Origin of the sequence: Ensifer adhaerens, assembly GCF_002940685.1 — a bacterium.
Classification (GTDB): domain Bacteria; phylum Pseudomonadota; class Alphaproteobacteria; order Rhizobiales; family Rhizobiaceae; genus Ensifer; species Ensifer adhaerens_E.
On the sequence record NZ_PNFP01000025.1, the window covers coordinates 1 to 56,527 of the forward strand.

Annotated in this window: 54 protein-coding genes (1 of these 54 cut by a window edge); 17 read left to right on the plus strand and 37 right to left on the minus strand. The window is 60.7% G+C overall.

Annotation, left to right across the window (positions count from 1 at the left end; all coding sequences use genetic code 11):
- Positions 1 to 114 precede the first annotated feature (114 nt).
- From C1A35_RS32440 to repC, 4 genes are all read left to right on the plus strand, one after another.
- A complete protein-coding gene (locus tag C1A35_RS32440) occupies positions 115 to 1,692 on the plus strand; it encodes a chromosome partitioning protein ParB (protein WP_158665223.1) in 1,578 nt (525 codons plus the stop codon).
- A gap of 527 nt (positions 1,693 to 2,219) precedes the next feature.
- Positions 2,220 to 3,437: a plasmid partitioning protein RepA gene (repA, locus tag C1A35_RS32445; protein WP_104668357.1), complete on the plus strand. Its 1,218-nt coding sequence runs from the start codon at positions 2,220 to 2,222 to the stop codon at positions 3,435 to 3,437.
- Positions 3,434 to 4,426 (plus strand): plasmid partitioning protein RepB, encoded by a 993-nt coding sequence (gene repB, locus C1A35_RS32450; RefSeq protein WP_104668421.1) that lies wholly within the window; start codon positions 3,434 to 3,436, stop codon positions 4,424 to 4,426. The genes repA and repB overlap by 4 nt, the downstream gene beginning before the upstream one ends.
- A 198-nt stretch (positions 4,427 to 4,624) precedes the next feature.
- Complete coding sequence (repC, locus tag C1A35_RS32455; protein WP_104668358.1) at positions 4,625 to 5,833, plus strand: plasmid replication protein RepC; 1,209 nt, start codon at positions 4,625 to 4,627, stop codon at positions 5,831 to 5,833.
- 86 nt (positions 5,834 to 5,919) lie between these two features.
- On the opposite strand, the gene C1A35_RS32460 is transcribed toward repC, so the two are convergent.
- From C1A35_RS32460 to C1A35_RS32475, 4 genes are all read right to left on the minus strand, one after another.
- A complete protein-coding gene (locus tag C1A35_RS32460; protein WP_104668359.1) occupies positions 5,920 to 6,339 on the minus strand; it encodes a DUF5615 family PIN-like protein in 420 nt (139 codons plus the stop codon).
- Positions 6,336 to 6,989, minus strand: coding sequence for a DUF433 domain-containing protein (locus C1A35_RS32465; RefSeq protein WP_104668422.1), 654 nt, complete (start codon positions 6,987 to 6,989; stop codon positions 6,336 to 6,338). Before C1A35_RS32465 ends, C1A35_RS32460 begins: the two co-directional genes overlap by 4 nt.
- 136 nt (positions 6,990 to 7,125) lie before the next feature.
- Positions 7,126 to 8,289 (minus strand): hypothetical protein, encoded by a 1,164-nt coding sequence (locus C1A35_RS32470; RefSeq protein ID WP_104668360.1) that lies wholly within the window; start codon positions 8,287 to 8,289, stop codon positions 7,126 to 7,128.
- 2 nt (positions 8,290 to 8,291) lie between these two features.
- A complete protein-coding gene (locus tag C1A35_RS32475; protein WP_104668361.1) occupies positions 8,292 to 10,562 on the minus strand; it encodes an argonaute/piwi family protein in 2,271 nt (756 codons plus the stop codon).
- Positions 10,563 to 10,673: 111 nt separating this feature from the next.
- Here C1A35_RS32475 and C1A35_RS32480 point away from each other — a divergent pair, with 111 nt between their 5' ends.
- Together C1A35_RS32480 and C1A35_RS32485 are read left to right on the plus strand one after the other, a co-directional pair.
- A complete protein-coding gene (locus C1A35_RS32480; protein WP_104668362.1) occupies positions 10,674 to 11,303 on the plus strand; it encodes a hypothetical protein in 630 nt (209 codons plus the stop codon).
- A 56-nt stretch (positions 11,304 to 11,359) separates the two neighbouring features.
- Positions 11,360 to 12,514 carry a hypothetical protein gene (locus C1A35_RS32485; protein WP_104668423.1) on the plus strand — a complete coding sequence of 385 codons (1,155 nt, stop codon included), beginning with the start codon at positions 11,360 to 11,362 and terminating at the stop codon, positions 12,512 to 12,514.
- 165 nt (positions 12,515 to 12,679) lie between these two features.
- Here the strand turns inward: C1A35_RS32485 and C1A35_RS32490 are convergent, their stop codons facing one another.
- Together C1A35_RS32490 and C1A35_RS32495 are read right to left on the minus strand one after the other, a co-directional pair.
- Positions 12,680 to 14,092, minus strand: a complete 1,413-nt coding sequence (locus tag C1A35_RS32490; protein ID WP_104668363.1) for a hypothetical protein — start codon at positions 14,090 to 14,092, stop codon at positions 12,680 to 12,682.
- 104 nt (positions 14,093 to 14,196) lie between these two features.
- The gene (locus C1A35_RS32495; RefSeq protein WP_104668364.1) at positions 14,197 to 14,448 is read right to left on the minus strand and encodes an Arc family DNA-binding protein; all 252 of its coding nucleotides are present in this window, start codon (positions 14,446 to 14,448) and stop codon (positions 14,197 to 14,199) included.
- Between the two features lie 301 nt (positions 14,449 to 14,749).
- Here C1A35_RS32495 and C1A35_RS32500 point away from each other — a divergent pair, with 301 nt between their 5' ends.
- On the plus strand, positions 14,750 to 15,640 hold the full coding sequence (locus tag C1A35_RS32500) for a LysR family transcriptional regulator (RefSeq protein ID WP_104668365.1): 891 nt from the start codon (positions 14,750 to 14,752) through the stop codon (positions 15,638 to 15,640).
- Between the two features lie 7 nt (positions 15,641 to 15,647).
- On the opposite strand, the gene C1A35_RS32505 is transcribed toward C1A35_RS32500, so the two are convergent.
- Positions 15,648 to 16,682, minus strand: a complete 1,035-nt coding sequence (locus C1A35_RS32505; protein WP_104668366.1) for an EamA family transporter — start codon at positions 16,680 to 16,682, stop codon at positions 15,648 to 15,650.
- A 480-nt stretch (positions 16,683 to 17,162) separates the two neighbouring features.
- Between C1A35_RS32505 and C1A35_RS32510 the strand changes: the two genes are divergently transcribed.
- On the plus strand, positions 17,163 to 18,104 hold the full coding sequence (locus C1A35_RS32510; protein ID WP_104668367.1) for an ArdC family protein: 942 nt from the start codon (positions 17,163 to 17,165) through the stop codon (positions 18,102 to 18,104).
- A gap of 110 nt (positions 18,105 to 18,214) precedes the next feature.
- Here C1A35_RS32510 and C1A35_RS32515 read toward each other — a convergent pair whose 3' ends face one another.
- The 4 genes from C1A35_RS32515 to C1A35_RS32530 all read right to left on the minus strand — a co-directional run bounded on the left by C1A35_RS32515 (position 18,215) and on the right by C1A35_RS32530 (position 21,091).
- Complete coding sequence (locus C1A35_RS32515; protein ID WP_104668368.1) at positions 18,215 to 18,472, minus strand: WGR domain-containing protein; 258 nt, start codon at positions 18,470 to 18,472, stop codon at positions 18,215 to 18,217.
- A gap of 152 nt (positions 18,473 to 18,624) precedes the next feature.
- Positions 18,625 to 19,125, minus strand: coding sequence for a ProQ/FINO family protein (locus C1A35_RS32520; RefSeq protein ID WP_234823097.1), 501 nt, complete (start codon positions 19,123 to 19,125; stop codon positions 18,625 to 18,627).
- A 101-nt stretch (positions 19,126 to 19,226) separates the two neighbouring features.
- A complete protein-coding gene (locus tag C1A35_RS32525) occupies positions 19,227 to 20,804 on the minus strand; it encodes a type IV secretory system conjugative DNA transfer family protein (RefSeq protein WP_104668369.1) in 1,578 nt (525 codons plus the stop codon).
- On the minus strand, positions 20,801 to 21,091 hold the full coding sequence (locus C1A35_RS32530) for a mobilization protein (protein WP_104668370.1): 291 nt from the start codon (positions 21,089 to 21,091) through the stop codon (positions 20,801 to 20,803). Before C1A35_RS32530 ends, C1A35_RS32525 begins: the two co-directional genes overlap by 4 nt.
- A gap of 226 nt (positions 21,092 to 21,317) precedes the next feature.
- Here C1A35_RS32530 and traA point away from each other — a divergent pair, with 226 nt between their 5' ends.
- Entirely contained in the window at positions 21,318 to 24,614 is a 3,297-nt protein-coding gene (gene traA, locus C1A35_RS32535) for a Ti-type conjugative transfer relaxase TraA (RefSeq protein WP_104668371.1), read from the plus strand.
- 183 nt (positions 24,615 to 24,797) lie between these two features.
- Here the strand turns inward: traA and C1A35_RS32540 are convergent, their stop codons facing one another.
- From C1A35_RS32540 to C1A35_RS36155, 3 genes are read right to left on the minus strand one after another with little or no spacing between them, the layout of a single operon-like run.
- The gene (locus C1A35_RS32540; protein WP_158665224.1) at positions 24,798 to 25,832 is read right to left on the minus strand and encodes a hypothetical protein; all 1,035 of its coding nucleotides are present in this window, start codon (positions 25,830 to 25,832) and stop codon (positions 24,798 to 24,800) included.
- Between the two features lie 17 nt (positions 25,833 to 25,849).
- Entirely contained in the window at positions 25,850 to 26,143 is a 294-nt protein-coding gene (locus C1A35_RS32545) for a hypothetical protein (protein WP_104668373.1), read from the minus strand.
- Entirely contained in the window at positions 26,118 to 26,321 is a 204-nt protein-coding gene (locus C1A35_RS36155) for a hypothetical protein (protein WP_158665225.1), read from the minus strand. Before C1A35_RS36155 ends, C1A35_RS32545 begins: the two co-directional genes overlap by 26 nt.
- A 147-nt stretch (positions 26,322 to 26,468) precedes the next feature.
- Here C1A35_RS36155 and C1A35_RS32550 point away from each other — a divergent pair, with 147 nt between their 5' ends.
- The 3 genes from C1A35_RS32550 to copM all read left to right on the plus strand — a co-directional run bounded on the left by C1A35_RS32550 (position 26,469) and on the right by copM (position 28,840).
- Positions 26,469 to 27,173 (plus strand): ceramidase domain-containing protein, encoded by a 705-nt coding sequence (locus C1A35_RS32550; RefSeq protein WP_104668374.1) that lies wholly within the window; start codon positions 26,469 to 26,471, stop codon positions 27,171 to 27,173.
- 92 nt (positions 27,174 to 27,265) lie between these two features.
- Positions 27,266 to 27,625 (plus strand): hypothetical protein, encoded by a 360-nt coding sequence (locus tag C1A35_RS32555; RefSeq protein ID WP_104668375.1) that lies wholly within the window; start codon positions 27,266 to 27,268, stop codon positions 27,623 to 27,625.
- Positions 27,626 to 28,423: 798 nt separating this feature from the next.
- Positions 28,424 to 28,840, plus strand: a complete 417-nt coding sequence (gene copM / locus C1A35_RS32565; protein ID WP_104668377.1) for a CopM family metallochaperone — start codon at positions 28,424 to 28,426, stop codon at positions 28,838 to 28,840.
- A gap of 69 nt (positions 28,841 to 28,909) precedes the next feature.
- Here the strand turns inward: copM and C1A35_RS32570 are convergent, their stop codons facing one another.
- The 4 genes from C1A35_RS32570 to C1A35_RS32585 all read right to left on the minus strand — a co-directional run bounded on the left by C1A35_RS32570 (position 28,910) and on the right by C1A35_RS32585 (position 33,419).
- On the minus strand, positions 28,910 to 29,131 hold the full coding sequence (locus C1A35_RS32570) for a DUF2933 domain-containing protein (protein WP_104668378.1): 222 nt from the start codon (positions 29,129 to 29,131) through the stop codon (positions 28,910 to 28,912).
- Positions 29,128 to 31,218, minus strand: coding sequence for a heavy metal translocating P-type ATPase (locus C1A35_RS32575; protein ID WP_199773090.1), 2,091 nt, complete (start codon positions 31,216 to 31,218; stop codon positions 29,128 to 29,130). Before C1A35_RS32575 ends, C1A35_RS32570 begins: the two co-directional genes overlap by 4 nt.
- A 210-nt stretch (positions 31,219 to 31,428) precedes the next feature.
- A complete protein-coding gene (locus tag C1A35_RS32580) occupies positions 31,429 to 32,883 on the minus strand; it encodes a multicopper oxidase family protein (protein ID WP_104668425.1) in 1,455 nt (484 codons plus the stop codon).
- A gap of 98 nt (positions 32,884 to 32,981) precedes the next feature.
- Entirely contained in the window at positions 32,982 to 33,419 is a 438-nt protein-coding gene (locus C1A35_RS32585) for a hypothetical protein (RefSeq protein WP_158665226.1), read from the minus strand.
- A gap of 104 nt (positions 33,420 to 33,523) precedes the next feature.
- Between C1A35_RS32585 and C1A35_RS32590 the strand changes: the two genes are divergently transcribed.
- Positions 33,524 to 33,931 carry a hypothetical protein gene (locus C1A35_RS32590; protein WP_104668381.1) on the plus strand — a complete coding sequence of 136 codons (408 nt, stop codon included), beginning with the start codon at positions 33,524 to 33,526 and terminating at the stop codon, positions 33,929 to 33,931.
- A gap of 107 nt (positions 33,932 to 34,038) precedes the next feature.
- Positions 34,039 to 34,467 (plus strand): cytochrome c, encoded by a 429-nt coding sequence (locus C1A35_RS32595; RefSeq protein WP_337442009.1) that lies wholly within the window; start codon positions 34,039 to 34,041, stop codon positions 34,465 to 34,467.
- 208 nt (positions 34,468 to 34,675) lie between these two features.
- Here C1A35_RS32595 and C1A35_RS32600 read toward each other — a convergent pair whose 3' ends face one another.
- The 19 genes from C1A35_RS32600 to C1A35_RS32690 form a co-directional block, all read right to left on the minus strand.
- The gene (locus tag C1A35_RS32600; RefSeq protein ID WP_104668382.1) at positions 34,676 to 35,479 is read right to left on the minus strand and encodes a sulfite exporter TauE/SafE family protein; all 804 of its coding nucleotides are present in this window, start codon (positions 35,477 to 35,479) and stop codon (positions 34,676 to 34,678) included.
- Between the two features lie 257 nt (positions 35,480 to 35,736).
- Complete coding sequence (locus tag C1A35_RS32605; RefSeq protein WP_104668383.1) at positions 35,737 to 36,177, minus strand: DUF411 domain-containing protein; 441 nt, start codon at positions 36,175 to 36,177, stop codon at positions 35,737 to 35,739.
- 30 nt (positions 36,178 to 36,207) lie between these two features.
- Positions 36,208 to 37,662 (minus strand): multicopper oxidase family protein, encoded by a 1,455-nt coding sequence (locus C1A35_RS32610; protein ID WP_104668384.1) that lies wholly within the window; start codon positions 37,660 to 37,662, stop codon positions 36,208 to 36,210.
- Between the two features lie 100 nt (positions 37,663 to 37,762).
- Positions 37,763 to 38,242 carry a hypothetical protein gene (locus C1A35_RS32615; RefSeq protein ID WP_234823098.1) on the minus strand — a complete coding sequence of 160 codons (480 nt, stop codon included), beginning with the start codon at positions 38,240 to 38,242 and terminating at the stop codon, positions 37,763 to 37,765.
- Positions 38,239 to 41,412, minus strand: coding sequence for an efflux RND transporter permease subunit (locus C1A35_RS32620; protein WP_104668385.1), 3,174 nt, complete (start codon positions 41,410 to 41,412; stop codon positions 38,239 to 38,241). The genes C1A35_RS32615 and C1A35_RS32620 overlap by 4 nt, the downstream gene beginning before the upstream one ends.
- The gene (locus C1A35_RS32625; protein ID WP_104668386.1) at positions 41,409 to 42,839 is read right to left on the minus strand and encodes an efflux RND transporter periplasmic adaptor subunit; all 1,431 of its coding nucleotides are present in this window, start codon (positions 42,837 to 42,839) and stop codon (positions 41,409 to 41,411) included. Before C1A35_RS32625 ends, C1A35_RS32620 begins: the two co-directional genes overlap by 4 nt.
- The gene (locus tag C1A35_RS32630) at positions 42,836 to 43,237 is read right to left on the minus strand and encodes a FixH family protein (RefSeq protein WP_104668387.1); all 402 of its coding nucleotides are present in this window, start codon (positions 43,235 to 43,237) and stop codon (positions 42,836 to 42,838) included. The genes C1A35_RS32625 and C1A35_RS32630 overlap by 4 nt, the downstream gene beginning before the upstream one ends.
- 111 nt (positions 43,238 to 43,348) lie before the next feature.
- A complete protein-coding gene (locus C1A35_RS32635) occupies positions 43,349 to 43,711 on the minus strand; it encodes a hypothetical protein (protein ID WP_234823099.1) in 363 nt (120 codons plus the stop codon).
- A 249-nt stretch (positions 43,712 to 43,960) separates the two neighbouring features.
- The gene (locus C1A35_RS32640; protein ID WP_104668389.1) at positions 43,961 to 45,178 is read right to left on the minus strand and encodes an FtsX-like permease family protein; all 1,218 of its coding nucleotides are present in this window, start codon (positions 45,176 to 45,178) and stop codon (positions 43,961 to 43,963) included.
- Positions 45,175 to 45,846 carry an ABC transporter ATP-binding protein gene (locus C1A35_RS32645; RefSeq protein WP_104668390.1) on the minus strand — a complete coding sequence of 224 codons (672 nt, stop codon included), beginning with the start codon at positions 45,844 to 45,846 and terminating at the stop codon, positions 45,175 to 45,177. Before C1A35_RS32645 ends, C1A35_RS32640 begins: the two co-directional genes overlap by 4 nt.
- Before the next feature lie 6 nt (positions 45,847 to 45,852).
- Positions 45,853 to 46,284 carry a hypothetical protein gene (locus tag C1A35_RS32650; protein WP_199773088.1) on the minus strand — a complete coding sequence of 144 codons (432 nt, stop codon included), beginning with the start codon at positions 46,282 to 46,284 and terminating at the stop codon, positions 45,853 to 45,855.
- A 67-nt stretch (positions 46,285 to 46,351) separates the two neighbouring features.
- Entirely contained in the window at positions 46,352 to 47,878 is a 1,527-nt protein-coding gene (locus tag C1A35_RS32655) for an alkaline phosphatase (RefSeq protein ID WP_104668392.1), read from the minus strand.
- Positions 47,879 to 47,970: 92 nt separating this feature from the next.
- Positions 47,971 to 48,474 carry a copper chaperone PCu(A)C gene (locus C1A35_RS32660; RefSeq protein WP_104668393.1) on the minus strand — a complete coding sequence of 168 codons (504 nt, stop codon included), beginning with the start codon at positions 48,472 to 48,474 and terminating at the stop codon, positions 47,971 to 47,973.
- Positions 48,475 to 48,586: 112 nt separating this feature from the next.
- Complete coding sequence (locus C1A35_RS32665; RefSeq protein ID WP_104668394.1) at positions 48,587 to 49,711, minus strand: ArsO family NAD(P)H-dependent flavin-containing monooxygenase; 1,125 nt, start codon at positions 49,709 to 49,711, stop codon at positions 48,587 to 48,589.
- Positions 49,708 to 50,463 carry an arsenical resistance protein ArsH gene (gene arsH, locus C1A35_RS32670; RefSeq protein ID WP_104668395.1) on the minus strand — a complete coding sequence of 252 codons (756 nt, stop codon included), beginning with the start codon at positions 50,461 to 50,463 and terminating at the stop codon, positions 49,708 to 49,710. Before arsH ends, C1A35_RS32665 begins: the two co-directional genes overlap by 4 nt.
- A 9-nt stretch (positions 50,464 to 50,472) precedes the next feature.
- Positions 50,473 to 51,552, minus strand: a complete 1,080-nt coding sequence (arsB, locus tag C1A35_RS32675; RefSeq protein WP_104668396.1) for an ACR3 family arsenite efflux transporter — start codon at positions 51,550 to 51,552, stop codon at positions 50,473 to 50,475.
- Between the two features lie 78 nt (positions 51,553 to 51,630).
- Positions 51,631 to 52,062 carry an arsenate reductase (glutaredoxin) gene (gene arsC, locus C1A35_RS32680; protein WP_104668397.1) on the minus strand — a complete coding sequence of 144 codons (432 nt, stop codon included), beginning with the start codon at positions 52,060 to 52,062 and terminating at the stop codon, positions 51,631 to 51,633.
- Positions 52,059 to 52,586 (minus strand): arsenate reductase ArsC, encoded by a 528-nt coding sequence (locus tag C1A35_RS32685; protein WP_104668398.1) that lies wholly within the window; start codon positions 52,584 to 52,586, stop codon positions 52,059 to 52,061. Before C1A35_RS32685 ends, arsC begins: the two co-directional genes overlap by 4 nt.
- Positions 52,583 to 52,936, minus strand: a complete 354-nt coding sequence (locus tag C1A35_RS32690; RefSeq protein WP_104668399.1) for an ArsR/SmtB family transcription factor — start codon at positions 52,934 to 52,936, stop codon at positions 52,583 to 52,585. The genes C1A35_RS32685 and C1A35_RS32690 overlap by 4 nt, the downstream gene beginning before the upstream one ends.
- Before the next feature lie 116 nt (positions 52,937 to 53,052).
- Between C1A35_RS32690 and C1A35_RS32695 the strand changes: the two genes are divergently transcribed.
- The 3 genes in view from C1A35_RS32695 to aioR are tightly spaced (each overlapping or abutting the next) and all read left to right on the plus strand, a layout consistent with a single transcriptional unit that may run on beyond the window.
- Positions 53,053 to 53,967 (plus strand): substrate-binding domain-containing protein, encoded by a 915-nt coding sequence (locus tag C1A35_RS32695; RefSeq protein WP_104668400.1) that lies wholly within the window; start codon positions 53,053 to 53,055, stop codon positions 53,965 to 53,967.
- Complete coding sequence (locus tag C1A35_RS32700; protein ID WP_104668401.1) at positions 53,964 to 55,430, plus strand: sensor histidine kinase; 1,467 nt, start codon at positions 53,964 to 53,966, stop codon at positions 55,428 to 55,430. Before C1A35_RS32695 ends, C1A35_RS32700 begins: the two co-directional genes overlap by 4 nt.
- A protein-coding gene (aioR, locus tag C1A35_RS32705) for an arsenic response regulator transcription factor AioR (protein ID WP_104668402.1) crosses the window boundary here: on the plus strand, positions 55,420 to 56,527 show its 5' portion. It continues 221 nt past the right edge of the window; the window shows 1,108 of its 1,329 coding nt (coding positions 1-1,108); it begins with the start codon at positions 55,420 to 55,422; its stop codon lies beyond the right edge, outside the window. The genes C1A35_RS32700 and aioR overlap by 11 nt, the downstream gene beginning before the upstream one ends.

Consider the following 56,527-nt stretch of genomic DNA (forward strand, 5'->3'; position numbering starts at 1 on the left):
GAAACACCGGTCAGAGCTGAAAAGCCCCCACGATCAGTATCTTCCAGCTAAAAGGACACTTGACGCATAACCTAAGACATGCATCCGGTTGACCAGTATGAGGCGTTCCGGATCATGGCTGACGACGGCAAGCCTCTTGCCGATATCGCTGCCCGCTACGGCACCACCGAGACAACGGTCCGCAAACGCCTTGCCCTTGCCCGCGTGTCCCCTGCCCTTCTGGAACTCTACCGCAACGAGGAAATGACCTACGATCAGCTCACGGCCTTCACTCTCAGTGACGATCATCGGCGACAGGAAGAGGTGTGGAACGCCCTGCCCTCCTGGAACCGAACCGGACACGCGGTCAGGAATGCGCTGCGCGAGGAAGCCATTCCCGCGACGGACAAGCGGATCCGTTTCATCGGTGGCCTTGACGCCTATAAAGCTATGGGAGGCGATGTCAGGCGCGATCTCTTCGATGAGCGCAGCCAAGGCCATGCACTGGACGTAGCGCTGGTCGAAAAGCTCGTCGCGGAGAAGATGGAAGCCCTTGCCGCCATCGTTCGCGCCGACGGTTGGGCATGGGTGGAGATCAAGTCCGAGATGGATTGGCACGGCATGCGCGGCTATGGGCGGGTCTATCCGGTCGAGGTCGAGCGTTCCGATGCCGCGACCAAAGAACTGGAGACGCTCCGCCAAGAGCAGGAGGACATTGAAAGCCTGATCGAAAACGACGGTGGTGACGAAGGCACGGAGGCACGCCTTGCTGAAATCGCCTCCCGCATCGACGCGATCGATCGCGAAGTTTACGCCCCTGCCGATCTTGAACGTGCGGGAGTTCTGATTACGCTCGATTACACGGGCGAGCCCGCTTTCCATCGCGGTTACCTCAAGCCGGAGCCAGCTCCGGTGCCTCTCAATGGCAAAGCAGAACCGGACAATCAGGATGGCGGTGAGCCCGGGACAGTCGTGGACGGGCCGACAGCGCCTGTTCTGACGCACTCCGTGACGCTTGTTGAAGACCTGACCGCGCAGCGCACCGCCGCTCTTCGATTGGAGATCGCCAACAACCACCGCGTGGCGCTCGCAAGCGTCGTGCATTCACTGCTGTTGCAGACGCTGTTGCCGCATTCGCGCTATCACTCGTGCCTCGATATCGTTCTGACGACGAAGAACCTGCCTGCGCTCATGAGGGCCCCTGAGAACAATCTGGCCCTTGCGGGGATCGAGGAGCTTCGGGAGCGGTATGGCTATGAGGTGCCGGGTAACCCAGCCGATATGTTCGAATGGTGCCTTGATCGCAGGGAAGACGAACTCCTCGCCCTCCTGGCCTATGCCGCCGCCCAGTCAATTGATGCCGTCAAGGACAAGTACGATCATCGCAAGCACGAGCGCGTCCACTCGGAAGCGCTTGCCGTCGCTGCCGGCCTCGACATCGGCGCCTATTTCGAGCCGACGGCCGAGAGCTACTTCAACCACATCACGCGCGACGGCATTGAGGCCGCAGTCAGCGAGGCCAAGGGTACCGACGCCGCGAGAGGGATCGCCCGCATGAAGAAGGGCGAGGCAGCGGCCTATGCCGAGGCGCAGGTCAAGGGCACCGGGTGGCTGCCATCACCGATCCGTCCGGCCTCCGTGGTGGTTCAGGTCAATGTTCCCGAGGCGGATGCAATCGGCGTGGACAACGTGCTCTGCGAGGCTGCCGAGTAGCTTCCGTTTGTCTCCGGATGGCCGCGCAGTCATGCGCGGCCGATGGTCATTTTTTCGCGGCGGGGAGGGCGGCCGCCCGGATCGACCGGGCGGCCGCCCTGGGAAAGGGTGAAGCCCTCTCCCGCTCTCCCGAAGCGATGTTTCCCTCGTCAGACAACGCACCCATCCCCCTCGAATGCGATAGATGTTCTTCGCTCAAGGACGATGGAATGCCGCAGCATCGGCTTTGCTTTTCCACTGCGCGAACGGTCGGATCCGGTCCCTGAGACATGCGATCGACCGCGACTCAAGCTATGGTGAGTCGGCAGGAGTGCAATCGATTCTCCCGATCACGGACAGGAACGGCGGATTTAGCTGAGTAAGTCAGGCAATTATTGTCAGCTGACAACCAAGTTAAGCCATTGAAAAAAAGTAATAAATTAGGATGGCCACAACCGTTAATTTCGGTTAACCAAAAACTCCTTGACCCGAACGCGCGTTTGAAGATCATTTGCGGAAACTTCAATGAATTACTGGAATTTGCGTGAATGGCGACGAAAGCTGCGATTGTTGAAAGCAAAGAGAAGCGCGCGCGTTTTTCAATCGACGAGACGATAGCGGACGACTCAGGCCTGCTGAGCGGTCAGCTGCAGGTTCTGTTCGAAAAGCTCTTCTCTCCAAATGCCAAGAAAACGCTCCGCCGCTTCAGCAGCACCGAAGCGGCAAGGCTCTTAGGCGTCACGGACAGCTACGTTCGCCACATCGCCTCGCAGGAAGAGGCTGTGACCTCCGAAAAAACGGCGGGGGGCAGGCGGACCTTTTCCCTGGATGAAGTCAACACCATCCGACAGCTGCTCGGGCGAACGAAACCCTCCTATCTGCCCGGTCGCCGCGAAGGCGACCACCTTCAGGTGATCGCTGTCACCAACTTCAAGGGCGGTTCGGGCAAGACGACCACAGCGACGCATCTGGCGCAGTACCTCGCCTTGCGCGGTTACCGCGTGCTTGCGGCCGACCTCGATCCCCAGGCTTCCATGTCCGCCATGCTCGGCTTCCAGCCGGAGTTCGACGTCGGTGAGAACGAGACGCTCTATGGCGCCATCCGCTATGACGCCGAGCGACGCCCGGTGACCGACGTGGTGCGCCAGACCTACTTTGCCGGCCTCGACCTGATCCCGGGTAACCTGGAACTGCACGAGTTCGAGCACGATACGCCACGGGCGCTCGCATCAAGGGAGGCCGCGGACACCGACATGTTCTTTATGCGCGTCGGAAACGCCTTGATGGACCTGCAGGACCGTTATGATGTCGTGGTGATCGACTGCCCGCCCACACTCGGCTTCCTGACGCTTTCGGCCCTTTGCGCGGCGACTTCGGTCCTGATTACCGTTCACCCGCAGATGCTCGACGTCGCGTCGATGAACCAGTTCCTTTCGATGACCTCTGATCTCTTGAGCGTCGTGAAAGGGGCTGGAGGTAATCTGGATTACGACTGGATGCGTTACCTGGTAACCCGGCATGAACCCAATGACGGCCCACAGGCCCAGATCGTCGCGTTTCTCAGAAGCCTGTTCGGAGAACGCGTGTTGACATCGATGATGGTGAAATCGACTGCCGTCTCCGATGCGGGCCTTTCCAAGCAGACGATCTACGAGGCCGGACGGGAAACGATGAACCGGCAGACCTACGACAGGGCCGTTGAGGCGATGGACAGCGTCAATTCCGAAGTGGACGCGCTTATTCGAGCATCATGGGGTCGGGCATGAAGGGCAGGGACATCCTCAAGGGCATGGTGAACTCCGCCGAGCACGCCAAGGCTGAAGCACCACATACGGTCGTGCCTCACAAGCCGGCTGGCGCCGTTCGCGCCATGAACCTGTCGCTCGGGCGTCTGAACGAGGAGGCTGCAGCCGCGCGTGAGCTACGGGATGCGATCGCAGCCGGCGACAAGGTCATCGAGCTCGATCCGGCGCTCATCGAAGTCGCCTTCATTCGCGATCGCATACCACTTGAAGCCGATCCGCAGTTCGACGAACTGAAGGCTTCGATTTCAGCAAACGGTCAGCAGGTGCCGATCCTCGTTCGGCCGCATCCCGACAAGCCGAACCAGTATCAGGCAGCCTATGGTCACCGACGCCTGCGCGCATCGGCAGACCTTGCCCGCCCTGTTAAAGCCATCGTCCGCAACCTGACGGACGAACAGGTCATTCTCGCCCAGGGACAAGAGAACGGACCCCGTGTCGATCTCAGCTTCATCGAGCGCGCGCTCTTTGCGCGGCGCATGGAAGAACACGGGTTTGATCGGGAAACTATTTCTAAGGCCCTGTCCGTCGACAAGCCCGAGACGTCCCGTTTGCTGCAGGTTGCCGAAAGTGTCAGCACCGAGATCATCCTTGCGATCGGGCCGGCGCCCAAGATCGGGCGGCCGCGCTGGCTCGCCTTTGCCGACCGGCTGAAAGACGGCGCGTCAGCCAAACGGGCTCAAAAGGAGATCCAGGTTGCCGACTTCCAGGGTGACGAGACCAACAAACGGTTCGACCGCCTCTGGAAGGCGATGACGTCGACGGAAAAGAAATCCAGGGCCGTCGAATCGATACGGACAAAAAGGGGCATTGCGCTCGCCTCGATCGAGCGCAATGTCCGTGGTTCGAAGATTACGGTGACATCGCCAGAGTTCGCAGAATTCCTGTCCTCGCGCATGCCTCAATTCGTGGCGATGTTCGAAGAGGAAAAGCGAGGAAAAACAGAAGAGTAATTGGATTGTCAGCTGACAATCCGAAGAAATCGGAGATCTAGAACCGCAAAAGAAAAAGGCCCCCAAACGTTTCCGTCGTGGAAGCCTCTCTCATATCTGTAGCAAGATCGAGAATCGCATTTCCACGAATCCCCGTCAAGAGTCTTGGCACCGTTTTTGGTGAGCGGATTTCTTTTGCCTTCGAAGAGGTGAAGGAAAATGCAGAGTGGAAGTGTGACGACGCCCTTCGGGCGGCGGTCGATTTCGCTTGCCCTTGTGAGAGGGCAGATGCGGACGGCCGAAATCAGCGCCGGCAAGACCGTCGACAAGTGGAAGGTGTTCCGCGATGCCTGCGAGGCGAGGGCGGTCCTTGGCGTCCAGGATCGGGCGCTCGCCGTGCTCGACGCGCTGTTGACTTTCTATCCGGAAAGCGAGCTTTCCGAAGAACGTGGCCTTGTCGTCTTCCCGTCGAACGACCAGCTGTCTGTTCGCGCCCATGGCATTGCCGGCACGACCTTGCGCCGGCACCTGGCGGCTCTGGTCGAGGCCGGGTTGATCCAGCGAAAGGACAGCGCCAATGGCAAGCGCTATGCGCGCAAGGGCAGTGCGGGCACGATCGAGGAAGCTTTTGGCTTCAGCCTGGCGCCGTTGCTTGCGCGCGCCGAGGAACTTGCGCACCTGGCGCAAAAGGTTGCTGCCGAGCGCAGGCGCTTCCGCGCAATGAAGGAAACCCTGTCGATCTGCCGGCGCGACGTCCGCAAGCTGCTCACCGCTGCAATGGAAGAGGGGGCTGCCGGCGATTGGGGACGCATCGAGGATATGTTCCTCGAGCTGACCGGCCGCATTCCCCGCACGCCGACGGCTGTGGATATAGAGCCGATCCTCGACGAAATGCAAATGTTGCGCGACGAGATCATCAACCAGCTGGAAATTCAGGAAAATTCCGAAAATGTGGATAGCAATGCTGTCCAAAACGGATGCCACATACAGAATTCAAATACCGAATCCATCAATGAACTTGAACTTAGCTCTCGAAAAGAGCAGGGGGCGAAGCCGAGCCCGGACATCCGGCCGATGCGAGAGCCGACAAAGGCGTTTCCGTTGGGCATGGTGCTGCAGGCCTGCCCGGAGATCCGCGACTACGGACCAAACGGCGCGATCGAGAGCTGGCGTGACCTGCTGTCGGCCGCCGTTGTGGTTCGATCGATGCTCGGTGTCAGTCCGAGCGCCTATGAGGAGGCTTGCGGGATCCTTGGGGCGGAGAATGCGGCTGCCGTCATGGGATACATTCTTGAAAGGGCAGGGCACATCAATTCGGCCGGCGGCTATCTGCGTGATTTGACACGAAGGGCCGAGCGCGGTGAGTTTTCGCTCGGGCCGATGCTGATGGCGCTGATGCGGCAGTCACCTGGCCTCAAGGCGTCCTGAGGATGCGCTGGGGAAGAGCGAAAGGAGCAAAAGCGGCGGCCCGTGCAGTCGAAATGATCGGTCGAGGGATGCTGGCCCCCAACCGTTCATATCTCCGCTGGCATGAAGTAGCGGCGCACGTGGATGGTATCGTCATCTTCTGCCGTGACTTCCAGGACCTGGTTGATCAGGTCTCCGTCGGATCCGATCTCGGTGAGTGCCTCGTCGAACAGTTCGAGCTGCATGTCGAGATCCATCCCGGGCGGGCCATTGAGACATACCAGGCCGGCATGGATCGCGACTGCTGCGTACTGACCCTTGGACCCTGGTGCTTCCTTTGGGCCGCGAAAATCGACAGAGTTCTTGGTAACAAATGTCCAGTCACCGTCCACGATTATCGGCGTGAGCTCCCAGTCCTTTCGACCGGACAAACCTCTCCAGTGGAGGTGACTGCTTTCTTCGTAGCCGCATCGTTTCGCGAGTCCGGCAAGCTCCGGGCTCAGGCACTCATCGATCAGGAACTTCATCCTGCCTTCCTGCGGCGGGCAACCCGTCGGTCCGTGACAATACGGGCGCCTTCGGGCATCTCACCCATTGAGCGTGGACGACCGCGGGCGGGGTTTGCTTCAGCGTAAATCGAAGCAAGCCGGACCTCGCGTTCGCCAAGACCAGGGTAGGCGGCCAGGATGCGTTCCTGGGGAACGCCCGCTGCCACAGAAGCGGCGACGTCGTAGACAGGAATGCGCGTTCCTCGAATAACCGGAGTTCCGCTCAGCACGTCGTCTGACACCGTGACCATCCCTCGCGCAGCGTCAAGCTCGTCAACGCGCTCAGCTACACTGCGCACGAACGGGCCGAGATCGATGGTGAGAAATTCATCGCGAACGGTCCAATCCTGACCGAGCAGCACAGACCAGTCTCGAACAGGATTGCGACGAAGCCTCTTAACGGCTTCGTCGATCGTGTTCATCCGCTCCTCTGCCGTCAGTCGCTTGGCGCTATCGAAATAGAATGCAATCATCCAGCACGCGACCGCACTTACGTGCCGCCCATTGTCGAGCGAAACGAACGAATCCGGGATGATATGCTCGTCTATAACGCGGTTAACTTCTCGAAGGCTGACACGTGAGACCATAGCGGCCTCGCTCGCCTTCAGCATTTCTGCGACAGCAGTCATGTCGGCCTCCATTTAAATGTTCCGATCTGTCGGAATATATAATCGCCGGCCGCGAATTTCAAATTGTTTCGAATTTCTGCAAGATGTGGCGTATTCTGCCCCACCGTCGTAACTGGCCACGTGAACGGGTAGTTGGTTAACTTCGTCGACCCATCCGGCCAGGCCGGGACACCACCACCGCGGCTTCTACTCCTTTGAGCTTCTCGAGGCCGGACTGCAGTTCGTGATGCTGTTCTGGATGCGCAGAATCGTCCCACACGAAAGCCACGATCCTGTCGAACGCCTTTGACGTGCTGAGATAGAGAGAAGCGTCCGCCGCGACCTCATCGATGACTTTGGCAAAATCGGCTTGCGCACCGCCGCGCATGTATTTCACTTCGATCAGGGTTCTGATCGAAGGAACCGCCAGGTCAACTCTGGGCCTTTTATGTCCAATCGAAGGGAGGTTCTCCTCGTCTTCTAGATCCGGAAAGATCGGTGCGAGGATTGTCCAAAGTAGCGCCTGCACATGATACTCGTTCTCAACGTGCCACACTGCGATTTTCGACCGAGGGGTACGAGGTTTGGTTTCGAACGCCCAGTGTTTCATAGCCCGAGGAATGCCGCGCAGAGCCAGCAATAGGTCATCAAATCCAGGGCTAGCAATCCGCACGTGCGACGTTCTTGCCACCACACCGTCGAACGATGCAAGACGGACAGAAAATCGGTCCAGTCCGAGATTCTGTGACGATGGAACCTGCGAGGAAAGCTGCCATGCGCCCGCTGCCAAAGCATCAGTCGGGTCTCCGATGCCGCGAAGTGACAGGGCGAATGCCAGATCGGCCGGGTCCTGAAGCATTGGCCCAGCTCCAAGTAGTTGTTTTGCCGCCGAGACGAGTCCCAACGTCCAAGGGTTGTCGGCGACTTCCAATGCCGATCGGGACAGCAGATCGATCAACCAGGTCTGATCGGGAACGTGCCTGACTACGAGCGCTATTCCCAGCAAAGCAATTCCATCGATCTCCACGCGCAACGGCCGACCAGCGCTGAAAAACCTACGTCCGGAAAACCGCTGAATCTCGCTTAGCAGCACATTGTCCTGAGCGTCTGTCAGGAGGCCGCACGCCTTGCCATAGCCAAGCGCTGCGATTTGTTCAGGGAGCAAGTTATTCTCATAGGCACCGGAGGCGGCCGAAACCTCCCGCGACAAGCCGTCGATATCGCCAAGGACCCACGCGCCAAACGCGCGCAAGTGGATTGCCGCGTCATTTGCGGCGATGGCACGTACAAGCTCCTGACGTATCGTGCTCAGATCGATCATCGTTAGAGGAACCAAGGCTTATGACCAATCGCTCCGAAGATCACGGCGTCCGGATCCCAGCCTTTCACCGAAGCCAGACCTGCAAGCCGCTCGGCGATGAGATCGGAATAGCGAATTGTTATGGGGAATGGCTCGGGTGAGAGCATCCGCCAGGAATGGGCGGAGAATGCAAACGCCTGGCGGGAGAGATAGGTCATGTCCTTGAATGTCGACCGTTGATGGAGCTTAATGAGGGCGGGCCGCGGCATCCCGTCAGTCACCTGCTTCAGTTCGGAGGCTCCCGCGAAAACAACCAGGGACTCGTAGTCACTGAGACGGATATGAAGCTGTCGCGCCGGGCCAAGGACACCTTTCTTCCCGCCTCTCGCCGCGATGCCCTTCTGCGCGTGATCGAACACCAGAAATGGATGGTCCGGGGCAATATGCAGGTACGCCGCCTTGACATCGCCCAGGCCCAGCTCGCCCGTCAGAGCGTCGATCGCCTCGACCTCCGACTCCTTGAAAGGTTTGAACGAGTGGAAAACGAGCCGAACCTTGTCTGTGCTCCTCCAGTTATCCTCGGTCCGGACGGCCTCGATAGTTCGCTTCAGCGTTTTGCGCAGTTCCTCGGGATAATGGTCGTACGGAACCGCAGCGGTTCGGTCGCTGAGCAGATAACTTCCATCGCTGGAAAACACCGTTGTAATCCCGACATGGCGCATCTGCGGGCCAAGCCGGCTTTCAGAACTGGTGCTCGAACCCAAGCCGATGACAAGCTCGTGGGCGACCGTCTGACTAGACGCTAGCAGCCATGGCGTGCCCCCGAGCTTCGCGTATGTCGCTAGGCTGAGATGGTTCATCGGAAACACGAGCTCGTTGTCCGAGAACGACATCGTCTCCAAACGTACGCTCTGAACGGGAACGTCTCGCCTGAGGAAGATAGACTTAGTGGTGTAGTAAGGGTTCGAGCTGTCGGCGAGCGACTTGAATTCTTCCTCGATCTGGACGATCGCAAGATCCCACTCGAACGCTCCGTCGCGGGCCTTGTCCAGCGCCTCGCGACTGGCGATTGCGTAGGCTTCGTCCGATGTGCCGTCGGCGAGGAAATAGTGGACCGTCGGCTTGTTGAGGCGGAAGCGCTTGATGAAGCCGTCCCCATAGCGCGCGAAGTTCTTTCCCTGCTGAATGACCTTCGGCATTCCATTCAGGAATTTCGCCACGAACTCGTCAACGCGCCCTTCGAGGCGCGCCTGACACACAACGGCGATGTTCAGTCCCTTCGGACTGAAGACCTGCTCGTCATAGGGGCCATGATCCTTCAGTCCCCGCTCCGCCCAGTCGTCCTTTCGGCTGCCGCTCGGATCGAACAGCAGGAAAGGCTTCTCGATCATCTCTCGAGGAGGAAACAGGCGTCCATTGGTGTTCAACAACGCATCTATGGCAAAGTGGGCGCCGGGAACGGCGGCAGGCTTCTTCTCTCTCAGGTACTTTACGATGCTGTCGATGTGCTCCAGTTTGCCCGGACCGGAGGCAAGGTTCTGCGAAGCCCGCTGAGATCTCTCAAGAACGCGTTCCGCGTCGCGCCCAAGGACCTTGCGCACGCATTCCTCGAAGTTTTCCTTGCGCGGTTCCAGGTAGGCCAGTTTCGCAGCCACTTTTTCATAACCCGACTCGGAATCCTCCAGCACGAGCTCTTCGCCATCAATACTGCGGACCCGGCCGACAAGCTTTCGCTTGGGCATGATCCGGTCATCGGTCAGAGGCAGTTCAACCTGGACGTATCTGCCGATGATGTGGACTCCGACATCGAGAAGGACATCGCAAGTCGCGGAGATGAAGGACTTTGCCCGGACATCGCACACGATTCCATAGATCCTTCTGCGGTCGACGGTAATATGTCGGGTATGGATCTCGGTGACGGACAGCCGCTGGAGCCAGTCCGGCAAATCGGCGTGCTCGATCAGCGGAACGCGTGCCCCGAGGAACTGCAGGGGATTGTTCGACAGGATGGGCCGCTTGCCCAGAAGCTGGATAAGCGATTCCTGCAAGAGCATCGGCCAGAAGATCTGGTGCTGTCTCAGATCAATCGTTTCCTGGACATGTCCAAGCGGGGCTGCGCCCGGCACGATCGGAATGTCGACGATGCTGTCCGCTCCGTCGCGTCTGAAGAGATGAGTGTCCCTGAAATCGTCGCGCAGCTCAGCAAGGCGCTCCTTGTCGTAGTCCTGGCGACCGACAAGAATGCTACAGTTACCTTCCAAGGAAATCGGTGCGAAATTAATCGTCAAGTCCATTGAAGTCGCCAACAGAATCAGATTCGTATATTTTGAGTCTATAGTGGCGGGAAGTCTCCGCAACCGGAAGTACTGGATTCTTCAAAGTAAATCGGCGAGCGAAAGGCCTCCATGCACAGCTATTCTGCTGCGGTCGATGACATCGTCACGATTCAGACGGGTCTCAGCAAATTCTGGAAGAACGCACATGGCCGGGCTCCATACGAAGCCGCTGCAATGCTCACCTCGGCGAGGCTCGAGCTTATGCCATCGCTCGCAGCGGCGCTGCACAAGTGGACGCCAGAAACCACGATGACGGACGGAGAACTGATCCTTGCCTGGGCAAATCTGGGCAGCCTCATGGAGAGTTCGCTTCGCCTCTTCCTTGCCGTCTATCTCACGGACTTTCTTGCCGACCAAGAAACGGTCAAGAGCCTCGATGCCGTGCATAAGACGGGCAAGAAGAAGGGTGTCATTCATGATCCGACGGAAATCTCGCTCGAGAAAATGAAGCAGTACTTTGCTAGGAAGGATTTGCTGTCGCCGCTGGATCTTGCCGCGGTCGACTACATCCATGGCCGTAGAAACGCCATTCACTCTTTTAGCAAGAAGGATCTTGGGAGCGCCCAAACGTTTGTTCAACATGTCATTCGCTTCCGGCGTCTCATTGCGGTCATGGGCCTACGATTGCCCTATCCGGACGGTTTCGAGTTCGAAGGTCACAGGCTCGCGAGGAAAGTTCTAACGGAGCTTGCGACCTAGCATTGCTGCGTTTAGGGCAATCGGGACCAGAGTCTAACGTCCGGGGGCTGCAACAGGTGCGTGACATTGAAAATGCCATGAGCTGGACGCCTATCGCAGTTCTTCCGAGCGTAGACGTCCATACGACGAAACTGGTCGGGCCCCACATCGCTCTGATCGGGTCTGCTGACGAAAGATACCAAGCCTGTGTCTCAGAAACCCCGGACCTGGGTGCGTTCCTAGCCAGCTTCACCGGAAGCCACGGCGAAACTCTACGACCAAGCCTGATCGCGACAAGCAACCTTTATCGGGACAAGCCTTCATCAAGCGCAATAGCAAGCTTCAAAGATGTGGTCGTAGCATCCGTCAGCCTTAATGCGCGCGTGCAAGCAATTCTTTCCAACAATGTCCGTGGGCCATTCTATTCCGGCTCTTTCGACATCTATCCGTGGATGATCTCCAACCGTCAGGACAGGATCATTGCGCGTACCCCGGCGCTCTCCTCCCTTCACAGACTTCAAGGATTTCGTGGCTTGGCATCGCCAGCGCTCCCGATACATCGCATCGACGATCCCCAGGTTCACGTGGACCTGTTTGCCGGGCTGTACCGCCTTTGGCAGCGCCAACACATAAACGGCGAGGACGACTGGGAGCCGCGCGCGATCCTCCGGTCGCTGAATATGGCAACGGCAGCAATGCAGCTTCCGATCACAAGTGTTGCAGAGACGATCTACGATTGGGGTAGGTGCATTTCGCTGTGGGTGAGCGCCTTCGAAATCCTTGTGCATCCGGGCGGCAACGGCCGCGCCAACCAGGACAAGGTTCTGGAGATGCTTTGGGAGATCGAATGGCTTTATAGTGCTATGAGGGACGCCGTCCATTCGATCAACTTCGGCGGGAAAAGAGGCGTCGAGCAGCGGACGCTTCCGGAATATCTCTACAACCGCCTCTACAGGCTTCGGAACGACTATCTGCACGGAAACCCCGTGGAAAGTAGGGGCTTCCAAATGGACAACGGAACCTCGGTGCTCTCGTATCCTGCTGCGCTCTACCGAATGGCGCTCGCTTCGAAGGTTCCACCGCAGGATCCCATCACATATGAAGATGTTTTTTCGAAAAGGAGGTCGGTGGAAGAATACGGCCGCTATCATCGATCGGCGTTGTTCCAGAATGATTGTGAGTGTTGCTTGATGCGTGCCATTGATCCAGACGCGATGAAAGAGGAAGCGTAAAAGCCCCCTGGCTCGCACCTTAACCACGCGCGAATTGCCGTTTCGAGTAGAAACGCTTGTGACACGCGCCAATGGCGTCCAAGTCACCAGTGTGGAGCAAGCCTGTCGGTGGGTAGCTGAAGATGCGTCGCGTAAGATTTTCAGCGGCGCGAGGCGGGCGAGTATTTATCGGTCGTTGTGTCCTACAAGCCGCCGTTTAAGGGATGAGATTGATAATTGTGCATACCCTGACGAATAGTACCCGTCGCATTCCAGGAAGCTCATAAAGAGTCGCTCGAAGATCACTTGTGCTCTCAGTCGCTCCAGAGCCAGACGTTCGATATTTTCGACTAACCGGCCATGTACGATTGCGTTGCGTGCGGCGATCATATCGTTGAGCCCGTTGAGTAGGCCTCGATCCTCCTCGTTCCATTGATCGGAAAATCGGGCTGCCATTCTTTCTACACGTTCTTGGAGGGTCAACGCGGGCGACGAGGCGAACCCGCGCTTAAGGTGGCCTGCCAATTCCTCAGCAATATCGAGGTCGTCAACCGTGCTTTTGAGCGCGGATTTGATCGGTTTCCACATTTCACGACTGACACGGTCGCGGTCGAGACCAGAAGTCTTTTCGTAAACAGACACAAGCCGTTCAATTGCCTCGACACGGTCGGTCAACTGGGCATCCAGTACGGACGTGCCAAACGAGGCGGAGTAACCCCAAGCTGCCGCGTGGAGAAGGCCACTTTGATCCCGATAGGTCGCGAGCCTCGGGATAGCTTGGGCGAGAAAGTCGTCTACGCGTCCGAAGAAATCAATACTGTCGAAGTCGCGGGCTTCCCGTCGAGGCTCTACTTCTACGTGGTGCCGCGTGGTTGTTATTGTGTCCGGGGTGGATACGTGCTCTGTCAGTGGCGTCAAGTACTGTCGGAACCTGTACATCAGCAGAACACGAACGCTGAACCACACGTGCTCAGCTGCCGCGACAAAGGCCTCAGATGGCATATCTGTGATGGGTTGAACTTCAATGCCGGGAATCTCTATCAGTTCGACTTCCTGCGAAATCCTGGAATCTTTTCGCCGATATCCGCTGGCGAGCAATCGCAGCTTCAATCCCAGGGAAGGCATGTTTCTCCACTCCCCACGCACGGACAGCGAGTCGATCAGCCGCTTTGGATAGGCGTACCAGGTGGGCGGTCTTTGAAGAAACTCGTAGATGGCAGATAGTTTGCCATTAGACATTGCATGTCTTTCCACATGGCTGTGGATCGCGAGATCGGCGAATTTCTGAACTCCGTCGCGGGCAATTGAGGCGCCACCCGCTCTTCCACTCCGACTCACGACAGCCGTGCCGAACGTTCGGTGTTCTGGCTGAGTGCCTTCCCATTTCGGCCAATCGGGGTTGTCGTAGAACTCCCACTCCAAATGCCCCGTGCTAATTGGCAAGAAGCGCCGGTAGTCATCGTCACCGCCGATCAATGACATTCGATTCCAACTTAGGAAGTGCGGATCGCGTTCAAGGATTGCAGAAAACACGGAGTCGCCGCGGTCGGTGTGAAGCAGCTTGACGGAAACGGCGGTCTCGAAATCAGGTCTTCGCATCCCATTTAGCCCTTATTCAGAAGCCCCTGCTAGTTGAGAAGGTGTTCACGCTCTGCGCCACGTAGATAATCTTCCGTAGCCCGAAGACCCGTGGGCGCGGGCAGTTACTTGGTTCTTTTCGTGTCGTCTGAAACGTGGGCTACTACCGCATCGCGCACTCGACCCAGTCGGTCACGGATATCTTCGATCTCGCTAGCAAGTCCACCGTCGGTTTCAGGCTTAAGAGAGAAGGACCTCTCGAGACGCTCAACGATTTCCGCAGTGATTGACCGCGCATTGGCGCGAGCCGCCGTCTCGATCCGCTCCTTGAGCGCCTCGGGGATGCGAAGTCTGAAATGCGGATCTTGGCGCGCCATCTTACTTCACCACACTTTTCGCTTGTATGCATGACACACCGTGTGCTATCGGTCGAAATGACGCACGGTGTGTCATGCAGAAAGGAAACGAGCGTAGGCAGCCGGTATCTAGTGTTTTCAACGTCGGCCCCTCCACCAATCACTGCTGCGGTCGCAGCCCCAAGCTGTTCGCGTTAAACGCGAGCCGCACAAGTCGCTCTATACCCCGGCGGGCCTTGCGCACGCAAATTGATAAGCTGCTCGGCGGCTTCCTTTTCCACGACCTATCAATCGTTCACCTGCCAGATAGGATGTTGCTACAATGGAACTTCGCCAACTCTCGTTCTTCGTTGCCGTGGCTGAAGAGCTGCATTTCAATCGGGCGGCAGCGCGGATGTGCATCGCTCAGCCGGCGCTGAGTGCGCACATCCAGGCGCTGGAGAAAGAGCTGGGGGTTCGGCTGCTGGATAGATCGACCAGAAGAGTGGAACTGACGCGGGCAGGGGAGGCGTTCTACGATCGGGCGGTCCGGATCATCGGCGATGTCGGACTGTCGGCCGAGGTGGCGCGCTCGGTCGCTGGCAAGGCGGCGCGCACGATCAAGATTGGAACCGTCTATCCGGCGACAATAGGGGTGTTACCGGCGTTTCTCGCCCGCATCGGCCGGAAGTTTCCCGACGTGGCGCTGCATGTAACGAGCGGCTCGACCGGCGACATCATCCGCGGATTGGAGAACGGCCAGATCAACCTTGGGTTCATCCGCCCGGTCGAAAACATCGGCTCCTTGCGCTTCTTCTCGATCGCGCACGAGCGCTATCTACTGGCAGTCGAAAAGACGAGCCCGCTGGCGCTTCGAAGCGAGATCGACATCGAGGAACTGCGGGGAGAGAAGATCATCGCCTTTTCCAGACAGAACCTCTCCTATTCCGAGCGCTATTTCTCCGAGATGTTCGAGACCCATGGCCTGACCGGCAACATCGCCTACAGCTGTGACGACACCTTCTCGCTGGTGTCGCTGGTTTCCGCCGGTCTTGGCATCGGCTTCGCACCGGAATGGACGAAGGATCTGCCGAACCGCAACTTCGAGCTTAGGCCCGTGCGCGGTGTCGATCTCAAGATCGGGCTTGGGGTTGCCTGGAACAAGGAGGATCCGACCGCGTCGCGCGACGACATCATCGACATTGCCCGGTCGCTGGCGCGACCGGGCAGGTGAGGATCCCTCAGTCTCTCAGCCTTGACGTTTCCGGGCACCATGATTTGCGGTTGCGTACCTGCTCGCGCGTGAGCCCGAGATCATCAAGCTGGCGATCGTCAAGCATCGCCAAGCGTCTCTGGGGCCATGACTTGGTTCGTCCGGCGAGCACTGTCGTCGGATCGTCGACCTTTCGCCACATGATCCCAATGGTCGCACCGACGATCAGCGCCGCTCCGAACCATTGTAGAAGCGTGAGGCGCTCGTCCAAAATGACGAACGATCCCACTACCCCGAAGACCGGGATCAGGTTGAGGAAGCTTCCGGCAACGCTTGCGGGCATGGTCCATAGTGCGCGAAGGTAGAGCCAATAGGCGAGGGCGTAGTAGAGCAGCCCTGAGATGATGAGCGTGCCAAAATCCCAGAGCGAAACCGAGGCAATGTCCGGTAGATCAGCCGAACGCAGTTCGAGCGGCCAGATTGCGCAAACCCAAGCCAGGGCCACACTTTGCTGAACGGCAACTGTAAACAATGGATCAGCGATGAGGTTGCGAGCCACGATTGAGTAGATCGCACAGCACAGCACCCCCGCGAGGATCAAAGCGGAACCCAGATTCGCTCTTATGGGGGATGGACTATCGCTCACGAGGCCGCTCACCAACAAGACGCCGCACGTGGCAACGGCGACGAGACCCACAAGCCGGCGATCGATCCGCTCCGCGAGAAACGCCCAGGCAAGACCGAGGATGAGGATAGGCTCGAAGGCCCAGAGCAAGGTCGTGACGCTCGCACTGGTCTCGGCGAGACCAAGCATACTCAGCGTGTAGGCCAATCCCGGGTTCAGAAGTCCCAAAAGTCCAATGATCGCCACTATACGGGCAGGTGGAACGGGCGATCTGGAGACGATCGCGAGCGACCAAAGCGCAATGACGCTTGGGGCAAGTTGAAAGACGAGGACTGTGATCGGGGGAAACAACGTCAGGAGTGTCTTGCTGAGGATGGTTCCAAGCGCCCAGCATAGGCACGCCCCGACGACCGCCGCACGCGACGAAAGCGAGAGCATAGCAATCTCCAAAAAAAGGTTCGAACGAGGGTCTCGAGACGCCGTGGGCTAGGCGTCGTCGTCACACCGATCGTAAGAGGGCCTCTTTTGGGGACGTTTGCTCATATCAGTTTCGACTACCGAAATGGGTTATTCAGACGACGTCGGACGGGTCTCATCCGACGTTCCGATTTCTTATACCACACCACGCCGTGAACGGACACGTGGCTTCGCTGGCCCAGTGACCACGCAGGATGCACGGTTGCTTGAGCGGCTCTATAGCCGCGAGTTTTCCTGAAAAAGGGGAGGGGTCGGGGGGCGCTGCCCCCTTCGCCCCTTCAAACACCTGCCGCCCAGCTTCCTCCACTCCACTGACGTTGCGCTCCGTGCAGCCGGTTCCCCGCGCAGGCGCTTTAACCCCAAACCCCCGCTGGTCCGCCCGAGCTCGGAAGCGGGAGCGAAGGGCTCCCGCTTCGCGAGATCAAGGGAAAGGGCAAGGACATGGCCAAGGCGAACGGAACGGCTACTACCAGCAGCAGCAGCGATATCTATGAACGCATCACCCAGCGCATCGTCGAGCAGCTTGAAGCCGGTACGCGGCCGTGGATGCAGCCTTGGGGCGCCGGTGGCACGCCCGTCAGGCCCTTGCGTCACAACGGGATTGCCTATCGCGGCATCAACACGGTGTTGCTCTGGATGACCGCGGCCGAGCGCGGTTATAACTCGAGCTACTGGATGACGTTTCGGCAAGCACAGGAGCTTGGCGCCAATGTGCGCAAGGGCGAGAAATCCACGCTTGTCGTCTATGCCAATGCCATTGAGCGCAAAGAGACTGACGATGAAGGCGAAGAGATCGAGCGCCGCATCCCGTTCATGAAGGGCTATAGTGTTTTCAACGCCGACCAGATCGATGGGCTGCCGTCGCATTTCTACGCAACCCCGACCAAGGCCGCCGGCAGTGAAGACAAGCAGCGCATTGAGACTGCCGATCGTTTCTTTGCCAATCTCGGCGCCGACATTCGCCATGGTGGCAACCGGGCATTTTATCACCCCGCCGGCGACTTCATCCAAATGCCGTTCTTTGAGGCGTTCGTGTCGGCCGAAGCGCACGCAACGACACTCGGGCATGAGTGCATCCATTGGACAATGAAAGGCACCCGGCTTGACCGCAACCTTGGTCGCGAGAAGTGGGGCGATGAGGGTTATGCGAAGGAGGAACTCGTCGCCGAGCTCGGCAGCGTGTTCCTCGCGGCTGACCTCGGTCTCTCGATTGAACCGCGTGAGGATCATGCCGCCTATATCGCCTCCTGGCTGAAGGTTCTGAAGAACGACAAGCGCGCCGTTTTCCAGATGGCGGCCCACGCCGAGCGCGCGGTTGCTTACCTGCACGGATTGCAGCCGAACCAGGATGGTGTCGCGGCAAGCGACCAGGCCGTCGCGTAAAAATACTGCCATCTCCGTCACCTCCAGGAGGATCTCGCGCAGATCGTCCTGGAGGATTGTCGCCCGCGGTCGCCCCGCCGAGCGGGGCGACAAGATCAAGCGGCCTGCATCTATCTCGGCGGGCAGGCCCGCGGCCGATACCCACGCCTCAGCTTTCGCCGGGTAAGATTAAGGAACAGTCGGATAGCGTCGCCTTCTTGCGAGAATTGATGCGCAGCCGAGTGCCCGCGCGCGCCAATGCGTCCCCAACGTCGGGTGAGGCAGATTTCCCCAAACAGGTTGCTGTCGATCTCGATTGAGTAGAACCGCGCCATGTTGCGGGTCGCGTCTGTGCGTTCGACGTAGAGGCGATAGGGTTGAGTGATCATCGCGACAGAATCGCGCCTTCCGGCGAAGCCGTCCAACGACACTTATGAATCGATTGAGCGCCATCGATTCATGTTCGTGATGGATAGGCCCGGGCAGCAATGGCGCGACGTCGCTGGGCCACGCTTGTTGCGGAGGAGAGGGCGCCCTTTGTCTAGCGCTCCGTGTCCTTCCGCTTGAGACGGCCAGCGCGGATCACCGCCGCCTTTGATGTCGGGGAGGGGACCGGCGGTGGCGATTTTCGACTTCGCGATCCATCGCGTTCCTTGAACCCTTCGTACTTCTCCTGTGCATCCAGCCTGTCGGCGTCCGACACTGGGCCGACCGGGGCGCCATTGATGTCATGGCGAAGGGAGCCAGGGCGCGCGACGGCAATCTGATAGGCGCGCGAATGCACATAGGTTGCCATGACTTTACGCAAAGCGGTGACGCTGATGTCCGGTTTGAGCAGAGGGCGGATCTCGTTCCAGAGGCCGAGTGCAAAGGGGCGGATTGGGTCGCCAACCTCAGTTGGAAGGATTGCGATCGGCCGGATGAGAAGGGCATTGATCGCCGCGGTCTTGGCGACCTCGCGTTCCCGCGCCAGGACGTCCGTCGCGTTCTTGCGAAGAGATTTCGTTGCTGCTGATTTCTGACCCATTACCGCCCGGTCCATCAGATGCCGCTGGTCCGTATAGGTCTTCGAGAGCCAGCGCCATCACGCACGTCTCAGTGCATCTATCGCCGACGCTCAGAAACGCAAGCCCAGCGCGCATTCTACTTCGTTTGCGAGAACAACCCGGCAAACTCCTTGTCTTCGAAGTAGCGGATCTTGGAGACGATGGCCGGCGCTTGGCCCTGGCGCAGCAGGATCATCTTAGAGCTCTTAAGCCGCATGATCTCGTCGGCATTGATGAGGTCGCGCGCCGAGATATGTTCGGCGCGGGATGTGCCGCTATTGCTGAAGGAGCGGGTGGTATAGTTGACATCGGTCTTACCGATCGTTCGCGCAATCAATTCCGCGGTCTCAACGTCATTGACACCGAAGACCTGGAGCACGGCCGCGTTCGACAGGAAGGTGCCAGCACGGCGACCATAGGTGGCGCGTAGCTGGTGAATGTCCTGCAAGATCGGCCAGAGCTGCACGCCGTAGCCCGCCATCAAGCCCATCGCGCGTTCTATCGGCGCCAGATGACCGAGGGCGGCAAATTCGTCGAGCAGATAGAGGACCGGATTGGTCGGGGACGTGGCGTCACGCGCCATGTCGGTGAGGCTCTGGCTGATCAAGAGCCGAAGCCATCGCGCATAGGTCGATAGCCGGTCAGGCGGCAGAACTAGGAACACGGTGGTATTCTGCTGCTTCAGGTCTTTGAAGCGAAAATCCGAGCGGCTGAGAACACCGATCATGCGCGGGCTATCGAGGAAATGGGTATGGCGCTGCGCGGCCGAAAGCACGCCGGCGGCCTCACGATCGGATTTGCCGAGGTGACGATTGGCAGTGCGCGCGATCAGCCTGTTCGCCTCGTTCATCTCCTGCATGCGCGCCATCAGCGCCAGGAAGCGCTCCGGCGCCAAGGTCAGATACTCGCGCAATGTTCCTAGGTGTCGACGACCAGGAGACTCTGCAGCAACGATCTTCAAGATCAGGCCGGCAATCAGCGCTTTCGCCTCTTCATTCCAATGTGCTTCGCCACCGGTACCGGGTTCGTCATAGACGAGTGCATCTGCAAGCGTGCTTGCGTCCTCGGCGACATCGAGCCCGTCCGCTTCGATTACATCGAGCGGATTGTATGCCGATGATTTCTGACCGGTGACTTCGAAGGGATCGAGAACATGAACCGGCCCAAATCGCTCGCGCGCGGTGCTCGTGACTTTGGCATTTTCGCCTTTCGGGTCGATGCAAATGATCGAGCGATCTGCCGTCAGCAGATTCGGGATAATGGTCCCGATGCCTTTGCCGGTTCTCGTCGGTGCCATCGTCAAAAGATGCGACGGTCCGTCGTAGCGAAGGAGGCAGCTTGTCGCCGGGTCCCGGCCGATCAGTAGGCCATGACTTGCGGCGGAGAGCTTCTGCAGTTCCCTTTTTTGCGCCCAACGGGCAGAGCCGAACACGGAAGTGAGGGGCGCATCCGTCATAAACGGTGCGAACAAACCTCCGATACCGAACACGAGCGGCAGATACTTGGCGAAGCCTTCGACGAGGTGGCTGATCTGTCCATGCTCGAAGCCGAAGGCCAGATGAATGAGGAAGTTTGCGAGCAGCAACATTGCCGCAAACACCATGCCGAGGAAAGCGCCGACGACAGCCAGGGCGGGCGCCTTGATGATCGATCTGATGAAGCCGGTTGGCGTCATTCCGGGTTTCCGCCGCTGGTCATTTCGGCCTGATCCAGCACATCGTCAAACAGCGCTTTGTCGCCATCGCGCACCAGGAAACCTGGCAACTCCCGGCGCAACCACTCCCGCAGCCGACGGGTAAAATCCGGATCGTTGGAATGCTCCAGCCGGTGCAGCACCAATGCGCCAAGCAGGATCTTGCGCCGTGTGTCCTGGGCGCGTTCCTGTTTTCCGAGCCGAGCCTTGAGCGTCCTTTTGCGCTCCTCCAGCTCGGCGAGGCGCTGGGTGATCGACTTGCGTGCCATGCGGTACTCCTGATGCTTGTGACGGCGTGAGGGTGTCTGCTATTGCGCGTTGCGCGCTGAAGGTATCCGACGATGCGGAATGCACAACCCTGAATTGGCATGGGAACGGTGCATCTTGCATGATCCCGAACGCAGGGAGCGAAGCGAACGAAGTTTTAAGGGCGCACTTACGAGTTGCGATGAAACTCAGTGCTTGGTATGGTTGCGCTACTTTGGAGAGTGTCGCTTGGCCATCTACCATTGCAGCATGAAACCGATCGCTCGAAGCGGCGGCCGCAGTGCGGTTGCCGCCATCGCCTATCGCACCGCGACGAAGATGCTGAACGAGCGGGACGGCATCGTGCATGACTTCACGAAGAAGAAAGGCGTCGAGCATTCCGAGATCGTTCTACCTGACAGCGTCGATGCGGCGTGGGCGATAGATCGTTCGGCGCTCTGGAATGCAGTTGAGAAAGCCGAGAACCGAAAGGATGCGCGGGTCGCCCGCGAATTCGAGGTGGCGCTTCCGCATGAGATGAATGCGAGTGATCGCCTGGCGCTGACGCGCGACTTTGCGCGGGAACTTGCGAACCGCTATGGCGCGGCCGTCGACTTCTCCATGCACCAGCCACAGGGCGAAAGCGACGTCCGTAACTTCCACGCGCATGTGGTGATGACCACTCGGGTGGTCGCTGAAAAAGGGCTTGGAGAGAAGACGCTGATCGAGCGCGAGAACAAGTGGCTTCTCAACAATGATCAGCCGACTTCGCAAATGCAGCTGCGTGAGATCAGAGAGCTCTTCGAACACCACACCAACCGGCATCTGGCGCGGCTTGGCCTGGATGTCCGGGTCGATCATCGCTCACATCTGGAACGTGGTCTGGAGATCGAGCCGACCGAGCATATGGGTGTGCATGCCTCGCAGATGGACCGGCGTGGCTTGGGCGTTTCGCGCGTGCGGTTGGACCAGAAGTCGGCACGCTCGAACGCCGAGTTGATCCGGAGAAAGCCCGAGCAGGTGCTCGCGATCATCACTGGCGAGAAGAGCGTGTTCGATCGTCACGATGTGGCGCGAGCGCTTCACCGTTACGTCGACGACCCGCAAGGGTTCCGCAATGCCTTTGCTGCGGTCATGGCGTCATCGGTACTCGTCGAGTTGAAGCCGGAAACCGAAACTGAGCTTGCACGCTATTCGACGCGTGAGATGGTCGAAATCGAGCACGCAATGGCGGCCGCTGCGGAGCGTATGAGCCAATCGGCAAGACACCCGGTTCAACGCCGGCATGTCGAGCGTGCCTTAAATGTTCAAGACACCTCCGTTCGCGCGAAGGCGTCTTATTCGACATCGATAAAGCCGGAGCAACGCGAGGAGAATAGAGCGGCAGATCGCATAGGCACGATGGCGCATGTCGGGCTCAGCAATGAACAGCGTCTGGCCGTATATCACATCACGGGTTCCAAGCAGATTGCCGCCGTCATGGGGTTTGCCGGCGCCGGCAAGTCAACGATGCTGGCCGCCGCGCGCGACGCCTGGGCCGCTCAAGGTTATCGGGTGCATGGCGCAGCGCTTGCCGGCAAGGCGGCCGAAGGGCTGGAGGAATCTTCTGGGATTACGGCACGCACGCTGGCCTCCTGGGAGTACGGGTGGCAGAACGGCAGGGGCCTGCTTTCAAGCAATGATGTGCTCGTGATTGATGAAGCCGGCATGATTGGAAGCCGGCAGCTTGCACGCTTCGTCAAGCAGGCAGAGATGTCAGGCGCGAAGCTTGTCCTTGTTGGCGATCACGAGCAGCTGCAGGCGATCGGCGCCGGCTCGCCATTCCGCGCGATTGTCGAGCAGGTCGGTGCAGTCGAACTCTCGGAAATTCGCAGGCAAGGTACTGCCTGGCAGCGCGAAGCATCGATCGCCTTTGCCACGCATCGGGCCGGAGAAGGGCTTGCGCTTTATGCTGAGCACGACGCGGTCAAGTTTCGCGAAACTCGCGATGAGGCGAGAGCGGCGCTGGTGCGTGACTACCTGGCGGACAATGATGCACGGCCCTCCGGCTCACGCATCGCGCTTGCCCATCGCCGCGTCGATGTCAGAGCGATCAATGCCGACGTCCGCGCCGGCCTTCAGGAGCGCGGCCTTCTGGCGAAAGGCGTCGAGGAGCATGGCATCCTTGGGCAGGAGGTCGTCTACCGGACGAATGACGGCGATCGCTCATTCGCCCGTGGCGATCGCATCGTGCTTCTCGAGAACAACCGCGATCTCGGCGTGAAGAACGGTATGCTCGGTACCGTGATCGCGGTCGAGCCGGACGCACTACAATTACGTCTCGATGGCGGAGCAGGCGGCAGCAAGAGCGACCGCTCGGTCTCCATACCGGTCGCTAGTTACCAAAGCTTTGATCACGGCTACGCCACTACCATTCACAAGTCGCAGGGGTCGACGGTCGATCGTGCCTTTGTCATGACATCGAGGACTATGGATCGGCATCTTTCCTATGTTGCGATGACGCGACATCGTGATGAGGTTCAGCTTTATGTGGGCCGCGACGAGCTGAAGGATATGAGGACACTGAGCCACAGAATGGGGCGCTCGGGTGCGAAGGAAACGACGCTCGATTACACAGGCGCGTTTGCGGAACGCCGCGGATTGGCAGAGCAGCTTGGGATTGGCAGCGAGATCCAGATCTCGCCTGTTCAGGGTCTCACGCCGCCAGCAAGTTCGTCGAAGACGGCGGGCGACAGAGAGCCGCCGAACTCAGTCGTTGCCGCGCCGCCAGAAAGGCTTGGCAGTGAGCGCCAGGAAGTCGAACCGCTTGTACCGGCAATCAGTTCCTACCCCCGCAGCGTCGACGAGATTGCCCGCGAAAGAGCCAAGCCCAACTTTGACCGCGAAATGGAGTCGGTACGATCGCTCGGGCGACAGGTTTATGTCGATCCGGATGGTGTCGCTACCAAGATCGCTTCGGCCATTGTTGAGAAGGGCATGGATGGAAATGCGCTTGCGAAGTCTGTCGCGGAGCGTCCGGAGCAGTTCGGTGAGTTGCGGGGGCGGGCAGGGATTTTCGCTGAGAACAAGGAGCGCAAGACCGCCCGTCAACTCGGACGTGCATTTGGGAATCACGTTGGCGCCGCCGCTGAGACCTGGGCGCGGCGGCTTGGGGCGGAGCGCGACATCGAGACCTGGCAACGCGAAAAGCGGGACGTCGTCGAAGTTCCAGGACTCACTCCGCGCAGCGAGGGCATCCTGAAGCAGCTCGATCGGCTGCCCCAAGCCCAGAAAGCGCAGTTCGTGGAAAAGCTCGCTCAAAATCCCGAAGGGCGAGAGGCGCTCAAGGAAGCAACGAAGATCGCCTATGCGCTCGAGCAGCGCTTTGGGAGTTCAGACCCACGCTCGTTCAAGAACGAACTCGATCGGCTTGGGTTGGCAGACGCGGCAAAGCTAGAGCGTATCAATGACGTCGCCCGAGTGGTCGATCGGGCACACCGGGCGGAGCTGAGCCGAACTTACGAACTTACCCGAGGTCTGAAGAAGGGGCTGGGTTTGGGGATGTGATTGGTGAAAGGATTGCCGAGCTCAAGCAAGACCACCGGATTCTGCCGCTGGCACCCTTCTTTTTTCAATCTGCAAGCTCGAGTTTTCGCTGCGCGATTATGCCTGCGATCTCCGATTTAAGAGCTTCGTCCTCATACGACGAGATCAATGCGGCCATTTGAGATATGTTCACGCCGGCGTTCGTCAAAATTTCGGAAGCGAAAGAAGGTCGCTTGTTTGTCCCGAACCGATTTTGCACGAAGGTGAGTTGATTGTCCGAGCGGCCAAGTGCGAGACCTTGAGATCGATCATCATGCGGTAGCAGGCGTCGACGTAGGCCATCCTGCGTTGGGCAGCGTCGCGGCTCGACTCGGTTACGGTTGCGGCTGCTCCGGGAAGATTCCTTCGGTCCGAAGGGTTTCCGGAAAGTGGCCGAATGCGACCTAGGCGGTTCAGCTCGCCGATCTGCCAGTTCGACAACGTGATCCCATCGTTCGTGACGATCTGCTGAAGCTTCGCCACCGCGGGGAATGCCGCCACGGGCTGGATCCAGGAGACGAACCGGAAGGTGCCAAACCGGGTCTTCTCCGGGTTGAGAAGCATGTAGGTCTCACCCGGACGCATCTTGATGCCCTGCATGTGAAACCCGTAGCCGGGATCCACCGGGATCTCGAGGTCATGGAAAGTCTTGATGGGCTGCAGGTAGCGCCCGTCGCCGTCGTTGTAGGACATGGACTCCGTGTGATTAGGCCGCAGGGGCGAAAGAAGTTCTGTTGTGGGGACGACCGTGAAGGCTCGCCTCGGGGCGGTGACTTCAGTGGACTGGGAAAAAGGAACGCGGAGGTCGATGCCGATCCGGCCAGCCATCGCGAGCTGCATGATTGCGGTGAAGACGGGATTGATCTCGCCGACGACCTTCCACTCCTCGTCGTCGGCCGACCGGCCGAAAACCGCGTTTCGTTTGATCGCTCTCATGGCTGCGCCGATGGTCGTCGGTAGTGCGAGCCGCCGAATCTCCTGCGCGATCTCCGTGACCCAGGAAGGCTGGCATGCCAGCCTTTTGTGCATCCACATCGTCCGCAGGTTTCCGATCAACGGCTTGATGTGCAGCGTCCGCTCGTCGAGCAGGGTGTAGTGCGCTCCAAGTCCTGCGAAATGATTCTGCATTGCCTGCGTTCGCTGGCCGACCCATCCGAAGTGGCGTTGGACATTGACGGGCATCACGTCGACAACGACCACCGAGCCGTCGCGACGTCTCACGGCGAGATCTGGAACATGTTCGCTCCATCTCCCCGATGGCGTGCGATATCCCACCGCAACGGGAAATTCCGCGACCGCCGTGTTGAATGATTGGTGTCGATGTGGATCATGGCGTCTGCCATCAGAGGCTCGCGCGTCCGCACGACACCCCGGACGGACTTTGCCGTTGGATGCCAGCCGGGAAGGGTCGTGTAGCGCGACCCCGGCTTGATCTCCTTCTTTGGTTCGTTGGCCGGTCCGAAGACTTCGTTCCAGTAGGCCTGATTATTTACTCTCGCCTGCAGTTCCATCGGGCGTGCTCCTTGTGGCGACATGATAGTGGTGCGGGACGTCGCCCGCCGTGCAGACGCGCGGAAACGGTCCGAGGAGCGAAAGCCTCCTCATCAGGCCCTCGCTGACGCCGAGCGTCGCCAGGTCCTGTTCCGACAGGGGATGGGCATGCGGTGGGATTTGCGGTTCGGTACTCATGACAAAGCCTCTCCGTTCACGCTCCGCAGGGGGGAAGCGCGTTCGTCAAACCATCGGTGAGTGTTGTGTCCGTCCAGGCGGGACTGCCGTCAGGCACGGACGCGAAGGTGGACCAGTTCCGATCGCGAATCAAGGTTTGGCCGAGAAATGACAAACGGCGCAAAGTCAAATGAATTCAAAGGATTCTCTGGGATTGTTCGTGCTCTCCCGGCGGGAGTCCTTCGCGGCGGAGCTGGTGAAGCGGCTCGTAAAGCAACGTCAGAGTATCGGCGCGCGGAGCCGTTCAACGCGCTCACCAACCTTGGCTTCCTCATGGCCGCGGCCGCCATATTCGTAAGCCAGCGCCGAGCGGGACGAACGGACAAGCAGCTCCTTGTCCTTGCACTACTGACGGCATCGGTCGGCATCGGCTCGTTCCTGTTCCACACGCTGGCCAACCGATGGTCGCTCGCGGACATCGTGCCCATAGCGGTGGTCATATACTCGTTCTTCTTCGTGGCGTTGACGCGGCTTCTGCGCCTTAGTGCCACCGTCGCCGGACTTCTGACTGCGACGCTGCTGGTGCTTTCGCCCGTGCTCGAGACTGTCGCGAAGCCTTTGCTCGGAGGTTCGGCGACTTATGCTCCGGGATTGATCGCCACTTTCGGCGTGGCGGTCGCGGTACCGCTTACAGGTCGGGGTTCGATGCCGCGGCTGCTGGTGGCGGCAGGCACGATCTTCTCCGCTGCGTTGGTCTTCCGGATCCTCGATGCGCCACTCTGCGGATCCTGGAGCGTAGGCACGCACTTCATCTGGCATCTGCTGAACGCCGTCGCTCTTGGACTCGCGCGCGGGCACACCGGGCGCAGGTGAACACGAAGCGCGCTGCGCCCCTCGCATTCACTCCTCCTGAATCCGGTCCTCGTGGTATAGTCCATGCATCCCAGAAACCACGGGAGGGGTGAATGCCTACTTTTGTTTCAGCCCTTGTAAGCGGCCTTGCGTTGGCAACGGCTGCCGCCGCTACCGAGCCTTTTCACACAGCGAGCTTCCCCGACCACACCATCGTCAGCCTGAGCCTCGTCGGGAACCAGACGGCGGCAAGCATCGAGTATGACTACGACGTCTACATTTCGCTTTCGACCGTGAGCACCGACGGGTACGGGTCCTACAGCGATCCAAGCAGGCACAAGGCGTCGGTTCGCTGCCATGCTCCCGAAGCGGTCGCGGTGAGAGGTATCAGCTATCCCATTCCAACGTCGATTGGGGGCGCCGACTGGAAGGACGATCTCTGGCGGGCTGTATGCATCGTTCCGGTGTCGTAGGAGCCCTTTCCGAGGGGCGCTCGCACGTTTCATTGATCGATCAAGCGTTCGCGGCAAAGCTCTCCAACGGCTCGTGCACTCAACTGCGCTGTACCCCGACGAAAACCCTGACTTTCTACTGAAAGTTTAATGTCTAATATTCACCGAACGCCGTGAGAACGCGGCGTGTATGAAAGACGATTTCTAACCCATTCGGAATAGCGAACATTCTGACCGGTCTTCTCAGGAGATGATCGCGTGTCGGTTGAGCGCCAAGAGAAGCAGGCTCCAGCGCTCACTAGAACGATCAGAGAACGGGTCATTCCACGAAACTAGGGTCGAAACCCGACAGATTTAATGGCCTCGGGTAGGTGCGCGCCAGAGACAACCCGTCGCCGAACTGCCCGTTCCGGCGCGGAACTTTTGATCGGCAGCCGGATTGTAGGCTCAAAGGGAACTCGCCCATGCCTCCGTTCCGAATTCTCCAGCTAATACTGATCGGTGCACTCTGCCTTGGATTTCTCAGTCTGCACGGCACACTGGGCGCCACCGTGTATGTCGATCCCCATTGCCCCTTCGTCATTGAGCCCGACCATCACGCTTCCGGCATAGCCTCGCCGCCAGTCTGCTGCACAAAGTCTCAGTGCTGTGCCGTTCTCGTGACTTGCGCGCGTACGCCGACGATGCACTCCCCGCATCTTCGTAGCGCGCATGCGGTGCAGGCGAAGGCTTTCCTGCTCGTCCGGGTGCTTTATCCTCCGCCCAAGACCAGCACTCTCCCGATTTGAAACGAACGTCCTTCCAAACATGGAGAGTACAATGAACAGCATTCTCAAGCTTTTGGTCGCCGGGGCGGCCATCCTTCTCGTAACGACAGCAACGGCATCGGCTCAGATGGCGATGCCCGACGGTTGCAAGTCGGAAGCCTTGATGAGTGGCGACATGAAGATGCCAAGCGACATGCATATGGGCGAAATGGCCGACCATCAAAAAGCGATGATGGAGTCGATGCAGAAGATGCACCCGGCCATGATGCAGGGAATGATGGCCAAGGACCCGGATGTCGCGTTCGTCTGCGGCATGATCGGCCATCACATGGGTGCGATCAGCATGTCAGAGGTCGAGCTGAAATTCGGCGATGACGAGCAGGCCAAGACCATGGCCAAGAACATCATCGACGCCCAGAAGAAGGAAATCGAAGAGATGACCAAATGGGTCAACGAGCACGCCAAGTGATCCCTCGGCAGCTCGATGACCTCGTTCGGTGGAGGCGGCCTTCGCGACCGCTTCCGCCGAGCGGGCGTGTCATGTGATGTCGCCCGGTTTCGTCGGGCGGTCTTCACGGTCATGGCGATGTCCGCCATGGCCACCGTGGCCGCCATGAAAGAAGTGCATCAAAGGGCAGGCAAGCAGTATCAGGTAGGGCGTGAAGCCCAGGGCGTGCTGCCAGTGCTCGCGAAGGAAGAAGAACGCGGCGATCACCGCGAGCGACATTGCAAACAAGGTCCATCTGCGATCCCAGGTCATATCCGGACACTCCTCAATCTTAGAGAATTCCCGATCACGCTGACCGACGACAGGGCCATCGCGGCCGCGGCGATGATCGGGGACAGCAGGAGGCCGAAGGTCGGGTAGAGCACGCCCGCGGCCACGGGCACTCCGGCGGCGTTGTAGATGAAGGCGAAGAACAGGTTCTGCCGGATGTTCTTCATCGTCGCATGGCTCAACTGCCGCGCCCGCGCGATCCCCTGGAGGTCGCCCTTGAGCAGGGTCACGCCCGCGCTCTCGATCGCCACGTCGGTTCCAGTGCCCATGGCGATGCCGACATCGGCGGCGGCGAGCGCAGGCGCGTCGTTCACGCCGTCTCCGGCCATGGCGACGATGCGGCCTTCCTTGCGGAGGCGCGCGACGATCTCGCTCTTGTGTTCCGGCAGGACTTCCGCTTCGACTTCCGTGATTCCGAGCTTGCGGGCGACAGCTTCAGCCGTGGTCTTGTTGTCCCCGGTCAGCATGACAACGCGGACGCCCTCGTTCAGCAATGTCTGTACAGCCGCGGGGGTCGTCGCCTTGATAGGGTCGGAAATGGCGAACAGGCCGCTGACGCGACCGTCGACGGCCACGAAGATGACGGTCGCGCCTTCGCCGCGCAGAGCCTCGGCCTCCCTGATCAGGGCCGACACGTCGACGCCGGACTCGTCCATGATCCGATGACTGCCGATGATCAGCTTGCGCCCCTCGACGGAGCCCGTGACACCCTTGCCGACGGGGCTGTCGAAGTCCTCCGCATTGCCGAGCGTCAGGCCGCGTTCTGTGGCGGATTCGACGATGGCCGCCGCGAGCGGATGTTCGCTTGCGCGTTCCAGGGTCGCCGCCATCCGAAGCAGCTCGTCTTCACTCACGCCCCCGGTCGTTGCGATCGAGGTCACCTTCGGCTTGCCCTCGGTGAGCGTTCCCGTCTTGTCGACCACCAGCGTGTCGACCTTTTCGAAGCGCTCGAGGGCCTCGGCGTTCTTGATCAGCACGCCGAGATGGGCGCCGCGGCCGACCCCGACCATGATCGACATCGGCGTGGCTAGACCTAGAGCACAGGGGCAGGCGATGATGAGTACCGCGACCGCTGCGACCAGTCCGTGGGCGAAGCGCGGCTCCGGTCCCAGCCACATCCAGACCGCAAAGGCGATGACGGCGATCGCGATGACCGCGGGAACGAACCAGCCGGAAACCTCGTCGGCGAGCCGCTGGATCGGGGCGCGGGAGCGCTGGGCCTCCGCCACCATCTGCACGATCCGCGACAGCATAGTGTCTCGGCCGACCTTGCCAGCCTCCATGACGAAGCCGCCCGTCTTGTTCATGGTGCCGCCGATGAGTTTCGCGCCGGGTTCCTTGGTGACGGGCATCGACTCGCCGGTGATCATGGATTCATCGACCGAACTGCGGCCCTCCACAAGGGTGCCGTCGACCGGAACTTTCTCGCCCGGACGGACGCGCAGCTTGTCGCCGACGGCGACGGCCTCCAGATCGACATCCTCGTCGGTGCCATCAGAGCGTATGCGCCGGGCGGTCTTTGGCGCAAGATCGAGAAGCGCCCTGATCGCGCCGCCCGTCTGCTCGCGCGCCTGCAGCTCGAGAACCTGCCCGAGCAGCACCAGCACGGTGATCACGGCGGCCGCCTCGAAGTAGATCGCCACCGCCCCTTCGCCGGATCGGAATGTTTCCGGAAACAGGCCGGGGGCTGCGGTTGCGACGACGCTGTAGACCCAGGCTGCCCCCGTGCCCATGGCGATCAGCGTGAACATGTTGAGGTGCCTGTTGACGATGGACTGCCAGGCCCGTTCGAAGAACGGCGCGCCAGCCCAAAGGACGACCGGGGTCGCCAGGACGAGCTGGATCCAGTTCGACATCTGCGGACCGAGCAGCATGTGCAGGTTGGTGAGATGGCCGCCCATCTCGAGCGCCAGCACGGGCAACGTCAGGACCAGCCCGATCCAGAACCGCCGCCGCATGTCGACTAGCTCCGCGCTCGGTCCAGTGTCGGCCGTCACGACCGCGGGCTCGAGTGTCATGCCGCAGATCGGGCAGTTGCCGGGGCCGAGCTGTCGTATCTGGGGATGCATGGGGCAGGTGTAGATCACCCCATCCTGCTGTGAGCCCTGCTTGCCTAAGGCCTCGGGGCGCTTCGGGTTCTGATTGGCGTGGTGGTGATGGTCGTGACCTTCGTGATCGTGGTGATGCTTATGCTCGTCCATGGGATTTCTCCGTAACGGTACCCGCCTCCAACAGAGCTAGCGTCCAGCCACCCAGTAAGGGGGCCGGACGTCTCCTGTTTATGCGTAGACGACGAAGGACATCATTCCCGATGCCATGTGATAGAGGTGATGGCAGTGGAGCGGCCAGTCGCCCGGATTGCTTGCGTCGAACACGACACTCACGCTCCCCATCGGCGGCACGAGAACAGTGTCCCGCACAGCGCCACCGAATGCTTTCCCGCCGATGTCGACCACCTGGAAGTGGTGTCCGTGCAAATGCATCGGATGGGACATCATCGACATGTTGCGCATGGCGATCTCGACCCTTTCGCCTTCGCGGACATCAAGGCCGTCGCCGCCCTCGATCCGCCAGTCGTAGCCGCTCATGTTGCCCGTCAGAGTGAGCTCGAACCGGCGGTCGGCGGGACGGGCGGGAAGCGGTGTGACGGCTGCCAGCCGCTGTTCCAGGTCGAGCCCCACGACCGGGCCGGGTTCCGTCCCGCGCGATGCGATCTTGGCGATCTTTGCGCCGGACGGCGCCAGGATGATGCCGGTGCGATGATCTGTGCCCTCGCGCAGTGCAAGGATTGGATGGGCTTCGGCCGACTTCGGAAGCTCAAGCAGGATATCGAGCCGCTGACCCATTGAGATCGGGAAGCGGCTTCCGGAAATCGGTTGGATTGGCTGCCCGTCGACGGCGATCAACTGTCCCGTGAGCGTGCCGGTGTCGATCGTGAAAGAGGTGGCCGTCGCGCCATTGATGATGCGCAGGCGAATGCGACCTCCGCTCTCGACGGTGACCACTTCCGGATCGTCGAGCGTGCGGTCGTTGGCGAGGTAGGCATCATACTCGATGTCGTTCAGATCCATGGCGGCCATGCCCGGCATTGTCGCTCCGGACATGTGGCCCTGCATTTTGGATGCCATGCCCTGCATCATCGCGCCGTGGTTCATCCCGTGGCCGCCCGCCGATCCCTTGAGTTTGGCGAGCAGTTCCTCGGCCGGCGTGAAGGAGAAGTCGTGCAGCAGGACGACCACTTCCTGCTCGTCGCGCTGCCTGTCGTCGGCGGTCCGCACGATCAGGGGCGCAGCAAGCAGGTTCTGCTCTTGGAGCGTATGCGCATGCATCCAGTGCGTGCCGCCGGAGCCGACCGGAAACGTGTAGCGCCGGGTTTCGTTCGCTTTCAAAAGTGCTGCGGGATTGTCCGGAACCCCGTCCATATTCCATGGCGGCGCAAGGCCGTGCCAGTGGATGAGCGTTGCTTCCCCGCCTTGATTTGAAAGGGCAACGTCGAACGCATCCTCCGCGTCGAGCATCAGCCCGACAGTGCCATCCGGTTGGAGGAGCCCGAACACGTCGCCAGCTTTGCCGTTCACCTCGATCACGCGCTTCGTGATCGCAAGATTGCGGGTGCCCGCTTTTAATGTTGCCTTGCTGGCCTCAGCCCAGCTTTTGTTTGGATGCAAAGCGGCAGCCGATGCGGCGACCACGACGCCCGACATCAGTCCGCCCAGGAATTCACGGCGTTTCATAACCATTGACCTCTCGTTCCGTGCCGGCCAATGCCGGCGAAGGTCGCACCACACGATGCGACCGGGAAAGACAGCCGACAAGCGACGGCTGTTCTCGTTCATATGGCGGATCGAGGAGGGCCTATGGCGGGGCGGGAGGTGATCCCGTTGATGGACGGTTGAGGAGCGAGGTCACGGCGGCCGTCCGAGTTCAAGTTGATTTCGCCGATAACTGATGTGGGGAACACCGCGTAGCACAGGCTGCAGACGCTCATGCAGCACGCTTTCGGGCCGTGTGGTTTGCTGTCGACGTGAAGATCGGTTTTAGCCTGCGAGGAGATGGCATGTTGACTGCCGACAGCGTGTGTCCCGCAATCCACGGGGGCGGCTTGAGACATCGGCACGAACAGAAACAGAATTGCGACGAGGACGGCCAGCAATTCCCTTGCACGTTTCCGGACGATGTGACTGGCGGCGATCATGGTTTCGTTCGACACCCTGTGCTGTCTTCGCGCACAATGCGCAATTCCTGCATGCATCGCCTTGACCTTGATCAATCGACACCGATTGCGAGTCCTTGGCGTGGAGGCGGGCAGATTGCGCCTCCCGCCCACCGTGATAAGGTCGCGCTCTCACCAGAGACGGCGGAAGGGCAACCCCAATGAACCCTCCCAAAACGGAACACCTTCCGTTCTACATCACCGCTCCCGGCGGAACGGACTACTTGTTCGTCGGCGTCACGATCGCCTTCATTGCGATCATCATGCTGGTGGGCGTCCTTTACCTCCGCCTGCATCACCTGCCTGACCACATCGCGAGCACGGGGCAAAAGGTCCAGCTAGAACTCGTCGGTGTTCTTGGCCTGATTGCAATGTTCACGCACAACAACGTGTTTTGGATAGCCGCCCTGCTTCTGGCTTTGATAACCGTTCCAGACATCTCAACTCCTTTGGCGAGCATAGCACGATCTCTTGCCAAAATTGCGGCTCGCAAACCCGCTACGACATCCGCGAGCGTTCCGATAACACCGACAGAACAGCCGCTGCCTCGCGAGACAGGTCGGGCATGAGAGCGAAAGCGAGACCACTGGTCCTGTCGGCCGCCGTCTTAACCATGGCGATCTTCGCAGCGACGGGCCAATCGACATCACCGAAAGTGACCGAGCGACAGCAGGACATGAAGGCGATGGCGGGTGCCGCCAAAACCATTGACGCCATGTTCAAGGGCAGCTCGCCATACAATTCGAAGGCCTTCAAGGCAGCCGCCGAGACCATCCGGACGTATTCCGGCGAATGGCTCGCTGCCCTGTTCGAAGCGCCCGTCGTCTCTGGAGGATCGAAGGCCAGTGACAGCATCGAAGCCGATCGGCCGACGTTCGACAGGCTGGCGGCCGAACTCGGCGCTTATGCGTCGGTCCTTTCAGTCGCGGCCGACCGCAACCCAGATGCTCTCGGTCCCGACATGCGAATGAAAGGCGGCGACGCGACGATGGGCGGGCCGCTCGCCAAGAGGAAGGCGGGCAGCTCCCGATCCGATGTCGATACCCGCCGAGCACGCCTTCCACATGATGCTGCAGACGTGCACCTCCTGCCACGCCAAGTTTAGAGTGAAGGGCGAGTAGCGGCCGTCGCGAGTGACGCTCAATTCTGAAAATAACTAATAAAGTCATATAGTTAATCGCATAACGCGGATTATGGAACCGCCACACCTGCGAGTCCCTGTTAGTCCCTTAGCCGAAGAAGAGTTTGGGTGCTATGTCCTCTGGCTCGCGAGCTGCGGATGCTTCACGTCGCGGGAGTTTGCCGACATGTGGCTAGTGCCGCCAAACCTTCACCGCCGAGATCAGGAGGATGATTGCCAAAGCCGGAAGTAGGACGCCGTTCGGAACCATGCCAAGCAGAAGGCCGCCCACGAACGTGCCGACGATTGATCCGGCAGCCATCAGCAGCATGAAGGCCTTATTGCGGCCGATGACGGAAAAGCTCTGATCGCGGCTGTAGCGGGTAAACCCGACTAGCATGGTCGGCAAGCTCACCGCGAGTGAGAGACTGCCGGCAAGCTTGATGTCCGCACCGAACAGAAGGACGAGCGTCGGGATCAGCAGTTCGCCTCCCGCCACCCCCAGAAGTGCTGCGACGATGCCAATGACGAAACCAGCGATGACGCCGGAGAGTATCTGGGACAAGCCGGTCAGCAGCGGTTGGCCAGATGTCGCATCGTGCCCAAACATCAAAACAATCGCGATCGCAACCAGCATAGCGGAGATCACCTTATAGAGCGTCTCCGAGCGCAGCTTTGTCGCCCAGCCTGCGCCGAACCACGCGCCGACCAAGCTACCCGCGAGTAAGTTGACGACGATCGGCCAGTGGTCGGCTATCGCGCCGAAAGGGACCGTGCCTGCTCGAAAGGGCAGCGCCGTCGCGACGACGACGAGGCTCATGGCCTTGTTGAGGATCACCGCCTCAAGCGCCGCGAAGTTGAAGAATCCGATCAGGATCGGAAGGCGAAACTCTGCGCCGCCAAGACCGATGAGACCTCCAAGCGCTCCGATGAGGGCTCCGCCCCCGAAAGCAGCAGCAGGACGGAGGGGAACTGACGTGTTGGCGTGGTCGGTCACGATCGATATATACCCAGAAATATCACGAGGACTGGCGGTCGTTTTGGCGGCGGAAGCCTAGAAAATTGTCGGTTGAGCGGAGCGGGCTGTGAGTAATAGCACGCAATACAAGTTGAAGACATTCCCGTTCCGCCACGTCGAGACATAGTTCGAGTTCAGCCCGGAGGAATGGTCCGATCTATGCAGATGCTAGCGGAGCGAGGCGCCGGCTCGACTGAGATCGAGCGCTTCCCGCCCACGGTACTGACAGGATCGCCTTACTCCGTCGCGTAAACCTCCGGTTTCTTGCCGTCCTTTGGCACCGTATAGATCACGAACGGTTCGGTCTTCGTGCCAGCCATGCCGGGCGAGCCCATCGGCATTCCTGGCAGGGTGATACCTGCTATCGGTGGCCGCTCCTTGAGGAGCTTGCGCACGATGGTCGCCGGCACATGCCCGTCGACCACGTAGCCGTCGATGAACATCGTATGGCAGCCCTGCATGTTTTCCGGCACACCTGCCTTGCGGCTGATCTCGAGAAGATCATTGGTCGGCTTGACGTCGACATTGAAGCCGTTCTCGCGCAGGTAGGCGGCATAGCCCTCGCAGCAGCCGCACTGGGGGTTCTTATAGAGCGTGGCCTGCAATGGATCGGCGATCGCCGGCGCGGCGAAGGCTATGAAGGCGGCAAGACTGGCGAAGAGGATTGAAGGTGTCATTTTGGTTCTCCTTGCGTAGTTCTGTTTGGTTCAGGCGACGCGCAGCACGGTCATCATGCCCGACATCTGGTGGTCCATGACGTGGCAGTGCAGCATCCAGTCACCGGGGTTGTCGGCAACGAAGGCGGCCCCGACGACATCCTTCGGAGCCATCAGCACCGTGTCCTGCCATTGGCGATGCGGGACCGGCCTGCCGTTGCGGCTCAAGACCCGCAGGCTATGCCCGTGGAAGTGCATCGGATGCCACCAGGTGGTCTCGTTGCGCAGCTCCAGCACGACACTGCGGCCGCGCTTGAACGCGAGGGCGGGTTCCATTCCCGCATGGCCATCCCCGGTCATCGACTGGCCGTTGATAGCCCAGACCGCGCCATGGCCCATGCCCATCATCCCGCCCCCTCCCATCATTCCGCCCTGCATGTCTCCCCTACCCATCATCGCGCTCATCATGCCGCCTTGGAGCGTGAGCCTGTGGCGCTCCGCCGAGGCGAGATCGGGTTCGAGCAAAGGATTGCGGAGGAGCGCAAGCTGAGCGTCGAGAGGATGCTCGCGGATCGGTGGCCTCGCATCGTAGGCGAGCTGCGTCAGCCGATAGGACAGGCCATCGTAGAAATCATCGACGACCTCGTAGGTCCGTCCGGGTGCTCCCTGCATGTCGAGAACAAGGTCGACCCGCATGGCCGGACCGAGAAAGATGCGGCGGCCCTCGGGCTCGTGCGGATCGCAAGGCTGGCCGTCGATCGCCACAACCACGGGCCGATGACCATCGAAGCGCAACGCCATGATCCGCGCGAGCGACGCGTTGACGAGGCGCAGCCGTATGCGCTCCCCTGTCCGGAAAGCCTCAGTTTCCGACACCCGGCCGTTGAGCGTCACCGTGTTGCCGACGCGGCCGGACATCCCCGCTTCCATCCGGTTGCCGAAGCCGGAGGCGATGCCGCCGTCCTCGGTCAGCCGCCAGTCGGAAAGCACCCAGACAAGGTCGCGGTCGACGGCGACGGGTTCGCGTTCCTCCACAATCACCGCCCCCGCGAGGCCGCGGCCGAGTTGCTCGAGGCTGTTGGCGTGCGGGTGATACCAGAAGGTTCCGGCATCCGGCGGCGTGAACTCGTAGATGAAGCTCTCTCCCGGCCTGATCGGCGGCTGCGTCAGCCCAGGCACGCCGTCCATCGCATTGGGAAGCCGAATGCCGTGCCAGTGGACCGTCGTTTCCTGGTCGAGGCGGTTTTCGACGACGAGACGCGCTGGTTCGCCCTGACGCAGGCGTACCAGCGATCCGGGCACGGTTCCGTTGTAGGTCCAGACGTCCGTTGCGGGCCGATCCGGCCCCGTCAGGCGCGCGCGGCCAGCCGCGACGGCGACCTTGTAGTCGTTCGAAGAAGACGCCGAGTGCGCCGGAATGGACGGCAGCGCTGTCGCCAGCAGAAGACCTGCGCCTGCCTGGAGCAGCCCCCGGCGCGAAACAGGGCAGTTGGATTCACTATTCACTTTCGATCCTTCCGATCATCGTACACGGCGGAACGCGTAGGCGTTGCCGCGCATGGGTTCGCTGGTCCGGCAAAGCTGCTTAGTCGCAACCGTCGGAAAATCAGCCGATGTCGAAGGTTCGTGGTGGGGCGGGATCGGGCGGCCAGACCCAGCCGAAGAGAAACGGCTCGCGGGCAGCAACTGGAGCAAGCCTATCCCCGGCCGGAATGTGAATCGCTGTGGGCAGCGACGCGACGACGGGGGCTGCGCAGAGCTTGCCGCAGGCCATCGCCTTCATTGCGCCTGCCTGGTCGGGACAATCCTGGCAGTCACCGTGGTCGGACATCGTCATTTCCGCCATGGTCGCCATCTTCGCAGCCATGCTGCTCGCCTGGGCCACCGACAGGCTCATCCCCGCGGCGACGAAAACCGCGAGGAGCAAAAGGCCAAGCTGTCGGACAGGCCAGCGCTTCATGACGAAGAGAATCGCGCCGAACCTAGGGGAATACAAGCCATGATGCGCCGCTGTGCAGACCAGCCGCGTCAACACTGCGTGACGCGATGCAGACCCTGACCTCGGCGCATGGTTGCCATCTTTCATTCGGCCGCTTCCTTGAGCCTCATTTCCGTGGCTTTGGCCATTGGTCGGTCGTCGGCGCGGGCTGGCAGCCGCCAGCCCTTCGCCAGTCCGTAGATCGCCGGGATCACCGCTAGTGTCAGCACCGTCGACGAGATCATGCCGCCGATCATCGGCACGGCGATGCGCTGCATGATTTCGGATCCGGCCCCGGTGCTCCAGAGGATCGGCACCAGCCCCGCGATGATCGCCACGACGGTCATCATCTTCGGTCGCACCCGTTCCACCGCTCCGACCATGATCGCGTGATGCAGGTCGTCCCGCGTGAAGGGGCGGTTTTCGCGATCGCAATCCTCACGGCGTTCTCGCAGCGCCTGGTCCAGATAGATCAGCATGATCACACCCGTCTCTGCCGCCACGCCAGCAAGCGCAATGAAGCCGACGACCACCGCCACCGAAGCGTTGAAGCCCAGCCACCACATCAGCCAGATGCCGCCAACCAGCGCGAAGGGCAGCGACAGCATGACGATGAGGGTCTCCGTCAGTGCCTTGAAGTTCAGGTAGAGCAGCAGGAAGATCAGCGCGAGGGTCAGCGGCACGACGATTGCGAGGCGCGCTTTTGCCCGTTCCAGATATTCGTACTGCCCGCTCCAGGCGACCGAATAGCCTGATGGAAGCGACACGCTCTTCGCGACGGCTGCTTGAGCTTCGGAGACATAGCCGCCGAGGTCGCGGTCGGCGATGTCGACGAAAATATAGACCGCAAGCTGGCCATTCTCGGTCCGGATCGTCGTCGCGCCACGCTCGAGCTTGACGTCGGCGACTGCGCCGAGAGGCACCGCGCCGCCGCCGGGGAGCGCGACCTCGATGTCGCGCGCGATCGACTGCGGATCGCTTCTGAACGCCCGCGGATAGCGGACGGCGACGCCGTAGCGCTCCCTTCCCTCGACGGTCAAGGTGACCACCTCGGACCCAAGCGCCGTGGCGATGACATCCTGCACGTCGCCGATGCTGAGGCCGTAGCGCCCGAGCGCGGTGCGGTCCGGCACGATGTCGAGGAAGTATCCGCCTATGACACGCTCGGCGTAGGCACTGGACGTGCCGGGGACGGCCTTCAGTACCGTCTCGATGTCGCGCGCCACGCGCTCCATCTCCTTGAGGTCAGTTCCGTAGACCTTGACGCCGACGGGCGTGCGGATGCCCGTCGACAGCATGTCGATGCGGGCGCGGATTGGCATGGTCCAGGCGTTGGAGACACCGGGGAACTGAAGCGCCGCGTCCATTTCCTGCTTGAGGCTGTCGATGGTCACGCCCGGCCGCCATTCGGTCTTCGGCTTCAGGGTGATGATCGTCTCGAACATCTCCGTCGGCGCGGGATCGGTGGCGGTCAGTGCCCTGCCCGCCTTGCCGAAGACCGTCTCCACCTCCGGGAACGACTTGATGATCCGGTCCTGGGTCTGCATCAGCTCGGCAGCCTTGGTCACCGACAGGCCGGGCAAGGTCGTCGGCATGTACATCAGCGTGCCTTCGTTGAGGGTCGGCATGAACTCGCTTCCGATCTGACGCGCCGGCCAGACCGTTGCGGCGAGTGCTGCGACCGCGATCAGGATCGTGATCGTCTTCGCCTGCAGCACCCCGGCAATGATCGGGCGGTAGGTCCAGATCAGGAAGCGGTTGAGCGGGTTCTTGTGCTCGGGCACGATCCGGCCGCGCACAAACAGGACCATCAGTGCCGGAACGAGCGTCACCGACAGCAGGGCAGCCGCCGCCATGGCGAAGGTCTTGGTGAAGGCGAGCGGCCCGAACAACCGCCCCTCCTGGGACTCCAGCGTGAAGATCGGCAGGAAGGACACGGTGATGATCAGCAGGCTGAAGAACAGCGCCGGGCCGACCTCGCTCGCCGCGTCGATCAGAACCTCGGTGCGGGGCTTGTCGGGTGGCGCCCGCTCCAGATGCTTGTGGGCGTTCTCGATCATCACGATCGCCGCATCGATCATCGCGCCGATGGCAATGGCGATGCCGCCAAGGCTCATGATGTTGGCCCCGATGCCGAGCGTCCGCATCGCGATGAAGGAGATCAGGATGCCAATCGGCAGCATGATGATGGCAACGAGCGCGCTCCGCACATGCAGAAGGAAAGCGATCGTTACCAAGGCGACGATGATGGACTCCTCGGCCAGCGTGCCCTTGAGCGTCTCGATCGCGGCCTTGATCAGCTCCGAGCGATCGTAGACCGGAACGATCTCGGTGCCCGCTGGCAGGCTGTCCTTGACCGCCGCCAGGTTCTTCTTGGCGCTGTCGATGACGTTGAGGGCGTTCTCGCCGACCCGCTGCAGCACGATGCCGCTTGCGACCTCGCCTTCGCCGTTCAGCTCGGTGATGCCGCGACGCTCGTCGGGAACCGTCTCCACCCGCGCCACGTCGCCCAGGCGCAGCGGCGCGCCGCCTTCGGTCATCAGCACGATATTCTCAATGTCCTTGATGCCTTGCAGATAGCCGCGGCCGCGGACCATGAACTCGAACTCGGAGATTTCGACCGTGCGGCCGCCGACGTCCCGGTTGCTGGCCCGCACCGCATCGGCGATCTGCTTCAGCGTCACGTTCTGGGCGCGCAGGCGCGCCGGATCGACGACGACGGAATACTGCTTGACGAAGCCGCCGACACTCGCGACCTCGGCCACGCCCTCCGATTTCGAGGCGGCGAACCGCACGACCCAATCCTGCAGGGAGCGCAGTTCGGCGAGCGACAGTTCCTTGGCGACAAGGGCGTATTGATAGACCCAGCCGACGCCGGTCGCGTCAGGGCCAAGGCTCGGCGAGATGCCCTCGGGAAGCCGGCTCGCGGCGGCGTTGAGGTATTCGAGCACGCGGCTTCGCGCCCAATAGGGATCGGTTCCGTCTTCGAAGATCACGTAAACGAACGAGATGCCGAAGAAGGAGAAGCCGCGCACGACCTTCGACCGCGGTACCGTCAGCATAGACGTCGTCAATGGATAGGTGACCTGGTCCTCGACCACCTGCGGTGCCTGACCGGGATAGTCGGTGAAGACGATGACCTGTACGTCCGAGAGATCGGGAATGGCATCGAGCGGAAGCGAACGCAGCGAATACACGCCCGCGGCGATCGAGAGCGCGGCTCCCACGATGATCAGCACCAGATTGCGGGCGGACCAGGCGATGATGTTCGAGATCATGGTTTCACCTCGTCTGCAGTGAGCGCACTCAGCGCCGCATTGAGATTGCTCTCGGCGTCGAGTAGGAAGTTCGCCGAGGTGACGATCTTCTCTCCGGCTTCGATCCCTTTCCTGATCTCCGTCCGGTCGTCGCCGCGCGCTCCTAGTGTGACGTCGCGCGGTTCGAAGCGGCCCTCGCCCTTGTCGACGAACACCACCTGTCGGTCGCCTGTGTCGATGACCGCGCTGTTGGGCACCGCGACGACAGGGGCGGTATCACCCGAGGCGATCTCGACTTCGGCGTACATGTTCGCAAGCAGCAGGCCTTCGGCGTTGGGAAGCTCAATCCTCACCTTGGCCGTCCGCGTCTGCGACTGAAGCTCCGGGTAGATCAGGTCGACCGTGCCCTCGAACGCCTTGCCCGGCAGGTTCCGCACCCGGACCGTCGCTTGCGCGCCTTTGCGGATGGTCGTGGCATCGAACTCGGGCACGTCAGCGATCACCCACACCTTCGACATGTCGGCAATTCGGAAGAGGACATCGCCGGCCTCGGCCATCATGCCCGTCGTCGCGCTGCGTTCGAGGACGACGCCATCGCTCGGGGAGAGGAAGGCGATGCTTCTGGGCACCGTCCGGCTCCGGGCAATCGCTTTGACGGTCTCTTCCGGCACGCCGAGATTGCGTAGTTGCAGCGCGCCGCCGATGTCGAGGTCCGGCTTGCCGCCGCCCCGCAGTTCCGTGGCGTATTCGGCCCCGGCTCTCGCGATGTCCTTGGAGAAGAAGTGGAAGAGCTCATCGCCCTTCAGCACCCGGTCGCCGGTCGTCACATCAGCGACGCCCTCGATGAAGGCGTTCGCCCGCATGGAGACGATCCGGACCAGGCGCTCGTCGAACGTGACCGTTCCGGGCACCCGCACCTGGCGACTGACGACGGCGTTCTCTGCCGTCGCCGTCTTTACACCGGTCCGCTGCAGCTTGCCGAGCGAGACCTTGACGACGGAACTGTCCGCTTCCTCGCCGTCGTAGACAGGAAGGTAGTCCATGCCCATCGAGTCCTTCTTCGGCACCTTGGAGGTGTCGGGAAGGCCCATCGGATTGCGGTAATAGAGCACCTTGCGCTCGGCCGCCGCCGTCGCGGCTTCGGCCTTCTTGGGGGCGGCCCTCTTCCCGGTGTCGAAGGCGACGTCCTCGCTCTCGCGCACGGCGACGAAAGCCCGGCCGTCTGCGGTCTCCCGCGGCGTGGCCGAGTATTCCGGCGAACCGTCCGGGTGACGGAAATAGATTACCTTGCCCGTCGGCTCGACCGCGGGCTGCATGGTTTCCCCGAGCGCCTGCTCGGAGAAGAGTTTGGTGATGTCGGTGGCAAGGCCGCGCGTGCCAGCCGCGTAGCCTCCCCCGCCGGCGATGGCGAGGGAGCTGACGAAGAGCAGCAATCTGGACGTGGTCACGGCTGTGCCTGCAGAACCATTTCGCCCTGGACGGTCTCGGTCTCGCCCTGGACCTTGGCCGCCAGCTTGAAGCGCCAGCCGCCCTCCATGCTGAGATTGGTCTTGAACGCGTAGATGCCGGCTTCCGTTACCGGCAGGGCTTCGACCGGGGTGGTCATCGCCTCCATCCCCTCCGGCGCCATATCCATCCTCGTGCTGAAGATGACCGCGTCCGGCACGGGTTTTGCCGTCCTCTTGTCGATCAGGCGCACCGTGACGGTCACCTCGGGACCATGTGGGACTTCAGACTGGACGAGTTGGAACTCGTAGTCCGTTGCGGCGGCGAAAGATGTGGTGGTTGCAGCCAAAATGATGGCAACCGAGCCGAGGATCGCTCTCCGAGAAAAGATGTTTGTCATGTTGAATCTCACTCAGGACCGGCACTTCAGGGCCGCGTCCATGAAATAAATACGGTCGAATGGACGCTTTCCGTCTGGAAGCGGCCGTCCGGTTTCATTCAGCGAGTGAGATCAGGCTTTGGGAGGTCGCGCCGGCGGTTCGACGAGAGCGGACGGCAGGCGATTTTCCTGGAGGATCGGATGCGACAGATCGCGTGCCGACAGATCGATCCGCCAGCTATTTGCCTTGCTGCCGTGTGCGAGGATGATGGAAGAGCAGACGAGTGCGAGAGGGCACGTCTTTCCGCAATCGTTCTTCTGCGCGGGCTTCTGTTCCGGACAGCAGGACATGTCGTCCATGCCAGCCATCGCATCCATCTGCATGTCGGGCGAAAGAGCCATGGCGCTCGCAGCCGAGCCGACGCTCACGGGACCAAGCACGACCCCGAGCAACGCCAACACACAAAAAAAGCGCCGGAGCGCGACGACGAACATGCAGCTATGCTTGCATAGCGCGCTGCACATTGGAAGACGGTCACGGAAAGTTGCGACCGACGGCCGCACGCTAGGGCGTGTGCTACGCACCACCAATCGGTTGATTTATCAAGTTGATGTCCACCCACCCGTTCACGGGCTTGACGTATTGCCGCGGCATGGGTCGTGAAGGCGGCCCATCTCGGATCCGAACGGTGACAACCGCGCAGCACGACGACTTTTTCCCAGCCGAAAGGGCTGCGGCGTTGACTAGGAACTCGACTGAAGCGCCTGATCCAACCGGTCTCTATAAACTGCCAGCGCCGGAACGATGGCAAATATGCATCCGGTGGCGACTATGAGGGCCGCCAGCGATATTTCGCTAGGGCCCACGGACGGAGTTAGTGCGATGCCGGTTTGGCTGGCAACGAAATGCCCGGCCAAGCGGGACCCCCCAAGCCCCAGGAACAAACCCGCAATCGCACCACTTGCTATGACGGTCATAACATAGAGCCAGATACAGGCGAACACATAGGACCTGGGTGCCCCAAGCGCACGAAGAACGGCGAACCGCCGGCGGTGGACCCGCAGCAGCACGATCACACAGGCGATCACCGCGGCGATGACGAGCGCCTGTGTACCGCTTGCGAGCGCTGTCATCAGAACGCGTATATCGCCGAGGACCTGATAGAGGCCGACGAGCACCTCCGCCGGAAAGAACGCGGTCGACGCTTCCGTGCGGAACACGTTTCGCAGCCCGTACGCGGCCGCCAGGTTTTCTGGCTTCACCACCATGGCCGGTACGCCGGTCAGGTACGCTTCATCGAAGGGTGGTCCAAGGACAGCGCCGGCCTCGGGCGCATGTCCCGTCGGCAGATTGTGCAGCTTCCAAATTTGCTCGACGGGGATGATCACCGCGCGATCCCAAGGAGAACCTTGCGCCGGAAGGCGACCAACCACCTTAAACGTGCTCGCGTGGTGCAGATCGCCTGCCGTTTCCTCCGGGCCATGGCCATGGTTCGTTTGAAATGTCTCGCCGATCTTCAACGGTGAGGCCTGTCCGACAACGGCCTCTTCCCAGTTTTCAAAGCCCCTGCCCTCCGCCAGGCGACCATCCGCCAAGTGCGAAACGAGATCCCGCGTCGTTCCCACGACCGGATCCCCGTTGACACTGTCGCCGAAGGCAAGTGGCGCCGCAAACACCGCGCGGTTTTCTGCCAGGACCTCTCGTACGACCTCGGGTCTCAGCAGTTCGACCGACCCCGGCCGCAGAAAGAGTGATTTCAGCGTCACATCCGTAATGCTTCCGGGCGCCGCCACGATCAGATCGAACTTGTCCACGGCGCGGGCGCTCGCCTGCTTCAGGGCGCGCTCCTGCGAAAGGATGGCAACGCCCAGTCCGGTCGCGATCATGATGAGGATCACGAGCATCAGGTTCAAGCGGCGGTCCGCGCGCAGCATCGAGAGCACCAACGGAAAGGGGTTCATAGCGCGCGCTCCTTCCGCACTATCCTTCCGCGCTCGAGGTGGATGGTGGTCGCGGCGCGTACGGCGAACGCCGGATCGTGGCTTACGGCTATAACCGTTTTTCCCCTGGCTGCTTCCGCGATAAGCGCATCGATGACAAAACTTCCGTTTTTGGTATCGAGGCTGGCAGTGGGCTCGTCTGCGAGGATCAGCGGCGGATCGAACAAAAGTGCGCGCGCGATGGCAACGCGCTGCTGCTCTCCTCGCGACATCCGCGAAACGGACGATCGATCTTCCGGAATGCCAAATCTGCGCATGAGGGATTTCGCGTTCTCGGCGGCGCGGGCCGCCTTCCCGAAGCTTTCGGGCAAGCGAATGTTGGCAAGTGGCGACAATTCCGCGATCAGATTGAAATCCTGAAAGATCATGCCGACCGTTCGCCGCCGCCACACATCGCGGCGGCCCTCGCGAAGATCCGTCACGTTCTCACCGAGAACTGTAATAGAGCCACTGGTGGCGGGCGTAATTCCGGAAATGACGTTCAGAAGCGTTGATTTGCCGGAGCCGGACGGCCCCGCGATCACCGTCAGTTCTCCCGGTGGGAACGACAGTTCGTCGATGGCGAGAATGTCGCGGCGGTCGTTTGGTATGTCGCGAACTTCGACCCTGATCCCTTGCAGCGAAACCATCTTTGCTCAAAGCCGCTCGAAAACCGCGTCGCTCAGGCGCAGGAAGCTGACGAAGCCGGTTTCCTCATCCTTCTCGAATCCAACTTCGAGCTTTCCGACAACCTTGATCGGGAAGTTGAAGGGCGTGGCGTCCACGATGGAGGAGGTCTTGATCAGGACGATGTCGGTTGGCCAGTCGAGGGTCGAGTCGCAGAACGGGCAAACCGCCATCGGCATCTTCGTCAGGACGAAGAAAGTTGCCTGGGCTTTGAGCGGCGGCGCCATGTAGCCGACGATCGACACTTCGCTGCCGGTGAGAGCCTTGGTCTTGGCTGACGGATCGCTGCCCTTCTCGTAGAGCTCAGAGAACGTGAGCGTACTTGCAGCGCCAAAGGCCGCACCAGCTGCGATGGCAGCCGATATGAACACTAGAAAAACAACCGAAACCAGTCGTTGCATGCGTCACCTGAAGCTTGGGCAACCCGGCCTGGACCGGGTTGCCTGAATTTCTGCCGACGATCGACCGTTAGTCCTGCTGGCCGAGGCCCGAGGCGTTCGAAAGCACGTGGTAGATGTAGTTTTCTTCGACCGTGCCGGAGACCAGATGGGCTTGCGGTCCCCAGGCGTAGATCACGACGTCGTCGCCCGCGTGGGTTTCCGATTCCATCGGCACAAGAGCGGGCTGAAGGAAGTCGGGAGACTGCGTATCAACGGTGCTGAGGTCAGGGCGCACGCCGGCCGGCTGAGCGTCGGTTTTGCCCTTCTCGAGTGCTGGGAAGACGGCGCCCGGACCGTTGGCGTAGCCGAGCGTGGTATAGGGCTTGCCGTCGGCAGCCTTGGCGACAGTTCCGTCGACATCGACAACCAGGCCGAAGAGCGGATTGCCGCGCTTCGGGTAGCCGTTGATGGTCATGGTGTGCCCGTGATCGGCCGTAGCGACAATAAGGGTGTCTTCGCGCTTGGTGATTTCCAGGGCCTTCTTGATCGCCTGATCGAAGGCAATCGCGTCTTCGAGCGCGCGAGCGGCATTGCCCGCGTGATGGGCGTGGTCGATACGGCCGCCTTCAACCATCAGCACGAAACCGGTTTCGTTCTGGGCAAGTCGCTCGATCGCCTTTGTCGTCATCTCGGCTAGCGAGGGCTCGCCCTTGGCATCCTTCGCGCGATCCAGCTCGTATTCCATGTGGCTGCGATCGAACAGGCCGAGGAGCTTGGCGCCTGAGGACAGGTCGGCTGCGTCGAAGCCTGCCTTGTCTGTGACATAGAGGTGGTTGTTGCTCTTTGCCGTCCATTCGGCCGTCAGGTCGCGCTTGTCCGTACGGCTGCCGGTCTTGCCTTCGTCTTCAGCATCTGCTGTCTCCTTCGGGACGAAGTTGCTGCGGCCACCGCCGAGAACGACCTCAAAGCCATCGCCTGCAGGCCAGTTGACGAGCTGATCGGCAAGATCCTTGCAGCCCTTGGCGAGCGCGTCGCCGACTTCCTTGTCGTTTTCCCAGTCACGGTCCGGCGTGTGGCCATAGGTGGCGGCTGGCGTTGCGTGGGTGATGCGGGCGGTCGAGACCACGCCGGTCGCAAGGCCCGCCTCCTCAGCCATCTCGAATATCGTCTTGACTTCCTTGCCCTTGGACGCCTCGCAGTCGCCGACAACGGCGTCCTGGTTGAGGCCGATGATGTCGTTGCGGGTCTTCACGCCCGTAACCATAGCTGTTGCCGTCGGCGCTGAATCGGAGACCTGGCCGTCATGGCTGTAGGTCTTGGACATCGCCGTGTAGGGGAAAGTGTCGATTGTCAGAACGTTGGATTCACCGTCGACGCCGCGCTTCTGGCCTTCAAGGATACGAGCAGCCGTGACAGTTGCGACGCTCATGCCGTCGCCGACGAAGATGATGATGTTCTTCGCCTTGCCCGTGATGGGTTGAACGGAGAGCTTCGCATCAAGTGCGGCCTTTGCTGCCGCGAAGTAACTGTCTTTGGCCTGCGGCAAGTCAGCGGCGGTGACGTTTCCTGCGACCAGTGCCGCGCAGCACACTCCGGACAAAAGCGATCTGAGCATTAGCGAATCCCCTCGAAAATCGGAAAATGCGCCGCACCCACTGTCGGCGCGCGGGGCGAACCTAGTGAGCTACCGTTTCAGGGATGTGACATTCAGTGATGGGCGTGGCCCGCATGCCCGTGCTCGGTCGCATCGGCTGCCTCGACCTTTGCCCGCAGAGGCAGATCACCGCCGGGTTCGAAGGTCAGAACGACGTCGATTTCCTCATCGACATCGAAATCTTTCGATAGCTGTTCAAGCTTTATGGCGAGGCCGCCAGGGTCCATCCGAAACGCCCCCCGGGGCACTTCGACTACGCCAATTTCGACGGTCGAGATCGTCTCTCCCTGCAGGACAATTCCAACTGTCGTGGCCGTTCCGGCGGCATTGGAACGAGCCCTCACCAGCCGCACCGGGTCGCCATCATTTTCGATTTCCATGAAAAACAATGTCGTCCCGCCTGCCTCAGCGGCTCGGAGCCACGGATGGGTCACACGGATCTCGCCGAGCGCTGCAAGGTGAGCGTCCCCGCCATCGGCATTTGCCGCCGTGACCGCGGCCAAGACAAAACCCACGCTTGCCAGAAGGTTCCTGGTAAAAGAGCTTTGCATGACCATCGTCCCTCCCCGCTCATGATGCAGGTAGCGCCATTTCTTATCAGGCCGATGACGGTTGAATACCCACCGCGCGGGTGACGAGGTGGAGGGACGCGGTTTGTGTCTGGTTCATTCAATCCGAACGCGCGTTTTCGGACTGCGGGCTCGTCAGCGAAACTTCGGATAAGCCTTCACCCTGAACCCGCTCATGCAGATCAAGGAACCGTTGAATTCTGGGCACGACGAGCCTGGCGCTTCGCCCTGCGCCGATCAATGTTGCCGATGCCGGCCCTGTCCAACTGCCGTAGCCGACGAACCAAAGCCGTGGCTCTTTCGTGGATTGTCCGTCCTCTACATCGGCCGTGCCGTCGTCCTTCACGATGTCAGTGCCCGCAAGATGACCGAGCGCCGGCCTAAAGCCAGTGCACCAGATGACCGCGTCGACGGCCATAAAACGGCCGTCCGACCAGACGACGCCATTCTCCTTAAAGCGTTCGAACGGCCGCACGGTTGTAAGCTGGCCGCGATCACGCGCCGCCTTCACAGGCGGGACCATCACGATGTCACCCAGTCCGCCCGCCCGTTGCCCATCACTGTTTCCCAGCGCCCGGGCGGTAGCACGCTCGAACAGGACGTGACCATCAACGTCATCCGGCAGAAATGTGGGTGGAGAGGTCGTCACCCACGATGCGTCGGCAACCGTCGAGACCTCCGCATAGATCTGTGCGCCGGAATTGCCGCCACCCACAATCAGGACTGACTGCCCGGCAAACGCGTCCGGGGACCGGTAGTTCGCCGAATGCAGCTGAAGGCCGGTGAAAAGCTCTTGTCCTTCGTAGGGAGGCACGAACGGATTGCTCCAGGTTCCGGTCGTGTTCAAGACGGCTCGCGCCAGCCAGACCTCTCCCTGTCCTTCCACGCGGACCAGATCTTCGCCGGGTACGACCCGTTCAACACGGACGGGCCGCCGCACGTTGAAACCGTAACGCTCTTCGTAGCGAGATAGATAATCTATGACGTCGCTCTTGCTCGGATAGCCGCGTTCACGCGAAGGAGGCATCAGCCATCCGGGAAGCGAACTGTATCCGGCCGGGGAGAACAGGCGGAGCGAATCCCAGGTGTGGCGCCAGGCGCCGCCTGGCCCCTCCCCCGCATCGATGAGGGCAAAGTCGAGCCCGGCCCGGCGCAGGTAGTAGGCGGAGGCGAGACCAGCTTGCCCCGCTCCGATGACAATCACGTCATAGATGTGGTCCGTCACGCCGCACCCTTCTGCGGTGCGATGGCGATCGCGGAGAGGTCGGTCTGAGGATCGATCGGCTTGCGCGCTTCCTTGCGTTCCGAGTAGCGATCGACCAGCTGTTCCCCGTGTGGCCGCAAGAGGACGGTGAACCGGAACAGTTCCTCCATCACGTCCACGATCCGGTCGTAGTAGCTGGATGGTTTCATGCGACCCTGGCTGTCAAACTCCTGCCAGGCCTTGGCGACGCTTGATTGGTTCGGAATGGTGTACATCCGCATCCAGCGGCCAAGAATGCGCAGCGTGTTGACGGCATTGAAGCTCTGCGAGCCGCCGGACACCTGCATCACCGCGAGAGTGCGCCCCTGGGTCGGACGAATGCCACCCATGTTCAATGGCAAGTGATCAATCTGCGCTTTCATGATGCCGGTGATCTGGCCGTGGCGCTCTGGCGAACACCAGACCATTGCCTCCGACCAGATCGCATGCTCGCGCAGTTCCTTTACGGCCGGATGATTGTCGCCCTTCACCTGATCGGGCAACGGGAGATCCGAAGGATCGAAGATCCGGGTTTCCGCACCGAAATACTCCAGGATGCGCGCGGCTTCCTCGGTGGCCAGCCGCGAATAGGATTGTTCACGCAAGGATCCGTAGAGCAAAAGGATACGCGGCTTGTGATCGAGAGGGCCGAGCCCCTGCGCCGGATTGCGGTTCAGGTAGGCCGGATCGAGCGCCGGAAGGTGATCGATATCGGTTAGTGTACGCAGTCTCATTTCGTAATCCTATGCCTTGGAAGTGACGGCAGCTGGTGCCGTTGAAGCGAAGTACCGGCGACCGAACCAAAGGGCGAGCTGCACCAAAAGGATGAGCACAGGAACCTCGACGAGCGGTCCGATGACGGCCGCAAAAGCAACCGGAGATGCCAGGCCGAAAGCCGCGATCGCAACGGCAATCGCCAACTCGAAATTGTTGCCTGCAGCGGTGAAGGCGACGGCGGTCGTGCGTGGATAGTCGGCATCGATGAGCTTCGCCATGAAGAAGCTGACCGTGAACATCACCACGAAGTAGATCGTCAGCGGGATGGCGAGAAGCAACACGTCGAAGGGCAATCGTACTACGTCTGCGCCCTTCAGGCTAAACATCGCAACGATCGTGAACAGCAGCGCTGCAAGCGTGATCGGACCGATCTTCGGCAGGAAGGTGTTTTCGTACCAGTCCTCGCCTTTCGCCTTGGTCAGGAAGCGACGCGACAGGTAGCCTGCAAGGAACGGGATCCCGAGATAGATCAGCACAGCTTGAGCGATCGTCCAGAAGGATACGTCGATCACGCTTCCTTCAAGCCCGAACAGTGGCGGCAGGAAAGACAGGAAGAACCAGGCGTAGACGCTGAAAAACAGGATCTGGAAGATCGAATTGAAGGCAACCAGACCGGCGACGTACTGGTTGTCACCGCGTGCGAGCTGGTTCCAGACGAGGACCATGGCGATGCAGCGCGCCAGCCCGATGAGGATCAGGCCGGTCATGTATTCCGGGTAGTCGCGGAGAAACAGGACGGCGAGCCCGAACATGAGGGTCGGCCCGATTAGCCAGTTCTGCACGAGCGAAAGCGCCAGGATCCGCTTGTCGGCAAAGACCTGGTGGAGCTCGTCGTAACGCACCTTGGCGAGCGGCGGGTACATCATCAGGATTAGCCCGATGGCGATCGGGACATTCGTGGTTCCAACCGAAAGGCTGTCGAGCGCGGCGGGAAGCCCCGTGAACACCGTGCCAAGAACGAGGCCGAGAGCCATGGCGGCAAATATCCACACCGTCAGGTAGCGGTCGAGGAACGAGAGACGTAAGGTAGGTTGGGCGGGACGCAATTGCGTGCTCCTTGAAAAATGTTGGTACCGCAGCCCCATCAGAGGCTGCGCGCGATGCTCTGGCTTGCGTTGCCTTGATTAGACGCGCTGGCCACGCGCATCTACGACCGCTTCGCCATCTTCCTTAGTGAACGCGCCCTTCTGGGCTTCAGGCAGAATGTCGAGGACGGCCTCGGAGGGGCGGCAGAGTTTTACACCGAGCGGCGAGACGACGATCGGCCGATTGATCAGGATCGGATGTTCCATCATCGCGTCGACGAGCGCTGTGTCGGAGAGCGTCGGATCGCTAAGACCCAGCTCCTCGTATGGAGTGCCCTTTTCGCGGAGCACTTCGCGCACGGAAATCCCCATGCGCGCGATGAGCTCTTCGAGCAGCGCGCGGCTTGGCGGGGTCTTGAGATATTCGACGACGTGCGGCTCGATCCCGGCATTGCGGATCATCGCAAGCGTGTTGCGCGAGGTGCCGCAATCCGGATTGTGGTAGATGACGATATCGACGGGATGTGTCATGCGACGTCGGGCCTCCGTGCCGAAGAACCTTCCATCTGACCGATTTCATGAAGCTTCGCGGTCAGGCTCATCCGCTCGAGACTTTCGACCGGAAGGGCGGCGAAGGCGGCAATACGGAGCTTCATGTAGCGAAGCGTCGTCGCGAAGGCCACGCGCTTGTCGGCGTCCGTGCCTTCAACCGCGGCCGGGTCTTCTACCCCCCAATGCGCGGTCATCGGCTGGCCCGGCCATACGGGGCAAGCCTCTCCTGCCGCATTGTCGCAAACCGTAAAGACGAAATCGAGTTCGGGCGCCCCTGGCCTTGCGAATTCGTCCCAGCTCTTCGAACGCAGACCGTCGATCGGATAATGATGGCCTGCCAGTGTCTCGGTGGCAAAGGGATTGACCTCGCCCTTTGGGTAGCTGCCGGCAGAAAACGCATTGAACTTGGCGCCGCCGTCTCTCCTTAGAACGCTTTCTGCTATGATCGAACGAGCGGAGTTTCCCGTGCAGAGAAACATCACGTTGAACGTCGTTTTCGTCATGGTGTGACCTTTTCGGTTGAACGACAGGGATTGAGTTCCTCGACCAGAGACCCGCAAAGGTCCGCCCTTCCCCCACAGCAATCCTTCACAAGGAAGAGCGTCAGATCGCGCAGTCGCGGCAAGGCCGCCCGATAGACGATCATGCGGCTGTGGCGTTCGGAGGTAACGAGGCCGGCCCGTGCCAGAATGTTGAGATGGGCCGACATAGTGTTTTGGGGCACGGCCAGAGCTCTCGCGATCTCTCCAGCCGGCATGCCGTCGGGGGCGTGTCGGACAAGCAGACGAAAGGTGTCGAGCCTCGTCGATTGGGCAAGCGCGGCAAGCGCAAGAATTGCGGTTTCTGATTCCATATATCCAGAATACTAGAAATATGGACGCGGTCAACCGCAGATGCTAAAAACAAATGCTTGGGGTTTGCCCCACGCTGTCCGAGGGGAGACGGAGGGCGGGTGGCGGGAGGAGCCGAATGGAAGAAGGTCGGGGCGGATTCGGGAGCCGTCTATCAAGACGCAGCGGCATTAACAGGCGAGGTTTCATTGGAGGTGCTCTGTCCTTGCTGCCTCTCCAGGCAGCCTGGGCATTCAACGAAGTACCAGCGAATAGCGGAACATTGCGCTTTGGGCTGACCCCCGTCTTCCTGTCCAACGATCTTGAGGTTCTCGACGAACTGAAGATGTACCTGTCGAATGCGACGGGTTACGACGTGCAGCTTGTCACCCAGAGGACATATCAGGAAGTGACGGCCCTCTTGGTCGCGGGCAACCTCGAGGCAGCGTGGATCTGCGGGTACCCCTACCGAAAATTCCAGGATGAACTGGCGCTGGTGGCGACGCCCGAGTGGCGCGGCAAACCTCTTTATCAGTCCTATCTCATCGTCGGGGCAAACCGGGGTGCGACCTCATTTGAGGACTGCAGGGGTGATATCCACGCTTTCTCGGATCCGGACTCCAACTCCGGCTACCTCGTCACGAAGGCGTACCTCGCTGAACGAGGGCTCAGTGAAGACGCTTTCTTCCGAAAGACGTTCTTCACCTATGGCCATCGCAATGTCATCCGTGCCGTTGCGTCGGGCTTGGCGAACTCCGGCAGTGTCGACGGCTATGTCTGGGAGGTCATGAAGACCATCGAGCCGGAACTTGTTTCCCAGACACGGGTCCTCGTGAAATCGGAATGGTACGGTTTCCCACCGATCGCCGCGCCTGCGAGATTGACGGGCACGCCTCTCTTTGAACGCGTGCGCTCGGCATTCCTGCAGATGGCATCCGACACACTCGGCCGATCGCTCTTGAACAGATTGCAACTCGATGGGTTCGTCGATGCCCCGCCTTCGACATTCGACGGCATTGCGGCCAACATCGAACTCGTGCGGAGGCTCGGATGAACCTCCTCGCGTCCATTCGGCGGATACCGCTGACATTTCGCATCCCGGCGATGGTCGCGCTGCTGATGATCGTCATTAGTGCCATCATCTCGGAGCGTGTTTTGAGCAGGCTCTACGAGACCCAGCGGCAGCATATGGCAGCCGTGGCGGGGACCTATCTCGACGGGCTTTCGATGGCGCTCGTGCCGGCTGTGCTGCGCGGAGACATCTGGGAGACATACGACATTCTCGATCGGACACGGTCGACCTATGGGGCACTCGCGCCGCTTGAAACGATCGTCACCGGACGGGATGGCCGGGTCCTGGCATCAAGCCATCCGAAATCGGTCGCACCCCTTGCGGAACTGCCTGAGGAATATGCCGATCGCGCGCCCGGGCAGGACGGAATGAAGATTGATTGGGACAAGCGAACGGGCTTTGGCAAGCGGGAACTCGTCTATCAGGGGCGGACTGTGGGGGCGATACATGCCTCCTTTGATATCTCGCACCTCATCGCCGAGCGCCGCGAGGTGCTCAACACGCTCTTGGCTACGAATGCCGTCCTTGCCACAGCGTTCGCGGTTGTCGGCTACCTGCTGGCGCGCCGGATGGTCCAGCCTGTCAAGACACTGGCGGATCACATGCGATCAGGAACGAGCGCCACGCTTTTGCCGATCGCGGTCGAGGAATTCCCGAGCCGGGAGGGCGAGTTCGCCGAATTGTTTCATGGGTTCAACGCCCTGGTCGAAGCCGAACGCGAGCGGAGCGCGCTCACACTGAAGCTTGCCGAAGAGGAGAAGCTCGCGAGCCTCGGCCGCCTGGCATCGAGCATGGCGCATGAGATCAACAACCCCCTCGGGGGCCTCTTCAACTGCATCGACACGCTGAAGCGCCACGGGCAGGACGAGGCCGTCAGGCAAGCCAGCTTGTCCCTGCTTGAGCGCGGACTGACCGGCATCAGGGACGTCGTACGGGCGGCCCTTGCGACTTACCGGCCAGACCGAAGTGGCCGGGCACTTACCCTGCAGGATCTCGATGACGTGCAATTGCTGGTCGGGCCTGAAATCGCCCGCAGGCAACAGACGTTGAACTGGGAGCGATGTCCCGACACGCCGTCGCTCGCGGCGCTTTCCGGCGTCGCCGTCCGTCAGGCGCTCCTCAATCTCGTCCTCAATGCCAGTGCGGCGGCCGGCGACGGTGGCAAGGTCGCCGTTCAATCCCGTGTCGATCCTGAGACCTGCGCCTTGGTGCTTTCCGTAGGCGACAATGGCCCAGGCCTGAGTAACCACGCCCTTGAGGTGCTCGTAGCGACCGAACCGGCGCCGGCGAGCCGGATCGGCAACGGCCTTGGGCTGTGGATGGTCAGAAAGATGGTCGATGAAGCCGGCGGTTTCATCAAGGTCGGAACAAGTGACATCGCCGGTGCTCTTGTCGAAGTGCATCTGCCACTTAAGAATCCTCTGGAGGTGAACAATGCCGCGTGAGACGGGACGCATCGGACTGTTGGAAGACGACCCGATCATGGGTGAATCGCTCGTCCAGCGCCTCTTGCTAGAAGGGCATAAGGTGCAATGGTGGACGCGTGGAGACCAGGCTCTTCGTGAATTGTCCGGTCACGCCGGCGATTTCGATCTCGTCATCTGCGACATTCGGTTGCCGGACATGAACGGGGAGGAAGTCTTTCGGCAAAGCTGTTTCGAAAGCTCGACGCCGTTCCTGTTCATGTCGGGTTTCGGCGACATCGATCAGGCGGTGCGGTTGATGCGCAGCGGCGCGGTGGATTTCATCACCAAACCGTTCGAGATGGGAACGTTGCTCGACCGGATCGCCTCGAGCCTCAGATCCGTGCCGGACGATGCCCTTGAAGGTGTTCTGGGAATTTCCGCATCGATGCGGAATGTGGAAATGATCCTTCGGCGATACGCGTCCCACACGTTGCCGGTTCTCATCCAAGGCGAGACGGGCACGGGCAAGGAGATCTGCGCGCGCTTCCTTCATCAAGTGTCCGATCGGGCAAAGGCGCCGTTCATGGCCGTCAACTGCGCGGCGATACCCAGCGAACTTCTGGAAAGTGAGCTGTTCGGACACGAAAAGGGAGCCTTCACCGGCGCCAATCAACTGCATCGGGGGTATGCCGAGCGGGCCGGCGACGGGATCCTGTTTCTCGACGAGATCGGCGACATGCCTCTTGCGCTTCAGGCCAAGCTGTTGCGACTGATCGAGGACGGCCACTTCCACAGGCTTGGAAGTGAAAAACCGATCCCCTTCAAGGCGAGGATAGTTTGCGCCACGCATCAGGACGTCGAGAGTGAGCGCACGCGTTTTCGCCAGGATCTCTACTTCCGGCTTTCTGCCCTGCCGGTCACCCTTCTTCCCATCAGAGAGCGGCCCGAAGACATCCTTTGGCTTGCTCAACGGTTCCTGGACGAGATCACCGAAGCGCGGGAGACTCCCGTGCGCGGCATCAGTGCGCTGGCCGAGGACATGATGCTGGAGCATGCGTGGCCCGGCAATGCGCGCGAACTGCGAAACCGGCTGGAACGGGCAGTGGCGCTTTCGGAAAGCACGCTGCTAATGCCGC

Excerpts from the sequence above, each read along its gene's own strand:
- C1A35_RS32440 (WP_158665223.1), top strand. The coding sequence starts at position 115 with ATGGCTGACGACGGCAAGCCTCTTGCCGATATCGCTGCCCGCTACGGC.
- repA (WP_104668357.1), top strand. The coding sequence starts at position 2,220 with ATGGCGACGAAAGCTGCGATTGTTGAAAGCAAAGAGAAGCGCGCGCGT.
- repB (WP_104668421.1), top strand. The coding sequence starts at position 3,434 with ATGAAGGGCAGGGACATCCTCAAGGGCATGGTGAACTCCGCCGAGCAC.
- repC (WP_104668358.1), top strand. The coding sequence starts at position 4,625 with ATGCAGAGTGGAAGTGTGACGACGCCCTTCGGGCGGCGGTCGATTTCG.
- C1A35_RS32460 (WP_104668359.1), bottom strand. The coding sequence starts at position 6,339 with ATGAAGTTCCTGATCGATGAGTGCCTGAGCCCGGAGCTTGCCGGACTC.
- C1A35_RS32465 (WP_104668422.1), bottom strand. The coding sequence starts at position 6,989 with ATGACTGCTGTCGCAGAAATGCTGAAGGCGAGCGAGGCCGCTATGGTC.
- C1A35_RS32470 (WP_104668360.1), bottom strand. The coding sequence starts at position 8,289 with ATGATCGATCTGAGCACGATACGTCAGGAGCTTGTACGTGCCATCGCC.
- C1A35_RS32475 (WP_104668361.1), bottom strand. The coding sequence starts at position 10,562 with ATGGACTTGACGATTAATTTCGCACCGATTTCCTTGGAAGGTAACTGT.
- C1A35_RS32480 (WP_104668362.1), top strand. The coding sequence starts at position 10,674 with ATGCACAGCTATTCTGCTGCGGTCGATGACATCGTCACGATTCAGACG.
- C1A35_RS32490 (WP_104668363.1), bottom strand. The coding sequence starts at position 14,092 with ATGCGAAGACCTGATTTCGAGACCGCCGTTTCCGTCAAGCTGCTTCAC.
- C1A35_RS32495 (WP_104668364.1), bottom strand. The coding sequence starts at position 14,448 with ATGGCGCGCCAAGATCCGCATTTCAGACTTCGCATCCCCGAGGCGCTC.
- C1A35_RS32500 (WP_104668365.1), top strand. The coding sequence starts at position 14,750 with ATGGAACTTCGCCAACTCTCGTTCTTCGTTGCCGTGGCTGAAGAGCTG.
- C1A35_RS32505 (WP_104668366.1), bottom strand. The coding sequence starts at position 16,682 with ATGCTCTCGCTTTCGTCGCGTGCGGCGGTCGTCGGGGCGTGCCTATGC.
- C1A35_RS32510 (WP_104668367.1), top strand. The coding sequence starts at position 17,163 with ATGGCCAAGGCGAACGGAACGGCTACTACCAGCAGCAGCAGCGATATC.
- C1A35_RS32515 (WP_104668368.1), bottom strand. The coding sequence starts at position 18,472 with ATGATCACTCAACCCTATCGCCTCTACGTCGAACGCACAGACGCGACC.
- C1A35_RS32520 (WP_234823097.1), bottom strand. The coding sequence starts at position 19,125 with ATGGACCGGGCGGTAATGGGTCAGAAATCAGCAGCAACGAAATCTCTT.
- C1A35_RS32525 (WP_104668369.1), bottom strand. The coding sequence starts at position 20,804 with ATGACGCCAACCGGCTTCATCAGATCGATCATCAAGGCGCCCGCCCTG.
- C1A35_RS32530 (WP_104668370.1), bottom strand. The coding sequence starts at position 21,091 with ATGGCACGCAAGTCGATCACCCAGCGCCTCGCCGAGCTGGAGGAGCGC.
- C1A35_RS32545 (WP_104668373.1), bottom strand. The coding sequence starts at position 26,143 with ATGGAACTGCAGGCGAGAGTAAATAATCAGGCCTACTGGAACGAAGTC.
- C1A35_RS36155 (WP_158665225.1), bottom strand. The coding sequence starts at position 26,321 with ATGAGTACCGAACCGCAAATCCCACCGCATGCCCATCCCCTGTCGGAA.
- C1A35_RS32550 (WP_104668374.1), top strand. The coding sequence starts at position 26,469 with ATGACAAACGGCGCAAAGTCAAATGAATTCAAAGGATTCTCTGGGATT.
- C1A35_RS32555 (WP_104668375.1), top strand. The coding sequence starts at position 27,266 with ATGCCTACTTTTGTTTCAGCCCTTGTAAGCGGCCTTGCGTTGGCAACG.
- copM (WP_104668377.1), top strand. The coding sequence starts at position 28,424 with ATGAACAGCATTCTCAAGCTTTTGGTCGCCGGGGCGGCCATCCTTCTC.
- C1A35_RS32570 (WP_104668378.1), bottom strand. The coding sequence starts at position 29,131 with ATGACCTGGGATCGCAGATGGACCTTGTTTGCAATGTCGCTCGCGGTG.
- C1A35_RS32575 (WP_199773090.1), bottom strand. The coding sequence starts at position 31,218 with ATGCATCCCCAGATACGACAGCTCGGCCCCGGCAACTGCCCGATCTGC.
- C1A35_RS32580 (WP_104668425.1), bottom strand. The coding sequence starts at position 32,883 with ATGAAACGCCGTGAATTCCTGGGCGGACTGATGTCGGGCGTCGTGGTC.
- C1A35_RS32590 (WP_104668381.1), top strand. The coding sequence starts at position 33,524 with ATGAACCCTCCCAAAACGGAACACCTTCCGTTCTACATCACCGCTCCC.
- C1A35_RS32595 (WP_337442009.1), top strand. The coding sequence starts at position 34,039 with ATGAAGGCGATGGCGGGTGCCGCCAAAACCATTGACGCCATGTTCAAG.
- C1A35_RS32605 (WP_104668383.1), bottom strand. The coding sequence starts at position 36,177 with ATGACACCTTCAATCCTCTTCGCCAGTCTTGCCGCCTTCATAGCCTTC.
- C1A35_RS32615 (WP_234823098.1), bottom strand. The coding sequence starts at position 38,242 with ATGAAAGATGGCAACCATGCGCCGAGGTCAGGGTCTGCATCGCGTCAC.
- C1A35_RS32620 (WP_104668385.1), bottom strand. The coding sequence starts at position 41,412 with ATGATCTCGAACATCATCGCCTGGTCCGCCCGCAATCTGGTGCTGATC.
- C1A35_RS32630 (WP_104668387.1), bottom strand. The coding sequence starts at position 43,237 with ATGACAAACATCTTTTCTCGGAGAGCGATCCTCGGCTCGGTTGCCATC.
- C1A35_RS32635 (WP_234823099.1), bottom strand. The coding sequence starts at position 43,711 with ATGTTCGTCGTCGCGCTCCGGCGCTTTTTTTGTGTGTTGGCGTTGCTC.
- C1A35_RS32640 (WP_104668389.1), bottom strand. The coding sequence starts at position 45,178 with ATGAACCCCTTTCCGTTGGTGCTCTCGATGCTGCGCGCGGACCGCCGC.
- C1A35_RS32645 (WP_104668390.1), bottom strand. The coding sequence starts at position 45,846 with ATGGTTTCGCTGCAAGGGATCAGGGTCGAAGTTCGCGACATACCAAAC.
- C1A35_RS32650 (WP_199773088.1), bottom strand. The coding sequence starts at position 46,284 with ATGCAACGACTGGTTTCGGTTGTTTTTCTAGTGTTCATATCGGCTGCC.
- C1A35_RS32655 (WP_104668392.1), bottom strand. The coding sequence starts at position 47,878 with ATGCTCAGATCGCTTTTGTCCGGAGTGTGCTGCGCGGCACTGGTCGCA.
- C1A35_RS32660 (WP_104668393.1), bottom strand. The coding sequence starts at position 48,474 with ATGGTCATGCAAAGCTCTTTTACCAGGAACCTTCTGGCAAGCGTGGGT.
- arsH (WP_104668395.1), bottom strand. The coding sequence starts at position 50,463 with ATGAGACTGCGTACACTAACCGATATCGATCACCTTCCGGCGCTCGAT.
- arsC (WP_104668397.1), bottom strand. The coding sequence starts at position 52,062 with ATGACACATCCCGTCGATATCGTCATCTACCACAATCCGGATTGCGGC.
- C1A35_RS32685 (WP_104668398.1), bottom strand. The coding sequence starts at position 52,586 with ATGACGAAAACGACGTTCAACGTGATGTTTCTCTGCACGGGAAACTCC.
- C1A35_RS32690 (WP_104668399.1), bottom strand. The coding sequence starts at position 52,936 with ATGGAATCAGAAACCGCAATTCTTGCGCTTGCCGCGCTTGCCCAATCG.
- C1A35_RS32695 (WP_104668400.1), top strand. The coding sequence starts at position 53,053 with ATGGAAGAAGGTCGGGGCGGATTCGGGAGCCGTCTATCAAGACGCAGC.
- C1A35_RS32700 (WP_104668401.1), top strand. The coding sequence starts at position 53,964 with ATGAACCTCCTCGCGTCCATTCGGCGGATACCGCTGACATTTCGCATC.